This window comes from Mycolicibacterium gilvum (assembly GCF_900454025.1).
Lineage (GTDB): Bacteria > Actinomycetota > Actinomycetes > Mycobacteriales > Mycobacteriaceae > Mycobacterium > Mycobacterium gilvum.
In genome coordinates, this window is the sequence record NZ_UGQM01000001.1 from 3,728,274 (window position 1) to 3,785,944 (window position 57,671).

The 57,671-nt window shown below is 65.8% G+C and carries 48 protein-coding genes and 3 pseudogenes (2 of these 51 cut by a window edge); 26 read left to right on the forward strand and 25 right to left on the reverse strand.

What is annotated here, in order from left to right; translation table 11 throughout:
• A protein-coding gene (locus DYE23_RS17430) for an NAD(P)/FAD-dependent oxidoreductase (RefSeq protein ID WP_115327753.1) crosses the window boundary here: on the reverse strand, positions 1-580 show its 5' portion. Its footprint begins 338 nt before the window's first position; 580 of the gene's 918 nt are visible here — the first part of the coding sequence; the start codon lies at positions 578-580; its stop codon lies beyond the left edge, outside the window.
• 46 nt (positions 581-626) lie between these two features.
• On the opposite strand from DYE23_RS17430, the gene DYE23_RS17435 reads away from it, so the two are divergent.
• Complete coding sequence (locus DYE23_RS17435) at positions 627-1,214, forward strand: helix-turn-helix domain-containing protein (protein ID WP_099961594.1); 588 nt, start codon at positions 627-629, stop codon at positions 1,212-1,214.
• Here the strand turns inward: DYE23_RS17435 and DYE23_RS17440 are convergent.
• From DYE23_RS17440 to DYE23_RS17450, 3 genes are read right to left on the reverse strand one after another with little or no spacing between them, the layout of a single operon-like run.
• The gene (locus tag DYE23_RS17440) at positions 1,205-2,275 is read right to left on the reverse strand and encodes a bifunctional RNase H/acid phosphatase (protein WP_115327754.1); all 1,071 of its coding nucleotides are present in this window, start codon (positions 2,273-2,275) and stop codon (positions 1,205-1,207) included. The two genes, DYE23_RS17435 and DYE23_RS17440, sit on opposite strands and share 10 nt — an antisense overlap.
• On the reverse strand, positions 2,272-3,009 hold the full coding sequence (locus DYE23_RS17445; RefSeq protein WP_115327755.1) for a zinc ribbon domain-containing protein: 738 nt from the start codon (positions 3,007-3,009) through the stop codon (positions 2,272-2,274). The genes DYE23_RS17440 and DYE23_RS17445 overlap by 4 nt, the downstream gene beginning before the upstream one ends.
• A gap of 1 nt (position 3,010) precedes the next feature.
• The gene (locus tag DYE23_RS17450) at positions 3,011-4,132 is read right to left on the reverse strand and encodes a Nif3-like dinuclear metal center hexameric protein (RefSeq protein ID WP_011893769.1); all 1,122 of its coding nucleotides are present in this window, start codon (positions 4,130-4,132) and stop codon (positions 3,011-3,013) included.
• An 89-nt stretch (positions 4,133-4,221) separates the two neighbouring features.
• On the opposite strand from DYE23_RS17450, the gene DYE23_RS17455 reads away from it, so the two are divergent.
• Genes DYE23_RS17455 through DYE23_RS17465 form a run of 3 tightly spaced genes read left to right on the forward strand, consistent with a single transcriptional unit; the run spans position 4,222 to position 6,222 of the window.
• On the forward strand, positions 4,222-4,899 hold the full coding sequence (locus tag DYE23_RS17455) for an HAD-IA family hydrolase (protein ID WP_115327756.1): 678 nt from the start codon (positions 4,222-4,224) through the stop codon (positions 4,897-4,899).
• Positions 4,892-5,386: a low molecular weight protein-tyrosine-phosphatase gene (locus tag DYE23_RS17460; RefSeq protein WP_115327757.1), complete on the forward strand. Its 495-nt coding sequence runs from the start codon at positions 4,892-4,894 to the stop codon at positions 5,384-5,386. Before DYE23_RS17455 ends, DYE23_RS17460 begins: the two co-directional genes overlap by 8 nt.
• A gap of 2 nt (positions 5,387-5,388) precedes the next feature.
• Positions 5,389-6,222, forward strand: coding sequence for an SURF1 family cytochrome oxidase biogenesis protein (locus DYE23_RS17465; RefSeq protein ID WP_115327758.1), 834 nt, complete (start codon positions 5,389-5,391; stop codon positions 6,220-6,222).
• On the opposite strand, the gene DYE23_RS17470 is transcribed toward DYE23_RS17465, so the two are convergent.
• Positions 6,107-7,129, reverse strand: a complete 1,023-nt coding sequence (locus DYE23_RS17470; RefSeq protein WP_013471413.1) for a cobalamin biosynthesis protein — start codon at positions 7,127-7,129, stop codon at positions 6,107-6,109. The genes DYE23_RS17465 and DYE23_RS17470 overlap by 116 nt on opposite strands.
• A gap of 65 nt (positions 7,130-7,194) precedes the next feature.
• On the opposite strand from DYE23_RS17470, the gene DYE23_RS17475 reads away from it, so the two are divergent.
• From DYE23_RS17475 to DYE23_RS17485, 3 genes are all read left to right on the forward strand, one after another.
• Entirely contained in the window at positions 7,195-8,904 is a 1,710-nt protein-coding gene (locus DYE23_RS17475) for an amidohydrolase (protein WP_115327759.1), read from the forward strand.
• 55 nt (positions 8,905-8,959) lie between these two features.
• Positions 8,960-9,598 (forward strand): SOUL family heme-binding protein, encoded by a 639-nt coding sequence (locus DYE23_RS17480; RefSeq protein ID WP_013471411.1) that lies wholly within the window; start codon positions 8,960-8,962, stop codon positions 9,596-9,598.
• A 66-nt stretch (positions 9,599-9,664) separates the two neighbouring features.
• Positions 9,665-12,214 carry a PAS domain S-box protein gene (locus DYE23_RS17485; protein ID WP_115327760.1) on the forward strand — a complete coding sequence of 850 codons (2,550 nt, stop codon included), beginning with the start codon at positions 9,665-9,667 and terminating at the stop codon, positions 12,212-12,214.
• Between the two features lie 386 nt (positions 12,215-12,600).
• Here DYE23_RS17485 and DYE23_RS17490 read toward each other — a convergent pair whose 3' ends face one another.
• Positions 12,601-14,007, reverse strand: a complete 1,407-nt coding sequence (locus DYE23_RS17490) for an IS1380 family transposase (protein ID WP_016341434.1) — start codon at positions 14,005-14,007, stop codon at positions 12,601-12,603.
• 360 nt (positions 14,008-14,367) lie between these two features.
• Positions 14,368-15,594, reverse strand: a pseudogene (locus tag DYE23_RS17495) (IS256 family transposase).
• Positions 15,595-15,878: 284 nt separating this feature from the next.
• Here DYE23_RS17495 and DYE23_RS31465 point away from each other — a divergent pair.
• Together DYE23_RS31465 and DYE23_RS17505 are read left to right on the forward strand one after the other, a co-directional pair.
• On the forward strand, positions 15,879-16,691 hold the full coding sequence (locus DYE23_RS31465) for a hypothetical protein (RefSeq protein WP_115327761.1): 813 nt from the start codon (positions 15,879-15,881) through the stop codon (positions 16,689-16,691).
• Positions 16,692-17,160: 469 nt separating this feature from the next.
• Positions 17,161-17,385, forward strand: a complete 225-nt coding sequence (locus DYE23_RS17505) for a DUF2933 domain-containing protein (protein WP_115327762.1) — start codon at positions 17,161-17,163, stop codon at positions 17,383-17,385.
• Positions 17,386-17,454: 69 nt separating this feature from the next.
• Here the strand turns inward: DYE23_RS17505 and DYE23_RS17510 are convergent, their stop codons facing one another.
• Positions 17,455-18,690 (reverse strand): IS256 family transposase, encoded by a 1,236-nt coding sequence (locus DYE23_RS17510; protein WP_070356446.1) that lies wholly within the window; start codon positions 18,688-18,690, stop codon positions 17,455-17,457.
• 331 nt (positions 18,691-19,021) lie between these two features.
• Between DYE23_RS17510 and DYE23_RS31470 the strand changes: the two are divergent.
• From DYE23_RS31470 to DYE23_RS17560, 9 genes and pseudogenes are all read left to right on the forward strand, one after another.
• A pseudogene (locus DYE23_RS31470) lies at positions 19,022-20,031 on the forward strand (IS3 family transposase); the annotation flags it as partial.
• A gap of 101 nt (positions 20,032-20,132) precedes the next feature.
• Positions 20,133-21,215: a tyrosine-type recombinase/integrase gene (locus DYE23_RS17525; RefSeq protein WP_011895481.1), complete on the forward strand. Its 1,083-nt coding sequence runs from the start codon at positions 20,133-20,135 to the stop codon at positions 21,213-21,215.
• The gene (locus DYE23_RS17530) at positions 21,163-23,094 is read left to right on the forward strand and encodes a tyrosine-type recombinase/integrase (protein ID WP_235660318.1); all 1,932 of its coding nucleotides are present in this window, start codon (positions 21,163-21,165) and stop codon (positions 23,092-23,094) included. The genes DYE23_RS17525 and DYE23_RS17530 overlap by 53 nt, the downstream gene beginning before the upstream one ends.
• Positions 23,091-23,390 (forward strand): DUF6262 family protein, encoded by a 300-nt coding sequence (locus tag DYE23_RS17535; RefSeq protein ID WP_115326493.1) that lies wholly within the window; start codon positions 23,091-23,093, stop codon positions 23,388-23,390. Before DYE23_RS17530 ends, DYE23_RS17535 begins: the two co-directional genes overlap by 4 nt.
• A gap of 34 nt (positions 23,391-23,424) precedes the next feature.
• Positions 23,425-23,658: pseudogene (locus DYE23_RS17540) on the forward strand (integrase core domain-containing protein); the annotation flags it as partial.
• Positions 23,659-23,737: 79 nt separating this feature from the next.
• The gene (locus tag DYE23_RS17545) at positions 23,738-24,253 is read left to right on the forward strand and encodes a methyltransferase family protein (protein ID WP_235660441.1); all 516 of its coding nucleotides are present in this window, start codon (positions 23,738-23,740) and stop codon (positions 24,251-24,253) included.
• A gap of 99 nt (positions 24,254-24,352) precedes the next feature.
• Entirely contained in the window at positions 24,353-25,060 is a 708-nt protein-coding gene (locus tag DYE23_RS17550; protein ID WP_115327765.1) for an ATP-binding cassette domain-containing protein, read from the forward strand.
• Positions 25,057-26,559 (forward strand): ABC transporter permease, encoded by a 1,503-nt coding sequence (locus tag DYE23_RS17555; RefSeq protein WP_115327766.1) that lies wholly within the window; start codon positions 25,057-25,059, stop codon positions 26,557-26,559. The genes DYE23_RS17550 and DYE23_RS17555 overlap by 4 nt, the downstream gene beginning before the upstream one ends.
• Entirely contained in the window at positions 26,556-26,972 is a 417-nt protein-coding gene (locus tag DYE23_RS17560; protein WP_115327767.1) for a hypothetical protein, read from the forward strand. The genes DYE23_RS17555 and DYE23_RS17560 overlap by 4 nt, the downstream gene beginning before the upstream one ends.
• Before the next feature lie 94 nt (positions 26,973-27,066).
• On the opposite strand, the gene DYE23_RS17565 is transcribed toward DYE23_RS17560, so the two are convergent.
• From DYE23_RS17565 to DYE23_RS30645, 4 genes are all read right to left on the reverse strand, one after another.
• Positions 27,067-27,321 carry an SHOCT domain-containing protein gene (locus DYE23_RS17565; RefSeq protein WP_172527801.1) on the reverse strand — a complete coding sequence of 85 codons (255 nt, stop codon included), beginning with the start codon at positions 27,319-27,321 and terminating at the stop codon, positions 27,067-27,069.
• A gap of 171 nt (positions 27,322-27,492) precedes the next feature.
• On the reverse strand, positions 27,493-28,266 hold the full coding sequence (locus DYE23_RS17570) for a DUF305 domain-containing protein (protein WP_115327769.1): 774 nt from the start codon (positions 28,264-28,266) through the stop codon (positions 27,493-27,495).
• A 101-nt stretch (positions 28,267-28,367) separates the two neighbouring features.
• Positions 28,368-28,880, reverse strand: coding sequence for a pyridoxamine 5'-phosphate oxidase family protein (locus DYE23_RS17575; protein WP_115327770.1), 513 nt, complete (start codon positions 28,878-28,880; stop codon positions 28,368-28,370).
• Positions 28,877-29,491 carry a hypothetical protein gene (locus DYE23_RS30645; protein ID WP_147292292.1) on the reverse strand — a complete coding sequence of 205 codons (615 nt, stop codon included), beginning with the start codon at positions 29,489-29,491 and terminating at the stop codon, positions 28,877-28,879. Before DYE23_RS30645 ends, DYE23_RS17575 begins: the two co-directional genes overlap by 4 nt.
• 426 nt (positions 29,492-29,917) lie before the next feature.
• Between DYE23_RS30645 and DYE23_RS17585 the strand changes: the two genes are divergently transcribed.
• Together DYE23_RS17585 and DYE23_RS17590 are read left to right on the forward strand one after the other, a co-directional pair.
• Complete coding sequence (locus DYE23_RS17585; RefSeq protein ID WP_115327772.1) at positions 29,918-30,784, forward strand: polyphosphate kinase 2 family protein; 867 nt, start codon at positions 29,918-29,920, stop codon at positions 30,782-30,784.
• Positions 30,785-31,569: 785 nt separating this feature from the next.
• Positions 31,570-33,222, forward strand: a complete 1,653-nt coding sequence (locus DYE23_RS17590) for an alpha/beta hydrolase (protein WP_235660593.1) — start codon at positions 31,570-31,572, stop codon at positions 33,220-33,222.
• A gap of 407 nt (positions 33,223-33,629) precedes the next feature.
• On the opposite strand, the gene DYE23_RS17600 is transcribed toward DYE23_RS17590, so the two are convergent.
• Complete coding sequence (locus DYE23_RS17600) at positions 33,630-35,888, reverse strand: heavy metal translocating P-type ATPase (RefSeq protein WP_115327774.1); 2,259 nt, start codon at positions 35,886-35,888, stop codon at positions 33,630-33,632.
• Between the two features lie 119 nt (positions 35,889-36,007).
• A complete protein-coding gene (locus DYE23_RS17605) occupies positions 36,008-36,277 on the reverse strand; it encodes a heavy-metal-associated domain-containing protein (RefSeq protein WP_115327775.1) in 270 nt (89 codons plus the stop codon).
• A 349-nt stretch (positions 36,278-36,626) separates the two neighbouring features.
• Between DYE23_RS17605 and DYE23_RS17610 the strand changes: the two genes are divergently transcribed.
• The 3 genes from DYE23_RS17610 (at position 36,627) to DYE23_RS17620 (ending at position 42,340) form a co-directional block, all read left to right on the forward strand.
• Positions 36,627-39,095 (forward strand): heavy metal translocating P-type ATPase, encoded by a 2,469-nt coding sequence (locus DYE23_RS17610; protein WP_115327776.1) that lies wholly within the window; start codon positions 36,627-36,629, stop codon positions 39,093-39,095.
• A gap of 81 nt (positions 39,096-39,176) precedes the next feature.
• Positions 39,177-40,949, forward strand: coding sequence for an NUDIX domain-containing protein (locus DYE23_RS17615; RefSeq protein WP_115327777.1), 1,773 nt, complete (start codon positions 39,177-39,179; stop codon positions 40,947-40,949).
• A gap of 182 nt (positions 40,950-41,131) precedes the next feature.
• Entirely contained in the window at positions 41,132-42,340 is a 1,209-nt protein-coding gene (locus DYE23_RS17620) for an IS701 family transposase (RefSeq protein ID WP_435404805.1), read from the forward strand.
• A 359-nt stretch (positions 42,341-42,699) separates the two neighbouring features.
• On the opposite strand, the gene DYE23_RS17625 is transcribed toward DYE23_RS17620, so the two are convergent.
• The gene (locus tag DYE23_RS17625; RefSeq protein WP_115327778.1) at positions 42,700-43,914 is read right to left on the reverse strand and encodes an IS110 family RNA-guided transposase; all 1,215 of its coding nucleotides are present in this window, start codon (positions 43,912-43,914) and stop codon (positions 42,700-42,702) included.
• A 161-nt stretch (positions 43,915-44,075) separates the two neighbouring features.
• On the opposite strand from DYE23_RS17625, the gene DYE23_RS17630 reads away from it, so the two are divergent.
• The gene (locus DYE23_RS17630) at positions 44,076-44,345 is read left to right on the forward strand and encodes a hypothetical protein (protein ID WP_115327779.1); all 270 of its coding nucleotides are present in this window, start codon (positions 44,076-44,078) and stop codon (positions 44,343-44,345) included.
• A gap of 246 nt (positions 44,346-44,591) precedes the next feature.
• Here the strand turns inward: DYE23_RS17630 and DYE23_RS17635 are convergent, their stop codons facing one another.
• The 3 genes from DYE23_RS17635 to DYE23_RS17645 form a co-directional block, all read right to left on the reverse strand.
• Entirely contained in the window at positions 44,592-45,566 is a 975-nt protein-coding gene (locus tag DYE23_RS17635) for a DMT family transporter (RefSeq protein ID WP_337442311.1), read from the reverse strand.
• Between the two features lie 442 nt (positions 45,567-46,008).
• Complete coding sequence (locus DYE23_RS17640; RefSeq protein WP_115327781.1) at positions 46,009-46,272, reverse strand: SHOCT domain-containing protein; 264 nt, start codon at positions 46,270-46,272, stop codon at positions 46,009-46,011.
• Between the two features lie 164 nt (positions 46,273-46,436).
• The gene (locus tag DYE23_RS17645; protein ID WP_115327782.1) at positions 46,437-47,960 is read right to left on the reverse strand and encodes a multicopper oxidase family protein; all 1,524 of its coding nucleotides are present in this window, start codon (positions 47,958-47,960) and stop codon (positions 46,437-46,439) included.
• 671 nt (positions 47,961-48,631) lie between these two features.
• On the opposite strand from DYE23_RS17645, the gene DYE23_RS17655 reads away from it, so the two are divergent.
• Complete coding sequence (locus tag DYE23_RS17655) at positions 48,632-49,855, forward strand: L,D-transpeptidase (RefSeq protein ID WP_115327784.1); 1,224 nt, start codon at positions 48,632-48,634, stop codon at positions 49,853-49,855.
• 963 nt (positions 49,856-50,818) lie between these two features.
• Entirely contained in the window at positions 50,819-51,589 is a 771-nt protein-coding gene (gene ripB / locus DYE23_RS17665; protein WP_115327786.1) for an NlpC/P60 family peptidoglycan endopeptidase RipB, read from the forward strand.
• Between the two features lie 29 nt (positions 51,590-51,618).
• Here the strand turns inward: ripB and DYE23_RS31765 are convergent, their stop codons facing one another.
• From DYE23_RS31765 to DYE23_RS17700, 7 genes are all read right to left on the reverse strand, one after another.
• A complete protein-coding gene (locus tag DYE23_RS31765; protein WP_272940063.1) occupies positions 51,619-51,780 on the reverse strand; it encodes a winged helix-turn-helix domain-containing protein in 162 nt (53 codons plus the stop codon).
• Positions 51,767-52,992 (reverse strand): IS3 family transposase gene (locus DYE23_RS17675; protein ID WP_235660594.1). Its coding sequence is split into 2 segments (ribosomal slippage): positions 51,767-52,764 and positions 52,764-52,992, totalling 1,227 coding nucleotides; the frame shifts between segments, so codons are not numbered across the junction. Before DYE23_RS17675 ends, DYE23_RS31765 begins: the two co-directional genes overlap by 14 nt.
• On the reverse strand, positions 52,910-53,521 hold the full coding sequence (locus tag DYE23_RS31840) for a response regulator transcription factor (protein WP_337442313.1): 612 nt from the start codon (positions 53,519-53,521) through the stop codon (positions 52,910-52,912). The genes DYE23_RS17675 and DYE23_RS31840 overlap by 83 nt, the downstream gene beginning before the upstream one ends.
• 331 nt (positions 53,522-53,852) lie before the next feature.
• The gene (locus DYE23_RS17685) at positions 53,853-55,115 is read right to left on the reverse strand and encodes an MFS transporter (RefSeq protein WP_115327788.1); all 1,263 of its coding nucleotides are present in this window, start codon (positions 55,113-55,115) and stop codon (positions 53,853-53,855) included.
• On the reverse strand, positions 55,115-56,227 hold the full coding sequence (locus DYE23_RS17690) for a PLP-dependent cysteine synthase family protein (RefSeq protein ID WP_115329013.1): 1,113 nt from the start codon (positions 56,225-56,227) through the stop codon (positions 55,115-55,117). Before DYE23_RS17690 ends, DYE23_RS17685 begins: the two co-directional genes overlap by 1 nt.
• 104 nt (positions 56,228-56,331) lie before the next feature.
• Entirely contained in the window at positions 56,332-56,742 is a 411-nt protein-coding gene (gene lpqS / locus DYE23_RS17695) for a putative copper homeostasis (lipo)protein LpqS (RefSeq protein ID WP_115327789.1), read from the reverse strand.
• Between the two features lie 375 nt (positions 56,743-57,117).
• Positions 57,118-57,671, reverse strand: partial view of a M56 family metallopeptidase gene (locus DYE23_RS17700; RefSeq protein ID WP_115327790.1) — the 3' portion only. The gene runs 367 nt beyond the window's last position; 554 of the gene's 921 nt are visible here — the last part of the coding sequence; its start codon lies off the right edge, out of view — the gene reads right to left on this strand; its stop codon occupies positions 57,118-57,120.

The window sequence follows — 57,671 nt, forward strand, 5'->3', positions numbered from 1 at the left end:
TCGCGATTCCGGCTTCTGCCAACCGATCACGCTGCGCGTCGGTGAGATCGGCGGGCCCCGAGGTCAGCAGAACCACGTCGTCGCTCCAACCGCTCAGCAGCGTGGCCATGTGTACGCCGCGGTCACCATCGGCCAGTACCGCCAGCGGCCGGTCACGGGCCTCCCAGCCATGACAGAACGGGCAGTGGAACACCGAATCACCCCACATTTCAGCAAGACCCGGTAGCGCCGGCATGTCGTAGCGCATCCCCATTGCGAGCAGGATCCGGCGGGTCCGCACGTCGCTGCGGCCGGCCAGTTCGACGGTGAAACCGCCCTCGACCGCGACGGCTCCCGTCACGTCGCCGTCACAGACAGCGACGGCCGGATATCGGGTCAGCTCGCGGCGACCCTGCGCATAGAGCTGCGCGGGCGGCACGCCGTCGAAGCCCAGCAGCCCGCCGATGCCGTGCGCGGCCAGATTGCTCTGCGCACCGGCGTCGACGAGAAGCGTTCGCCGCCTCGCCCTGCCGAGAACCAGCGCTGCGCTCAAGCCTGCGGCACCGCCGCCGACGATCACGCAATCCCAGATGTCTTCCATGCCACCACCTTGCCCGCGCCCGGCCCGAGTGCCAAGATCTTTTGCCATGAAGGCAAACCAGGACGACGACGGGGTCGATGCGCGGGTCCGCCGACGGCTACGGGAACTGCGACTACAGCGCGGGATGACACTCGAAGACGTCGCGACCCGTTCCAGCATCGACATCTCGACGCTGAGCCGCCTGGAATCCGGAAAGCGCAGGCTCGCGCTCGATCACCTGCCACGTCTGGCCGGCGCCCTGTCGGTCAGCACCGACGAACTGCTGCGCGCGCCGGAGATCGACGATCCGCGCATCCGGGGGCAGTCCCACACCCACAACCAGATCACGTTCTGGCCGTTGACCGCTCAAGGCCCGGCGGGCGGACTGCACGCCCACAAGATCCGGATCAGCGCCCGTCGGCGCACACCTCCGAAGGAACTGCCGGTGCACGAGGGCCATGACTGGATGTACGTGCTCTCGGGACGACTGCGCCTGATCCTGGGCGATCGCGACTTCACCATCAAACCCGGTGAGGCTGTGGAGTTCTCGACGTGGACACCGCACTGGTTCGGTGCGGTCGACGAACCCGTCGAAGCGATCGCGTTGCTCGGGTTGCACGGCGAACGCGTGCACCTGCACACCGATCAGAGGTAGGCGGTCTGGTTGACCAGACGCACCGAAGCCGCACCGTCGGGATAGAACTCCGCGATCGACAACGACGCCAGGTCGAGGTGCAGCCGGTACAGCATCGCGGGACCGGCGTCGAGGGCCAGGCGCAACAGCGTCTTGATCGGGGTCACATGCGACACGATCAGCACCGTCTGGCCGGCATGCTCCTCGACGATCCGCCGCTGCGCGCGGTGAACCCTCGTCGCGACCGCGTCGAAGCTCTCCCCGCCCGGTGGGGGCACCGAGGTGTCCTTCAACCAGCGCCGGTGCAGTTCGGGATCACGCTGGGAGGCTTCACTGAACGTCAGTCCTTCCCAGGCGCCGAAATCGGTCTCGATCAGGTCGTCGTCGACCACGACGTCGCGCCCGAGCGTTGAAGCCGCGGCGGCCGCGGTGTCGTACGCGCGCTGCAGCGGTGAGGCGATGACGGCGTCGATTCCCCCGCGGTCCCCCAGATATTTCGCGGCGGCGCGCGCCTGCCGGCTGCCGAGTTCGGTCAGCTCCGGGTTGCCTCGCCCGGAATAGCGGCGCTCGACCGACAGCGGCGTCTGCCCGTGGCGCAGGAGCAGCAGCCTGGTGGGCGCGCCCTTGGCGCCGGTCCACCCGGCCGGATTCGTGACGACCTCGGTGGGTGTCGCTTCTCCGGCCGCCGCGTCCATCGCCTCGTTGGCCAGCCGATCGGCATAGCTGTTCTGCTCACGCGGAATCCACGAGTAGGTGATGTGCTCGAATCCGCGTGCCAGGTCCGCCGCCTGCCGGTGCAGGGCGGCGAGGTCCGGGTGCTTGACCCGCCAGCGCCCGGCCATCTGTTCCACGATGAGTTTGGAGTCCATCCGCACCTCGACCTCGGTGGCGCCCGTCTGCGCGGCGGACTCCAAACCGGCGATCAGACCACGGTATTCGGCGACGTTGTTGGTCGCGGTGCCGATCGCCGACCTGGCTTCGGCGAGCACCGATTCCCGATCGGCGGACCACACCACCGCGCCGTACCCGGCGGGACCCGGGTTGCCACGCGAACCACCGTCGCATTCGACGATGACCTTCACGCGCGGGAAGCCTTGACCCGCAACAGGATCGCTGAACACTCCGGACAGCGGACGACGTCGTCGTCGGCTGCGGCCGCGATGCGGGCAGACTCACCCCGGTCGATCTCGATCCTGCACGCACCGCACCGCCGACCCTGCAGGGGCGCGGCACCGACGCCGGAACGGGAACGTTGACGCTCGTAGAGCGAGACGAGTTCACCGTCGATGGTGTCGGCCAGCTCGGCACGACGGGCCGTAGCGCGCTCCCTGGTTTGCACCAACTCCGCGCGGGCGTCGTCGCAGACGCGCTGCGCGTCGTCGATCGCGGTCTGCGCCTGCCCGGCGGCCGACGCCTCCTCTGCCTCGCGGGTGGCGAGCTCCTCACGCCGCTCCATCAGCTCCAGCTGTGAGTCCTCCAGGCTGGCCTGACGCCGTTGCAGCGTCTCCAGCTCGTGCTGCAGGTCGGTCAACTGCTTGGGATCGACGGTGCCGCCCTCAAGCAGGGCCTTGTCCCGGTCCTCGCGTTGGCGCACCCCGTCGATCTCGGTCTCGAACTTCGCGACCTGGGCGTCGATGTCGGCCAGCGCGAGCCGCAGGGAGGCCACACGGTCGCCGACCTCCCGCAGAGCGGCCTGCGCCTCCTCGACCGCCTTCTGCTCGGGCAGGTTCTTGGTCCGGTGCTCGACGCGGGAGATCTCGGCGTCGACCTCGGCCAGCTCGAGCAGTAATTGTTGTTGAGCCACAGCGGCTTTCATCTCAGCATCCCTCGACATTCCATGGATCGGTCCGTACGTCGGACACCGTCACCGGTAGCGCCGGACCGAACTGCCCGCGCAACAGTTCGGCGGCCTGCGCGCACCACGGGAACTCGCTGGCCCAGTGTGCGACGTCGATCAGCGCGACATCCGAGACGCGACGGTGCTCATCGGCGGGGTGATGGCGCAGGTCGGCGGTCACATAGGCCTGCACCCCGGCGCCCGCCACCTCGGCGAGCAGTGAGTCGCCCGCCCCGCCGCACACCGCCACCCGCGACACCGTCGCCGCGGGATCGCCGGCGGCGCGCACGCCCCACGACGTGGCGGGCAGCGCTGCGCGCACGCGGGATACGAACGCCGCGAGCGGTTCAGCCTCCCGAAGGGTCGCGATGCGGCCGAGCCCGACGTCTCCCGGCGGGGTCTGCAGCGGGAACAGGTCGAACGCGGGTTCCTCGTAGGGGTGCGCCGCCCGCAATCCCGCCAGCACCGCGGCGCGCCGTGACGTCGGGGCCACCATCTCGACCCGGTCCTCTGCCAGTCGCTCGACGGCGCCCACGGCTCCGACAGCCGGTGACGCGCCCTCGCCGGGAAGGAACTGTCCGGTTCCGGACACGCTCCAGCTGCACTGCGAGTAGTCGCCGATGTGTCCTGCGCCGGCCGCGAACATCGCCGTCCGGACCGCCTCGGCGTTCTCGGCGGGGACGAAGACGGCCCACTTGTCCAGCGACGGCCCCGACGGGACCGGCGAGAGCACCTCGCAGACCTCCAGTCCGAGCGTTTCGGCGAGGGCGTCGGACACCCCGGGAGACGCGCTGTCGGCGTTCGTGTGGGCGGTGAACAGCGACCGCCCGGTCCGGATCGCGGAGTGGATCAACGCGCCCTTGGCCGTGTCGGCAGCCACGGTGTCCACGCCGCGCAGCAACAGGGGGTGGTGGGCCAGCAGCAGACCTCCCTGCGGCACCTGCGCGAGAACGTCTGCGGTCGCGTCGACGGCGATGGTCACCGACTCCACCGGTTCCGACGGGTCCCCGCAGACCAGCCCGACGGAGTCCCAGCTCTGCGCCAACCGCGGAGGGTAGGCGGCATCGAGGACGTCGATGACGTCGGCCAATCGGACGGCCAACCGGGCGCTTGTCACAGCACGACAGTAGTGCGCGCGGGCCTGTGGCCGGGGCAGCCCTCCGTCTCAGGGACAATGGTGGAGTGACTGACATGCTGGACGGCACCCGCAGGGTCGCGCCCGTGGGACGCGGCGATCTGGTGCTCTTCGATCTCGACGGCACCCTGACCGATTCGGCCGAGGGCATCGTGGCGAGTTTCCGGCACGCCCTGCAGAGCGTCGGCGCCGCGGTGCCCGACGGGGACCTGGTGAGCAAGATCGTCGGGCCGCCCATGCCGTTGACGTTCCAGCGGATGGGACTCGGTGACCTCGTGGACGACGCGATCGCCGCCTACCGCGCCGACTACACCACCCGCGGCTGGTCGATGAACCGCCCCTTCGACGGCATTCCGGCGCTGCTGGCCGACCTGCAGGCCGCCGGGGTCCGGATGGCCGTGGCGACCTCGAAGGCCGAGACCACCGCGCAGCGGATCCTGGCGCACTTCGGCCTCGACGGCCACTTCGAGGTCATCGCCGGCGCCAGCAACGACGGCACGCGCGCCGCCAAGTCCGACGTGGTCGCCCATGCGCTGGCCCAGCTGGCACCCGTGCCGGACAACGTGGTGATGATCGGCGACCGGTCGCACGACGTCGAGGGTGCCGCGGTGCACGGGATCGCCACGATCGTGGTGGGCTGGGGCTACGGCCGCACCGACTTCGCCGGCCGCGAGAGCGGCGCGCTGGCCCACGTGGCCGACGTCGACGATCTCCGCGAGGTGCTAGGTGTCTGAGGGACTCCACGTCACGTTCATCTGCTCGGGCAACATCTGTCGGAGCCCGATGGCCGAGAAGATGTTCGCCCACCAGATCGACCAGCGGGGCCTGGCCGGCGTCGTGCAGGTCACCAGCGCCGGGACAGGCCACTGGCACGAGGGTGAGCCCGCCGACCGGCGCGCCAACCACACCCTGCGCGAACACGGCTATCCGACCGCCCACCGCGCCGCGCAGATCACCGACGAGCACCTCGCCGCCGACCTCGTCGTCGCGCTCGGCCGTAACCACCTGCGCATGCTCCAACACATGGGAGTGCCCACCGAACGGCTGCGGATGTTGCGTTCGTTCGATCCGCGCTCCGGAGCCCACGTTCTCGACGTCGAGGACCCCTATTACGGCACGCAGGCCGACTTCGAGGAGACGTTCGCGGTCATCGACGCCTCGCTGCCGGGTCTGCACAGCTGGGTCGACGGGCGGCTCGCCGGCCGGGAACAGGCGGGCTGACCGTGCGTCGCTGGGCATTCCTGCTGCGCCCGCAGTGGCTCGCGCTGTTCGTCGTGGTCGCCGCGTTCGCCTACCTGTGCTTCACGGTGCTCGCCCCGTGGCAGCTGGGCAAGAACACCAAGACCTCCCGCGAGAACGCGCAGATCTCCCGGTCGCTGGGCGCCGAGCCGCTGCCGGTGACCTCGGTGCTGCCACAACAGGATTCGACTGCACCCGAGGAGCAGTGGCAGCGGGTGACGGCGACCGGGCGGTACCTCCCCGAAGCGCAGGTGCTGGCGCGGCTCCGACTCATCGACGGCGATCCGGCGTTCGAGGTGCTGGTGCCGTTCGCGGTCGACGGCGGCCCGACGGTGCTCGTCGACCGCGGGTACGTGCGTCCCGTCGCGGGGTCGCAGCCGCCGGCCATCGATCCCCCGCCGAGCGAGACGGTGACGATCACCGCGCGGCTGCGCGACTCCGAGGGTCTGGCCCGCGACAAGGAACCGTTCCAGGTCGACGGCGTCCAGCAGGTGTACTCGATCAACATCAACCAGATCTCGACCCTGACCGGGGTGCCGCTGGTCGGCTCCTACCTGCAGCTCGTCGACAACCAGCCCGGCGGGCTCGGGGTCATCCCGCTCCCCCATCTCGACGCCGGACCGTTCCTGTCCTACGGCATCCAGTGGATCGCGTTCGGGATCATCGCCCCGATCGGCGTCGGCTATTTCGTGTACTCCGAGATCAAGGTGCGACGCCGGGAGAAAGCTCTGGCCGCCGCCGCAGCCGAGAGCGCCGAGGCCGGAACGGCCCCGACCACCGAGCAGAAGCTCGCCGACCGCTACGGCAAGCGGCGCTGACCGCCAGCGCCGCCGCAAGCCCCTGAACGGCGCGCGACAACCGCACCGCCCGCACCAGATCGTCGACGTCGGGCGCCCGCCCGTCCCCGAGCGTCGGGCGGATCTCGAGCTCGTGCGCGTACTGCGTGGGCCCGCCGAGACGCACCCCGAGCGCGCCGGCGAACGACGCCTCGGCGACACCGGCGTTGGGGCTGGGATGGTCGCCCGCGTCGCGCCGCCACGCCCGCCACGCAGCGGCCGGTGATCCGCCGACGACCGGGGCGCACGCCACGACCAGCAGCCCCGTCAGCCGTGCCGGGACCAGGTTGAGCAGATCATCGAATCGAGCTGCCGCCCAACCGAACCGGGCATAGCGCGGGGACCGGCTGCCGATCATCGCGTCCAGGGTGTTGGCGGCGCGGTACACCAGCACCGCCGGCGTCCCGCCCGCGGCCGCCCACACGAGCGGCCCGATCTGGGCGTCGGAGGTGTTCTCGGCGATCGACTCCAGCGCCGCCCGCGCCAGACCGGGTGCGTCGAGCGCCGACGGGTCCCGTCCGCACAGCGACGGCAGCAGCGCGCGGGCGCCGTCGAGGTCTCCGCCGCGCAGCAGCGCCGCCATCTGTTCACCCGTGCGGCACAGCGTGGTCCCTCCGGCTGCGACGAACGTCGCCGCCGCCACGGAGGCGGCCTCGGCGACCGCACCCCGGCGCCGGCCTGCCCGCTCGGCGAGTACGCCCGCGACGCCCACCGCGGCAAGCAGCGATGCGGTGTGCACGACGCCGGCACCTCGCGTGTCGGCGTAGGTGCGCCGTTCCACACCCGCTGCGGCGCTGCCGAACAGCGCCACCGGATGGCCCCGCCGCGGATCGCCGAACACGATGTCGGCGACGACGGCGGCGGCGATACCGGAAGCGCGGGCGAACATTCCGGCACTGTCTCACAGCCCCGATCCGCCCTGTGCGGCGAGGTTCGGGTGACACACTGTGCCCCATGGCGGACGTGATCCTGACAGCGAAGACCATCATCACGATGAACGGCGACGCACCGCGCGCCGAGGCGGTGGCGGTCTCCGGCGACACGATCGTCGCGGTGGGCAGTGTCGAGCACTGCCGCACGGCATTGCCCGGCGCCGAGATCGTGGACACCGGCGCGGCCGCACTGGCGCCGGGTTTCGTTGAGCCGCACAGCCATCCACTGATCAGCGGAATCGCCACCCAGGCACCGGCACGCTCGATCGCGCCGTGGGACTGCCCGTCGTGGGCCGACGTACTGGACGTGTTCGCCGAGACGCTGGCCACCAGCGATACGGACACGCCACTGCTGTTCGCGGGTTTCGACGCGCTGCTGCACGGTCATCCGAAGCCGGACGCCGCCGAGCTCGACGAGATCTTCGGCGACCGCGTCGCGCTGGTCACCGACAACTCCGGCCACGGCGTGTACTTCAACTCGGCGCTGATCCGCAGCTACGGGTGGGACACCAACCCGCCGGCCGACCCTGTCGCGTCCCATTTCGGCCGTAACCCGGACGGGTCGCTCGACGGGCAGGGTTTCGAGTTGCCGGTGGTCACCGCGGTGACGGGCCCGCTGATGGCCACGCTGGGCAATCCGCTCGTCGCTGCCGCGCTCTACTACGCGGTGATGGCGCGCGGCGGCTACACCTCGACCTCGGACATGACCTACGACCCGAAGTTCGCCGCGGGATACGAGGCGCTGGCCGCCGCCCCGTCGTGCCCGCTGCGGGTCAGCATGTGGGAGGTCTCGACCAGCGACACCTATTCGGAGGCAGTGACTTTCGCCGCAGGTGAGGCGTCGCTGACGAAGACCGGGGTGAAGCTGTGGACCGACGGCTCGCCGTGGGTCGGCAACATCGCGATCTCGTTCCCGTACCTCGACAGCGAGGCCACCAGAACCGCCGGGATCGACCCCGCCACCGCGGGGGGCGCACACTCGATGAACTACAGCCGCGAACAGCTCGACGCGATCCTGGACAAGGCGGCGCCGGCCGGATGGCAGATGGCGTTCCACGCCAACGGCGATCTGGCGCTCGACCTGGCGCTGGATGCGTACGAGGACGCGTTGACACGTCACGACCTGCTCGGCACCGATCACCGCTGGCGGCTGGAGCACTGCGGGGCAGGCACCCGCGAGCATTTCGACCGGGCCGCCCGGCTCGGCGTCCACGTGTCGCTGGCGCCGTTCCAGTACTACTACTGGGGCGACCTACTCGACGGCGCGATCTTCGACCACGAGCACGGATCCCGGTGGGCGGCGTTCGGCGACGCCGTCGCCTCGGGGGCGTGCGTATCGCTGCACAACGACGGTTCCGTGTCACCGCCGACGCCGGTGGTCAGCATCGCGACCACAGTCACCCGGCGCACCCGCGGCGGAGGCGTGCACCGGCCGGACCAGGCCATCACTCTGGACCAGGCGTGGCGGGCGCAGACCATCGACGCCGCGCGGACCCTGCGCCGCGAACACCTGATCGGTTCGATCGAAGCCGGCAAGCTGGCCGACTTCGTCGAGCTCAGCGCCGATCCGTGGGCCGTCGCGCCTGAATCGCTGATCGAGTCGCTGCAGGTGCAGGGCACCTGGGTCGGCGGCCGGCGCGTCGATCTCGACGAGTTTCTCACCGCGGTCGGCGGAGCCGACGCCGCCGAGCACGCGCACCTGGGGCAACGGACGACCAAGGGTTGCTGCTGATGACGAACCCGTCAGATTTCGGTCCGGTCCGCGTTGAGCGGGGTACTACGGACACATGCTTTCGAAGATCACCGACACCGCGGGACAGGTAGCTGAAGGACTCGGGGCGCTGGTGGGTGTCCGCACCGGAACCGAGGAGCCGATGTTCGTGCGCGAGGCGCTGATCGGTTCGGGCAGCGCACAGATCGAGATCCGCCGGTACGGACCCCGCATCGCCGCGCAGACGACCGTCGCCGCCGAGGAGGAGGCGGCCCGCAACGCCGGATTCCGCAGACTCGCCAACTACATTTTCGGCGGTAACCGCCGGCAGACGAAGATCGCGATGACCGCGCCGGTGGCCCAGCAGAGCGAGAAGATCGCGATGACCGCACCCGTCACGCAAACCCGGGGCGCCGACGGCAACTCGGTGATCCGGTTCTTCATGCCGTCGAAGTGGTCGATGGAGCTGCTGCCGCAACCCGACGACGAACGCGTCGAACTCGTGGAGGTGCCGGGTGAGACCTACGCGGTACTGCGCTTCAGCGGCGATCGCAGCCCCGCGACGGTGGCGGCCAAGACCGAGGAGCTCCTCGATGCTCTGCGGGGCAGCGACTTCCACCCCGCAAGTGACACGATGGCGTGGTTCTACGACCCGCCTTGGACGCTGCCTTTCCGGCGTCGCAACGAAGTCGTGGTCGCCGTCTCGACAGACTGAGCTGTCTCACCTCCGCCGCCGGCTAACGGCGTTAGGCTGATTGCCGGATAACGGGAGGGAGGATCGTTGCGCCGACTCTCGACCTCCGCGGTCGTCCTCCTGACGTTTCCCCCGGTATTCGCCCTGTCGATCGTCGCGGGACGCGCCACCCGCTTGGGCGGCAGCGAGGTGGCGTTGGTGTGGCCGGCGGCCGCCGTGGCGGTCATGTGGTTGCTCGCCGTGCACCCCTGCTCGCTGCGTCAGCGTGCGATTCACGTGACGTTGCTCGGCATCCTGGCCTACGGCGTGAATGTCGCCACGGGCGCCACCGTGTCGCTCAGCGCGTGGTTCGTGCTGGTCAATGTGGTGTTGGCGGTGGTGACGGTCGGCCTTCTGCATTACGGCCGCAGCGACGCCGTCCTTCGAGACCCGGCCGACCTGGCCCGCCTCGTCGTCGCGGTGGCCACCGGAACGATGTGCGCCGCCGTACTGGCCACCCTGTACCTGACACCGGTCACGGGTGCGCCGGCATGGGCGACGTTCGCGCTCTTCACGGCGCGTAACGGGGCGTCCGCGCTGGTCGGCGTGGCGGTGTGGCTGTGCCTTCGTGACGTGCCGTGGAAGCGTCCGCGCGTCAGACCGGCGATGCTCGTGGAGGGACTGGTCGTCGGGACGATCGTCGTGTCCGTCTTCGCGTGGAGCTTCTGGCTGAACACCGGGACACCGATGACGTTCATGGTCCTGTTGCCGACGACCTGGGTGGCCTTGCGCTACAGCACCCCGGTGAGCACGCTGTTCGTGGTCGCCGCCGCCAACTGGATCATCTTCGCCACGCTGTCGGACAGGGGCCCGCTGCTGGCTTCGGACCTGCAGGTGCGGGCGCTGCTGGCGCAGGGCATGGTCTTCAGCCTCACGGTGATCGTGTTGGCGCTGGCGCTGTACCGCGACTCGCGCGTGCGGCTGATCGCCGAACTCGAAGCGTCGAGGGATCAGGCCGACCAGGACTCCGAACTCCTCGGCGCCGTGCTCGACAGCATCCACGACGGTGTGATCCTGGTCGACCCGGCCGATCGCGTCGTCCTGCGCAACGCCCGCGCCGACGACTCAGGGCTTGTCGACGAGGTCGTCGCAGCAGCTCGCACGGCCGGCCATGGCGGTGCGGATGCTCCGGAACCGGCAGTGCCCCACGACGTCATCGTCTCCGTCGAGGACTCGAGGACACTGGAACTGACCACCACCCCGCTTCCCCGCCAGCCCCAGTTCGACGTGATGGCGTTCCGGGACGTCACCGAGGTCCGCAGGAACGCCCGCGAGCTGCGCGAAGCCCGGGATCTGTTCGCCGGGGTCCTGCAGGCGGCCTCCGAGCAGGCCATCATCGGAACCGATCAGGACGGTCTCATCACGGTGTTCAACCAGGGGGCGGAACGCCTCCTGGGGTGGACCGCGGAGGAGATGATCGGCCGTCCCGTGACCGACGTCCACGACCTCGGGGAAATGATCGTCCGCGCCGACGAACTCGGTGTACCGCCAGGTTTCGAAGCCTTCATCGCCAACGTCACCCCCGACGACGCCGAGATCCGCGAGTGGACGTACGTCCGCCGCGACGGGAGCCACGCAGACGTCAGCCTGGCGATCTCTCAGATGTCCGATCCGGATGGCTCCCGCGTCGGCTACATCGGAGTCGCCACCGACATCACCGAACGCAAGAAAGCCGAGCGCGCGCTCGCCGAAAGCGAGGAACGCTTCCGGTCGGCCTTCGACACCGCCCCGATGGGAATGTTCATGTTCACCGTCACCCCGGGCGACGCCGGACGCATCACGCGGTGCAATCAGGCCCTCGCCGACTTCCTCGGCCGATCGACGTCGGAGGTTCCCGGGATGTCGGTGACCGACCTCGGTACGAACGAAAATGCCGATGGCACAGAGGGACTCGCCAGGCTCCTCGCGCTGACCGACGGAGAACCGGTGAGTGCGGAGGTGCGGTTCCGGCGGTGGGACGGTGACACGATGTGGGGTGCGGTGTCGGCCTCGGTCGTCGCCGCAGCCGGCGCCGACCCGTACGGGATCTGCCTGGTCGAGGACATCACCAGCCGCAAACGTGCCGAAGCCGAACTGCAGCATCTGGCCCTGCACGATCCGTTGACAGGACTGGCCAATCGCGCGCTGCTGGTGGACCGCGTCGAGCAGGCCATCGCCGACATCGGCCGTCACGCTCCCGCATGCGTCGGACTGCTGTATCTGGACCTCGACGGGTTCAAGCCCGTCAACGACACGTGGGGTCACGCCGCCGGCGACGAGGTCCTCAACGCAGTCGCACGGCGGATCGAGAACTCGATCAGGCCGGGAGATACCGCAGCCCGACTGGGTGGCGACGAATTCGCGGTGCTGTGTCCGGTGATCAAAGACAGCGAGGCCCTGCACGGCATCGCCGAACGCATCCGGCGGGAAGTCCGCCGGCCGCTGCGACTGCGCGCGGGACGCACCTACGATCGGCTGTCCGCGAGTATCGGCGCGGCCACGTCAGGCGGGAACAGCAACGCGGAATCGTTGATCGCCCACACGGACCGGTTGATGTACCGAGCGAAACGGAACGGCAAAGACCGCGTCGCCGACGATCTGGTCCCCGTCGAGGGCTGAAAACCTCTGTGGGCGCGGACGGTATCGAACCGCCGACCGCTGGTGTGTAAATCGCGCCGTCCTGCGTCTCCGTGATTCTCGATAGTCGCATCAATGCCTATAAGTCCAGGTCACGCGTCTCAGGTCTGCCGTACCGTCCGATGCCTCTGCACTCCTAGCTGCGTGTCTTGGCACACCGGCGGCACACGCGGGGGTTTTCTCCTTCGGAGTTTCTAGCCCGGATTTTGCGTGGTAATTGGTGTGGGTTCGGTGTGATGCCGAGTTGTGTTGTTGGGTAGTGGTTTTCGTGTGGTGGCGTAGAGGTGCTGTCCCGTGTCGCCGGGTGGGGCGGGCTTTCCTGGGGCCTGTGGGTCCTTCATCGTTGATGGGTCCGATGGGGTGGGGTGTTATCCGAAGGCGGTGCGGACGCGGTGCCAGGCGGCGGCGATCGCCGCCGCCCAGCGCCAGGTGGCATCGATGCGTAGCCGCAGTTGGCGGGCGCCGCGGGTGATACGGGCGGCCACGTGCAGGACCCGGTAGCGGAACGTGGTGATCTCGACGCGGGCCAGAGCGCGATCGCTGGCGAACCCGATGAGGCGGGTCCAGGTGACCAGGTCAGCGGCGGCCAGGACGATTTCGAGCCAGGCAGCATTGGCCCAGAAGGAGTGGCAGGGCAGGTTACGCAGCCCGGTGGCTTTGAGTTCGCGGATACGGTCCTCGACGCGGGCGTGCTGGCGGTGCCGTAGTTCCAGACCGGCGACCTGACCGGGTACGACACCCGGTGGTGTGTCGGTGATGAACGCGGTGACCCGCATGCCGTCGGCGTCGGTGAACCGCAACTGCGCGCCGGGGTGGGGGCGTTCTTTACGCAGGATCAGCCGGGTCCCTTCGGGCCAGGAGGCCAGGTTGACCAGGTCGGTGGCTTCAGCGACCCACGCGCCGTCGCGGATCCCGCCGTCGGTGTCGATCGCTGGATACCAGCAATCGCCGAGGTTGAGGGTGTCCACGGCGTCCTGGACGCGGGTATCGACGGGGTACCCGAAGGAGAACCCGGCCCCGGCGGCCCGGCACGCTGCGGCGAATTTGTGGGTGGATCCGGCGGTATCGCAGCGCACCAACACCTTCGGGGCCTCGGGGTTGTCGGGATCGTCGGGGTTGGGCCGCCACGCCGCTGGCAGCGATGCCAAAGCCTGGTGCAGGACGATGATGTGGTCGGAGGCGGTGTTGGAGCCGGCGTTACCGTTGCGCAGCAACCCGGCCAGGGCTTCGCCGCCGGCGATGTCGGGGCGGTCCAGAAACGCCAGCAGCGGGTGCAGCCCGAACGTTTTCTTCCAGGTCGGCGCAGCCCCGGCCTTGTTGTCGGAGTGATCGATCACCAGCGTGGCATCGATGTCGATATGCAGCCAGCCGCCGGTGGTGGGGGCGGCTCCGACAGCCCAGGCCGCTGCCCGCGCCGCGGCTCGGGCTGCGCGCACCCCGGGTAGATGCGCGGCATCGATCCGCTCATCGATCAGCCGCCACATGGTGGTCGTTGAGGCCTTGGCCCCCAGGACGTGCTCCCGGTCACCGCACAGCTGACCGACCGCGTCGATGCAGTCCGCGCCGTCGGCGACCGCGGCCGCCAGATCAGCGAACACCTCCCCAGGCGCATACACCCACGGGCCGCGGTAGGTGTCGGCCAACGCGGCCGTGACCTGCGCCGATAAGCCGGTCCGGTCGGCAAGCTCACGCAGCATGCCCATCCCGGCATGCGACACAACGCCATGGCCGTCGGCGGAAACTTTCACCGGCGATGCCGCCGCGATATTCTTCACCTGCGAAGTGCCTTCCCGTCAGGGTTTTTGAACCGTAGAGAAGTCCAATTATTCCTTGCAGGACAGGCACTTTCGCTTATCTACACACCCCCACAGTCAACATTCCACGAAAAATCCGGGCTAGGGTGTGCGGACCCGAACTCGGTGCAGGTGAAGGTGAAGGTGAAGGTGAAGGTGAAGGAAAGGTACGCACACCGCGACCAGGGATTACATGATTCTTGTTACTGAATACTTGTAACAAGAATCCTGTTACAGGATTCTTGTAATGCAGGTCAAGGTGTCAGTGAGCCTAAGTGGCGCACCGGTCAAGTCCAGGGATGTGGTGTACGAGGTCGTCGTGTGAGTCTTCGAGTTGATGGTTCAGGCGGTCAGGGCTGCGGGGGTGTCCTCCTGTTCGGTCGGGGTGTTCTGGTCGGCGCGTGATTTGCTCAGGACGTCGAGGCCGGGGTAGCGCCGGGATTCGGCCCATTCGTCGTGTTGTTCGGCCAGGACGGCCCCGACGAGGCGGTGAGGGCGTTGAGATGCCGACGACGTCGGTGCGTCGGCGGATCTCCTTGTTGAGCCGTTCCTGAGGGTTGTTGGACCAGATCTGGCGCCAGATCTGTTTGGGGAATGCGGTGAACGCCAGCAGATCCGGTCTGGCTGCTTCGAGGTGGTCGGCGACCTTGGGGAGTTTGTCGGCCAGTGCGTCGATAATCCGATCATATTGTGCGGCAACGGATTCAGCGTCGGGTTGATCGAACACCGAATGCAGCAGGGTACGTACCCACGGCCACGAACTCTTGGGCGTGATGGCCATCAGGTTGGTCGTGTAGTGCGTTCTGCAGCGCTGCCAGGCCGCCCCGGGCAGCGTCCCGCGCCGATCGCGGCCACCAACCCGGCGTGGGCGTCGCTGGTGACCAGTTTGACCCCGGACAGCCCGCGCGCGGTCAGCGACCGCCAGAACGTGAGCCAGCCGGCTCCGTCTTCGGCGGTGCTGACGTCAACGCCCAGGATTTCGCGGTAGCCCTCGACGTTGACTCCGACCGCGATCAACGCATGCACGTTGACCACCCGGCCCTGCTCGCGGACCTTGAGCACCAGGGCGTCGGCAGCGACGAACGTGTACGGACCGGCATCGAGCGGCCGGGTGCGGAACGCCTCCACGGCGGCGTCGAGTTCCTTGGCCATCACCGACACCTGCGACTTCGACAGGCTCGTGATGCCCAGGGTCTCGACCAGTTTGTCCATCCGCCGGGTCGATACCCCGAGCAGGTAGCAGGTGGCCACCACCGTCGTCAGGGCCCGCTCGGCCCGTTTGCGTCGTTCCAGCCGCCAGTCCGGGAAGTACGATCCGTGGCGCAGCTTCGGGATCGCGAGATCCAACGACCCTGCGCGGGTGTCGAATTGGCGGTGCCGGTAGCCGTTGCGGGAGTTGGTGCGCTCAGTGCTGCGCTCGCCGTATCCGGCGCCGCACAGGGCATCGGCTTCGGCACCCATCAGGGTGTGGATGACGGTGGCGAGCAGCTCGCGCAGCACGTCGGGGTGGCAGGTGGTGAGTCGTTCGGCCAGCACCGTGGGCAAGTCGATATTGTGGGCAGCGGTCATCGCGTGTGTTCCTTCTTTGCTCGAGTGACTTTGGACGGTCCCTCGAAGAATCACGCGATGACCCCCAATCATTCGGCTACGACACGCCGGTACGCTGATCAGGTCCGACTCGTACACCACCTTGGTGGACGCAACCGCGGACGGTCCCCAACAGCCAGCAACGACACACGACACCGCTACATGCGCTCAACCTCAGAGCGAGCTGGCGGACTAAGGGTTGCATCGACGTCATCTACGTAGGAAGACAGTAGTTGATGACGAATGAATCTCGGTCGGGTTGAGATGTGGTGTCATACAACCGCTGTCGCGGATGGCGCTGTCATCCTTTATCGGTGGCGCCTAGGACAGCGAAGAAAACCGACAGCCGGTTGGCAGCTCGACTAGCCGCGCTCGCCTCGCTGGGCGCCGCGGTCATCCACTTCGCCGTCGTACCCACCCACTGGCAGGAGTGGATGCCCGCTGGCGTGTTCTTCACATCGATCGCAGCCTTCCAACTGCTGTGGGCGCGGCTGGTTCTCACACGAACCACGACTCCTGTGCTAGCTGCCGGCATCATGCTCAACCTTGGAGCCATTGCTCTGTGGGCCGTGTCCAGGACCGCAGGAGCCCCGTACGGTCCGCACGCCGGGCAAGCCGAAGTGGTCCAAGCCGCGGACCTTTGTGCACTGCTGCTTCAGATCTATGTCGTGATGGGCGCCGGCTGGGTGTGGTACCGCGGCCTGCAAGGAGAGCCGGTACCGGTGTTCGGCAGCACATTAGTGCTCATGGGCGCAGTCGGTGTCGTGGCGCTGGCGTCCACGGTGGGCGCTGCTTCAGGCCTGCGGCACGGCCATCATGCCCCAGCAGGCGCTGATGGTGGTCACCACGGGACGACCGCTGAGGGAGCCCACAGCCATCACGGGCCCACCGACGCAGAACCCGATCACCACGGGCAAAGCATCGAGCAGGTAGAAGATCATCACCGCCACGAAGAGCCAACCAATTCACCACCCACCGAGTCGATTGGGACACCTCCAGCGCCGGCACCTACCCAATCTCCGCCAGCCCCAGCGATGCCGTTACACGACACCCACGCCGATCATGATCACGACGAATGATGTGTGATCCAAACCGCTTACACACACCCTCACGCTGACGCGGCTCGCCTGATTCCAGTAGAAGGTGGAAACCAGAGCCTCGATATGATCGCAGGAGCTGATGGGCACACCATCGACTTTGCAGGGGCCAGATCGGTTGAGTGACGGCAACCTCGTCCGCTACGGGTGAAAAGCCGCCACCGCAAGCTGCTGTCGATCAAGCCGCCGCCGCAAGTGGCGTCGCATTTCAGCGGCTGGGCCGGCCCACGACGAATCGCGGGGCTCTCCACAGCAGAGGGGCAGCAATCATCGCCCTTGCCTGGGGGGGGCAATGTGATCCGCGCACCCGCCGCCGGGGATCCTCTGTGTAGGGCCTTTGGTCATTTGCATATGTGGCTAAAGAACCTCCGTATCAACTACGTAATTCCGTTGGTTTCGTCCCGTACGTGGCTCACCATTGAGTTTGTCCTCGTGATGGAAGGAGACTTCGATGAAGCGTAAATACATACCCTGGTACGGGGGAGCCCTCGTCGCGGCCGCAATCGCTGCAGTAGCCGTTGGTGTGCCGGCATCGACGGTTCTGCTGTTGCTGGTCGTGCTTGCCTGCCCTGTGATGATGATGCTCATGATGGGCGGAATGGGCGGAGGCCACAACAACCATGGCCACGGCACCACCGGGACCGGCGACCAGCGCGACTCAGCTGGCCGGTCGTAGCCACTCCCGTCGGTCAAGTCCAGGGACGTGGTGTACGACGTCGTCGTGTGATTCTTCGAGGTAGTTGGGTCAGGCGGTCAGTGCCGCTGGGGTGGCCTCCTGTTCTGTCGGTGTGTCGTTGACGGTGCGTGATTTGCTGAGGACGTCGAGGCCGAGGTAGCGCCGCGATTCTGCCCATTCGTCGTGTTGTTCGGCCAGGACGGCGCCGACGAGGCGGATCAGAGCGTTTCGGTCGGGGAAGATGCCGACGACGTCGGTGCGTCGGCGGATCTCCTTGTTGAGGCGTTCCTGGGGGTTGTTGCTCCAGATCTGGCGCCAGATCTGCTTGGGAAACGCAGTGAACGCCAGCAGGTCCGCCCGGGCTTCTTCCAGGTGGTCGGCGACCTTGGGGAGCTTGTCCGCGAGGGCCTCGATGATCCGATCATATTGCGCAGCAACCGATTCAGCGTCTGGTTGATCGAACACCGAATGCAACAATGTCCGGACCCACGGCCACGACGACTTGGGAGTGACGGCCATCAGGTTGGTCGTGTAATGCGTTCTGCACCGCTGCCAGGCCGCCCCGGGCAGCGTCGCCCCAATGGCCGCTACCAGCCCGGCATGGGCGTCGCTGGTGACCAATTTGACCCCGGACAGGCCGCGGGCGGTCAGCGACCGCCAGAACGTCAACCAGCCCGCTCCGTCCTCGGCGGTACTGACGTCAATACCCAGGATTTCGCGATGGCCCTCGGCGTTGACCCCGACCGCGATCAGGGCGTGCACGTTGACCACCCGCCCGCCCTCGCGGACCTTGAGCACCAGGGCGTCGGCGGCCACGAACGTGTACGGGCCGGCGTCCAAGGGCCGGGTGCGGAAGGCTTCGACGGCGGCGTCGAGTTCCTTAGCCATCACGCTGACCTGGGACTTCGACAGCGACGTGATCCCCAGGGTCTCCACCAGCTTGTCCATCCGCCGCGTCGAGACCCCCAGCAGGTAGCAGGTCGCGACTACCGTGGTCAGAGCCCGTTCGGCGCGTTTGCGGCGTTCCAGCAGCCAGTCCGGGAAGTAGGAGCCGTGGCGCAGCTTCGGGATCGCGAGATCCAATGAGCCTGCGCGGGTGTCGAATTGGCGGTGCCGGTAGCCGTTGCGGGAGTTGGTGCGCTCGGTGCTGCGTTCGCCGTATCCGGCGCCGCACAGGGCGTCGGCCTCAGCGCCCATCAGGGTGTGGATGAATGTGGCGAGCAGCTCGCGCAGCACGTCGGGATGGGCGGTGGTGAGTCGTTCGGCCAGCACGGTGGGCAGGTCGATATTGTGGGCAGTGGTCATCGCGTCGGTTCCTTTGCTCGAGAAACTTTGGTCGGTCTCTCGAAGAATCACGCGATGACCTTCAATCATTCGGCTACGACACGCCGGTACCGCTGATCAGGTCCGACTCGTACACCACCTTGGTGGACGCAACCCTCCCGTCGATCGTTGGGATGGTGCAGTGATGGCAGATGCCGCCTACGGCTTATGGCCTTTGGTGATCGTGAATACGCTTCTGTTCGTCGTTTTCGGCCTGAGTTTCTTTCATCCTCGCTCAAACGGGACTTGACCCCGTGTGTTGGACACGCTCAATCCCAGGAATGTGCTGGGGGAAGCGAGATGATCCAACCCGATGGCAAGGAAAAATTACCCCGATGAGTTCAAGCGTGACGCGGTCGCGCTCTACCGGGACACCGAGGGCGCGACGATCGCCCAGATCGCTGCCGAGCTCGGTGTCAGCGAGGCCACGCTCTCGGCGTGGTGCAAGTCGGCCGGGGTGCCGATTCGGCACCGCCGCGGTGTCGTAGTGGCCGAGCCTGTGCCAGGGGCCGAGAGCCCTGAGCAGGAGCTGGCCCGCCTCCGCAGTGAGGTCAAGGCGTTACGCGCCACCGAGGCGCGGTTGTCCACCGAGCGTGACATCTTGCGGTCGGCGGCCAAATATTTCGCCGGGGAGACGAACTGGTGAGCCGCTTTCAGTTTGTCGCCGACCACCTGCACGCCTTCGAGGTGAAGTGGCTCTGCGCAGTCGTCGAGGTTGCGCGTTCGTCGTTCTACGCGTGGTTGGCCGGTGCTGACGGACGAGCGGCCCGTCGGGCTGCTGACGAGGCGCTGGCCGAGCGTATCCGCGCCGTCCACGACGAGGACAACACCTACGGGGCGCCGCGGATCACCGCCGAGCTCAACGACGGTGCGCCCGAGGGGCAGCGGGTCAACCACAAGCGGGTGGCTCGGGTGATGCGCGGCGCCGGGATCGCCGGTTATCGACGCCGACGTCGGGTCAAGACGACCGTGGCGGACCCGGCGAACCAGAAGGTCCCCGACCTGCTCAAACGGGATTTCACCGCCGCGCAGGTCAACACCCGTTACGTCGGCGACATCACCTACTTGCCATTGGCGACCGGCGCCAACCTGTACCTGGCCACCGTGATCGACTGCTGTTCACGGCGGGTCGCCGGGTGGGCGATCGCCGATCACATGCGCACCGAACTGGTCATCGATGCGCTCAAAGCCGCTGCTGCACTGCGGGGTTCACTGGCTGGTGCAATATTCCATGCAGATAATGGAAGTCAGTACACCTCACGGGATTTCGCGAATCTCTGCCGCGATCTGGGGGTCGTCCAGTCGATGGGTGCGGTGGGGTCATGCCTGTTGACCGGCTAATCGGGGACGGTACTGGCATGTAAACGACACGCCAGCAAGGAAAATGCTTGACCGGTGGGGGCCGGCGGGGTTGCACTTGTCTTATGACGATTCAGCATCAGCTGCGTCTGCAAGCAGGCACCGATGTCGCCTGGGTGTTGTCCGGTCCGGGTTGCGGGAAGTATGCGTTGGTCAACGAATACCTCAGGTATCTGGCCGACCGGAATTACTCTCCTCGCACGCTGCGGGCCTACGGCTATGACCTGTTGGCATTCTGCCGGTGGCTCGGCAGCGTCGACGTCGAGTTGAGTTCAGTGACCACCGAGACCGTGCTCGACTTCATGCGGCACTGCAGGCAGACTCCGATCGCGGGACGCCCCACCAACGTGGTGTCGATGACCGGCACGCGTCTCGACCGTTACTCGTCGACCACCATCAATCACCGGCTTGCCGCGTTGACGGGGCTGTTCACCTTCCGGGAGCTGCGTGACCCCGGACTGCGTACCCCAATCCCCAGCGGCCGCGAAGCGCGGCGGGTCAGCGCCGAGGAACGCAACGGCCTGCTCGGACATCTGGTGAGGCCGAAACGCCGATCGGCGCTGCGCCTGCGTGAACCGCGGCGGCTTCCGCGGGCTTTGAATCGCCGCGAGACCGCCGAGCTGTTATCGAGCCTGCGAACCTGGCGTGACCGAGCGCTGGCCGGGCTGATGTTGTTGTCCGGGTTGAGATCCGGGGAACTGCTCACCCTCGACGTGACTGACGTCGATATCGGAGCCCGCTGGGTGAAGGTGATGGGCAAAGGCGCCAAGGAACGCCGCGTGCCCCTCGATGTGGAGGTCGCAGGGCTGATCCAAACGTATCTTCTCGTCGAGCGACCCGAATCGGACAGCAACCGCCTTTTCCTGGTCGCCAAAGGCCCCCACCGGGGTCAGCCGTTGACCGCGGCCGGACTGCGCACCATCTTCCGGTATCACCGGATCAAGTCCGGAGTGCTCGCCGGTCACCCGCATGCGTTACGTCATACCTTCGGCACCGCGATGGCCGAGGCCGGTGTGGATCTAGCGGTGATGCAGGCACTGCTCGGACACGCCCACATCGACACCACAGCCCGCTACATCCATCTGGCACCCACCCATGTCAAGGCGGAATACGATGCTGCCCGAACACGATTACGCTCCCACACCTGAAACACCGGCGCAGATCTACGCCGCCTACCTGGTGCACCTACAACGCCGGGACCGCGGCAACACCGCCTACGCCCAGGCCGCCCGATCGTTCCTGCGGCGCTGGCCCCGAGTCCAGTCATGGGCCGACATCCCACTCGATGAGCAGCTGGCGGCGAACTGCTCGACACGCCCATTCGTCACCTTCTTGATGGTCAGCCGACGGTTGCAACCGGGCTACGACTACCTCGTTCACCGCAAGCTGTCGAGTCTGTGGCATGAGCTGACCGACAGTTGCCTGCAACCCGACCTCGATCAGTTCATCAGCGCAGCACTGGAACTGGGTTTCACCGAACGGGTCGCCTCGGCCATCGGCTCGCAGATCATCGCCCGGCTGCTGATCCAGACCGGCCGCCCCTTGACCGGCCTGCGGGAAAGCGACCTGCAGGAGTTGCTGCACGCCTGCCATGTTCGCCAAGAACGTACCGGACGCGGCGCCAAGCACTATCGCAGCACCACCCACAGTGCCCGCCAGATTCTGTTCCACCTCGGCATTCTTGATACACAGGCACGGCCGGCGGTCACTGCGTTGACCCTCGAGCAGCGGATGGTCGACGTTCCTGTCGCGCTGCGACCGGCGTTCGTGGCCTACCTGAACCGCAAATACGCCACCTGCGTGCCCAAAACGGTCAGTTCCCTGGCCACCCGATTGGCCCATTTCGGCCGGTACCTCGCCGCCGCCGACCCCAGCTTGACCTCCCTGAACCAACTGGACCGCCGCAGGCACATCGAACCGTTCATCACCTCGCTGACCACAGCCACCAACAGCGTCACCGGTGAGCCGATCACCGTCGCAGACCGGATCAGACGCATCCACGCGGTGGGAAACTTCCTAGCCGAGATCACCGAATGGGGATGGGACGACGCGCCACCGCGGCGCCTGATCTTCCGCACCGACCTGCCACGGCCACCCCGCTGCCTGCCCCGATACCTGCCCGTCGACTCCGACCGCAAACTCACTGCCGCACTGGCAAAATCACCCTACCGACTGGCCGCTGACGCACTGCTGGTGCAGCGAGCATGCGGACTGCGCATCGGTGAACTGCTCGACCTCGAACTCGACTGCATCCACGAGATCCCCGGCCAAGGATCCTGGCTCAAAGTTCCCCTCGGCAAGCTCAACTCCGAACGCATGATCCCCGTCGACGACGAGGTCCTCACCCTCGTGGACCGGATCACCACAACCCGCTCATCGGGCCGACCGATGATCCACCCCCGCACCGGAGCCCCAGCCGACTTCCTGTTCACCCACCACGGAAAACGACTCTCCCAGAACGCAGTACGTGAAGAATTGAACCGGGCAGCACAGGCCGCCAGCCTGGGACACATCACACCGCACCAACTGCGACACACCTACGCCACCGCGCTGATCAACGCCGGAGTCTCCCTGCAAGCACTCATGGCATTACTCGGCCACGTCTCCACCCAGATGAGCCTGCGCTACGCCCACCTCTTCGACCACACCGTACGCACCGAATACGAACGCGCCCTGGATCTGGCGAAGAGCCATATCGGAGCGCTGCCGAAAACCGCAGTCGGGCTGCCCATCACCGACATCACCGGCACCGGATGGAAGGACACACCGGCCATCAAATCCCGCCTCGCCGGCGGATACTGCCTACGCGCACCCGCGCAAGGATCCTGCCCCTACGCCAACATCTGCGAACACTGCCCAAGCTTTCACACCGACTCCACCCACCTGGCCGTCCTCGCCGCCCAACGCATCGACGCCCAAGATCTGGCAGCAGACGCAGAAAAACGAGGATGGATCGACGAAGCAGAGCGCCACCACAACCTCGTCTCCCGACTCGACGCACTCATCACCGGATCGGCATCCGCATGAATGAACCCGCCCTGCTCCGAGTCGAGCGCGTCTGCGCCGAACTCGCCACCTCAGGCCAACCCATCACCTTCACCACCGTGGCCGAACACGCCCAGATCAGCCGCGCGACGCTCTACCGCGACCACCAGCTCCGCGCCATCGTCGACGAACACCGCACCCGACAAACCGACGCCCGCACCCTGACCGGCCTGGCCACCGAAGTCGCACACCTGCGCACCGCCGTCGAAGCACTCGCCGCAGGAGTCAAACGCCACGAAGAACAAATCCGCAAGCTCACCAAACCACCCCGACGATGAACCATTCCGCCCAACACCGCGAGTCCATGAGCCCGGATTAGCCGGTCAAAGTGCCGATAACGCGTTGGCCGAATCGTTCAACGCCGCCCTCAAGCGCGAGATTCTGCAAGACCGTAACTGCTGGCCGGACGCGGCGATCTGCCGCCGTGAGGTCTTTCGGTGGCTGGCCCGCTACAACACCACACGACGGCACTCCTACTGCCGTCATTCCAGCCCCGCGACCTACGAAAGGAACCTGACACCGGCTACGCTGCCCGAAGCCGCATAACCACAAATCCCGTGTCCACTACATGGGGGCAAGGCCCAACCGAGACTGGCGGGCGATGGGCGCATATACAGCATTCTTGGTGGCGCTGTTCACCGAAATGTATGGCATCCCGTTGACCGTGTATCTCCTTGGAAGCTGGTTGGGAACGCGGTTTCCGTTGTTGCGCAACACGCACGCTGGCGGGCATGTGTGGAACGATCTCATCGGATGGACGGGCGATCCGCATCTGAGCCCCTTCCACCTGGCGAGCTACCTGGCCATTGGTGGAGGCTTTTGGGTCATCGCCGCGGGCTGGCGGCATCTGCACGAAGCCGCACAAACCGGCCGCTTGGCCACCACTGGACCCTACGCCGTGGTACGCCACCCGCAATACGACGGTTTCCTGTTGGTGATGATCGGGTTCTTATTGCAGTGGCCCACGATCCCAACCCTGATCATGTTCCCGGTGCTGGCCTATGTTTATGCGCGGCTCGCTCGCACGGAAGAGCGAGATGTGGCCCGCCGCTTCGGCCATCTTTGGGACGAATATGCCAGAGGGACACCGGCTTTCATTCCCAACGTCGTCACGATTCGCCAACATAGAACCAGGGTCTAGAGCATCGAAAGTCCAGCAGAAGAAACGACAAGCGCCAGCGCGGGTCGTACTGGCAGACGATCAGACAGCGCTTCTGGGTGAGGGTAGGAGGGGCCAGCCATGAGCCGTCCGACGCGCACGACAGCCGTTACACGTGGGCCGTCGGCCGAGGCGGGCTCAGGTTCGGTGCTGATCGCTGAGGGCATCGAGAAGTCTTTCCGCCGGGGAATTTTGCCGATGTCCCCGCGCCAGACGGTGCTGTACGGCGTCGACCTCAGCCTGAAGGCGGGTGAGGTTGTCGGCCTTGTTGGCGAAAACGGCTCCGGCAAGTCAACCATTATGAAGATCTTGGTCGGCGAATTAAGTGCGGATGCCGGTACCGTCACCCGTTCCGGTGTGCTCGGCTATTGTCCGCAGCAACCGGTTGTCTATGAACGCCTGACGTGCGATGAGCACATCGAGCTGTTCGCCCGCGCCTATCGCATGACCCATGAGGCCGAGCGACGCGCACGCCGAGACCTCTACGAGGCGTTAGGATTCGAACGCTATGCCGATACCCGTGCGGATCGCCTATCGGGCGGCACGCTAGCCAAGCTCAACCTCACTCTGGCCATGCTGGCCGATCCGCCCGTACTGCTGCTCGATGAGCCCTACGCCGGTTTCGACTGGGACACCTATCTGAGGTTCTGGGACCTGGTGGCTCGCCGCCGCGACGACGGACGGTCAGTGCTGATCATCAGCCACTTCGTCACCGACGAACAGCGCTTCGATCGCATCCTCAGGCTCTGCGACGGGCGCCTTTGCGACAATTCTGAGTCGTCGCGATGACCACGGCAGCCCATGAACAATGGCGCCCCACACTGTTGCTGACCCGCAGTTTCATCACCGACTACGTACGCAATCCGGTCAACCTCATGATGCTCGTCGTGGTGCCGCTGGTGTTCGTGCTGGTCGCGGCCGGCTCGATCGCCGACGCAATGGAACTGTTGCGGGGCCGACCCGGAATGGCAACCCAAACCGCCACAGCGGGTTGGGCTGCTGGGTTCCTCTCGGGGCTGGCGATGTACTTTCAGATCCGTTCGGCTCGAATGGCTGACAGGCGGTTGCTGTTGGCGGGCCTGCCGGCTGCGCGGCTTCTCGCCGCTCGGGCGGGCACCGGTCTGCTCATGGCCTGTCTCGTCTCAGCAGTGGCGCTGGCGGCGTTGGCCGTGCGGGTCGGTGTCGAGCATCCACTGCAGGTGATTCTCGGCACGCTGATGTTTGCGGTCATCTACCTCGCGATCGGCGCGCTCGTCGGGGCGGCGGTCGCCAATCCGGTCAACGGTGCAGTGGTCATACTGTTGATCTGGATGATCGACGTCTTCGTCGGACCAGCAGGCAGCGGTGGCGACTTTGTCGCGACCCGATGGTTCCCAACCCATTTCGTCACGCTGTGGATGGTGGACACGCCTTCACGCCATGCCGGGAAGCTAGGCGACCTGGGTCTCGCCTCGGTGTGGATGGTTGGCGCCCTGATTATTGCCGGGGTGGTCGTCGCGACCCGTTCCCGGACCGCGCGACGAGGTCGGCGCACCCCCGGTCAACTGGCCACCGCACTGCGATTCGGTGTGGTCGACCTACGGCGCAATACCGTACTGCTAGCACTGCTGGTGATCGTTCCCGCCGCGTTCGTGCTGCTGGCCAAAGTCACCACCCCAGGACGATTCCTCATCGTGTCCGTCACCGAGAGCGGCACGACCTCAAAGGTGCCGTTCTGGTTTCCCGACGTCCACGCCGGAGCCATGGCTCCCATCGGTGTCGGGGCATTGGCTGCACTCGTGGGGATGTTCGTCGTCGTCGACGCCGCCAGCGGGGACGGGCGCTTACGCCTGTCCGGGTACCGCATCGCGGTCGTGATAGCCGCCCGTCTAGGGGTGGTCGCCGTGGCTACCGTCGCTATTACTGCGGCCACGATGGCGATTACGGCGACGGTCTTCGACGCCAGGCAGTGGCCTGCCTATGTCGGAGCGAATCTGCTCATCGCCCTCACCTACGCGTTGATCGGTGTTGTTATCGGCCCACTGCTGGGCAAGGTCGCCGGGGTGTTCGTGGCATTCTTGATCCCCTTTCTCGATCTGGGCATCATCCAGAGCCCCATGCTGCGCCCCATACCTCAGGAGTGGGCGCAGATGCTGCCCGGGTACGGGGTGACCAGGGTGCTGTTCGATGCGAGCCTCACGGCGCGCTTCGATGAGACCTTGCCACTGATCAGCGCCTTCGCGTGGCTGGCTGGTCTGACGGTTGTGGCGGCGGCTGTCTTGGCCCGCGGGAGCAAGAAGGCCATATGAGCGCTACAGCATGGCTATTCGTTGCCGGAGGCGCCATCGTGGCCGGGGTCGGCGGCTACTTCGTGATCGCTCGGCCGGCGCTCCTTCCGGAGGATCTGCGCTACCTACGCCGCAGCGACGGCGAGGTCGAAGCCGCGATACCGCGTCTGCGGAAGTGGCTGCATCTCGTGTTCATCGTGCTCGGCGGCCACATGGTGAGTACGGGAATCTTGACCATCTACGTGGCGGTAAGCGCGCTAGGTGACAACAACCCGTCGACTGTTGTGGTTCTTGCACTAGCCGGCGCGTCGTCCGTTGGCGCGATGGTGGTGGTGAACTTCCAGTTGCACTCAGCCTTTCGGTGGGTGCTCCTAGCAGCGTTGCTGCCGTGGGTAGTCGCCATCGGCTCTGCAGCTCTGTCGTGGTTGTCCTGACGCAGTCGTGAGGATCGGTCAGCACCACTGCCAACTCGGCGACGATCGTCGGGGCGCTGCAACATCGGGCAAACGGCACACCCGAGGCACGGGGTCAGCGATCCCGGTGATCCCGTAATACGGCCAACCGATTGCGGTACTCGGCTTCGTCGATGTCGCCGCGTGCGAAGCGGTCGGCCAGCACCTGCGCGGGCGAGGGCGGTGAAGGGACCCGTGAGGTGCCGGCACCGGTGCTGGATTTGATGAGCGCAAAAATGCCCACGATCAGCAACGCCCAAAACAGCACCATCCCGATCCCCATCACGGTATAGCCCCACCAACCCATGTTGTCGTCGTACCAGTACATCAAGGCGAATCCTTCTCCGTCGTAGAATATCTGACTGCCGCGCCCTACATTTGGACGTTCCGTTATGGCCGGAAGGCACTGACCCAGAGGGAAATTGACGTCGCGCGTCTTGCGGCTGCCCGGAGTCGAAAGCTATACACCCCGATCGGTGCCCAGCAGCATGACGCCGAGCACCTACAACGAGCCCAGAATGGTCTGCATGGTGGCGATCTCTTGCTGTTGGGACGTCACGATGGAGCGACCGAGTTCCTTCATCGGCGGATACTGGCCGCCCTCTATCACGTGCTGCGCCATCGTGATAGCGCCTTGGTGATGTTGGATCATCTGTGTCAGGAACAGCTTGGCGGCTTCGACTCCCTGAGCGTTTTGAAGCGCTGCCATGTCTTGCGGCGACATCATTCCCATCATTCCGTCCATGCCGGGCATCCCCGGCATCATGGTTCCGCTCGGCATCATGCTGTTGGGCATGCCTGGCATGGCACTCGAACCTGGCATTGCGCTTGTCGTCTCGGGGGGCGTCGACGTGCCGGTGTGATGTGGGTCCGACGTTCGACTCGGGGTTGCGCTCTGTCTGGGCGTTTCCATGCCGGGCATCATCGGCATTGCTTCCGGCTGACCCCACTCGCTTAGCCACGATCGCATTTCTTCGATCTCGGGGCCCTGCGCCGCCTTAATCTGGTTCGCCATATCCACGACACGGCCGTCGATCCCCGCCTTGGCGATGATGATGTCGCTCATTTCGATGGCTTGCTGGTGGTGCGGAATCATGTGTTGCGCGAACATGACGTCGACCTGGTTGTGCGGCTCAGCCGCTGACGGGGATGCGGAGGTCGACGTGGCGGTGTTCGATTGGCCGCCTTCATTACTCGTCGAGTTGCTACACGCGGTCAGCGCGAGCAGCGCCGCGGTCACCGCCACCCCTGCGGCCAGCCTATTGCTCATCTTCATTGGATTCCCTTTCGCTGTCGGCGCATCCGATACAGGATGCGTGTCATGTGGTGTGCTCGTTCCGGCTGCAGCCTGCCGAGCACACGGTGGTCGGCCTGGACTCATTGCCGTGCCTCGGGGATCTTCACCCGACCGATCGCTCCGCGCGGCCGCCGCAGGATGTCCAGAAGGGACATGCCCATGGCATACGTGAACAAGGTACGTTCGGGACGGATACGAATGAAACACAGGTCGCCGCCCTCGCTCACGATGCGTCGCTCCGTGGCGAGTATTCGGCGCAGGAACCACGACCCCGCGAATGCCCGATTGGCTTGCTCATCATCATCGGAAACTACTGTCGCGGTACCCATGAACTGGATCACGCGCGGCGGGAACATAGGGACGAAGCGATGCGGGACAGGTGCAACGAAGGCCACATCGGAATGTGCACGAAGATTCTGCACCTTACGGGTGGACGTCCGCGTCGTGACAAACAGGGCCAACGGCTCACCCGGTGACGAAACCGCGAACACCACACCGGTCGCATGCGGTGCGCCCAGTTCGGTCAGTGTCGACAGCGTGCCGAACGTCGCTTTCCTTAGAGCGTTTTCGACGAAGTCGAAGTCGACGTTCACCGCTGCCCCCCGTCAACGCGGGACAGCGTCCCGGTACGGCCCCGACCGCTGCGCAAATCGCTGAACCGAAACCGTTTTTGGCTGCTAGCCGCAACATCGTCAACGGTCGCAGCCGCGGCCGGATGCTCCGATGCGGATTCGATCGCCGACACCCTGCCGACAAGCTCGTCTCCGCCCATGCCGACCACAAAGTCAGTAACCGTAGGCTGCCGCTCGGTCAACGCGCCGGAATGCGTCGACATCGCGGTGATGGACGAAATCGAGGTTTCCATCGTGGCCGCGCTGTCGAGCAGCGGACCGCGCGCGGCGAGAAGTTCTGCGCCGGCGATGATTGCGGTGCCCGTCGCCACCGCGAGCCCGCGATGACCCATCATCTCGCGTAGAAATGGCCCCTCTGCTAGTGGCGGCTGATTTTCCTCGCGGTTGGCATCAAGGTGTAACTCGGCAAGCTCGGCGCTGGCTCCGGCCGGAGAATCGCAGGCAGGGTCGGGCACGACGCGGCCTGCACAATGGGATTCATAGTCGCGCACCCATGGACGTGGCTGCGCGACCGGGGTTTCGGTGGGCTCGTAGGTGATGCTGGCAGTGTGGTTGGCGGCGTAGGCAGTCACGGCTACAACGCCTTTAACATGCTGCAGCGTGACTCGTCGATCCACGGAGATGCCGCCCAGTGCAGAGCACTGACGTTGAGGGTCGCATTTTCTGTCATGGCACTCCCCTCCAGTGCGGTACGTGTTCTGCCAGGCGCAGCCTGAGTACCAGCTTTGTCTCCCCGGATACCGCTCTTCTTATTCCTTTGACGAAGATTTGATAAAGCAACTCGCACCGAAGCCGACGTCGAGGCGCCCCGGGCCACCGTGCACGCCTTCACACACGGCCCCCTGTGCGTGTGGCTCCCGTGAACCCATCGCGGGGGCCACTGACCCGATGGCCGAGGCGACCATCCCGAGCCCCGCCGCCGTCTCAACCAGCCGACGACCGCCTGTTTCGGTGGGCGATGACGAAGGGTGAAGCGGGAGAGGAAGATGGAGGGCGTTATGACACACAAGAAGGCCCCGCCCGGGTGGGCCACATCGCCGTCCCGTTCGCTGCGGGCGGGATCAGGCGGCACCTGTCTGGCCGATCTGGACGCGGCGTCGACCCCCGGCTTCTCGGGTGGAAAATCAGAAGCCGCGTCGCTGTTGGAGACGCGAGGCCGCTACCTGAACGAACTTCAAGAGATGCTCTACGCAAACGCCGTGTCGGGCCAGGGACGTTCTGTGCTTCTCGTGCTGCAAGGTATGGATACCGCAGGAAAGGGCGGCATCATTCGCCACGTGCTCGGGCTGGTCAATCCGGAAGGCATCGACCACGCCCCCTTCGGCGTCCCGACGGCCGAGGAACGTCAGCATCATTTTTTGTGGCGTACCTACAAAGCACTACCGCGACTCGGGCACATCGGCGTGTTCGATCGCTCTCATTACGAGGATGTCCTCGTCGCGCGGGTGCATCGCCTCGTTCCCGAAGCAGTATGGGAGACGCGCTACGGGGAGATCAACGATTTCGAACGCCAGCTGGCAAATCAAGGAACGGTGATCGTGAAGGTAGCGATGTTCGTCTCACTGGCCGAGCAAAAGAATCGGTTGTTGGCCAGATTGCGTGACCCAGAAAAGAATTGGAAATACGACCGCAAAGACGTCGAGGAGCGCTTGCTGTGGCCCCACTACCAGGAGGCCTATCAGGCGATTTTGGATAGAACGTCCACCGACGTCGCACCCTGGCATGTCGTGCCATGTGACCACAAATGGTACAGCCGCCTCGCCGTCGCCGAACTGCTGATCGATGCGCTCGAGGGGATGGAACTTGCTTGGCCCACACCAATCTATGACGTAGACGAAGAGATCGCCAGAGTGATGCGCAGCTGACCAACGCTCCTAACCTTTTGCCTCCCGAGGAGACGCCGCGGTGCGCCCATAGGCTCGACGCTGCTGCCCACCGTGCCACTCCCCTACTCGCACTGGTGCCCAATAGCGTTGGGAACCAACTCTTCTGCGTGCATTCCCGGGCGAGAGCGCCGCACTGACACACCCCGCCGCGTCAGGGATCCGGATTTTGGCAGATTGCGGGTGACCTCGCACCGGGGACAACGTCGGCGTCCATCTGCCGATCTTCGCCGCCTGCCGCCACCATTTCCGCATTCGCCACAGCGTTCCTCATCGGTACGGCCATCCGGTGCGCCGCCCGGAGATACGCCGCATTGCACCTGGTCATTGCGAAGGGGGCAATCACGCTGATGCCACATCGTTTTAACCTTCGCGCTGATCGGGATCGGCGTCGCAATATCCATGATCGGTGCCCTTCAGCATGTAACCCACGACCAACACTCGCGATCAGCATCGTGAAACCCGGCAACCCCAAACAGGTGAAGAACACTGCCGTCCATCGGTGAAGCTGACCATCCAAAACTTGGTGGTCGTAGTCATGGCGATGGGATGGCCGGGAAAACCTGCATGCGGCCGCGGTGACGGTACCCGCTCGTCAGTGCCTGTATGGCGTTTGGCTATCGGGTTTTCGGATTGGCCCATCGCGGCCGCCCACCGGTTAGGGTCGGCGGGTGAGCGCTTCCCCGTGTCCCACTCCGGTGCAGTCGGAGGAATCAGCCAACGAACGGGGCTCTATCACGGTCGTCGGGTTGGATTTGTTCGGCTTGGTGTTCGCATTATTTTTCTTCGCGTGGAGTCTGAGTCCGTCGCTGCTGCCGAGGGATTGGTTGTTCCAGGGCATTATCAGCGGCGTCACGAGCGTGAGCGGCTACGGTGCCGGCCTGCTGCTCGCCTTCCCGCTACGCCGGTGGGTTGAGCCACTGGTGTTCTGGTGCACGCAACAACGCAGGTTCCAGGTTGTGGCTGACACCATCGGCATCGTGCTGGCGTTGTCGACGGTGGTCGCCACATTGCTCGTCGCCGGGAACTGGCAGCGAGATATCGACACACTCATGGGGATGCCGCCGATGGTCACCGTGGCGTATCTGCGCACCGGAGTTGTCAGCGTCGCGATCTTCGTCACCGTACCTGGGCTCTCCCGCGGGCTGCGGCGGGCGGCGCGTTGGATTGCGCGGCTGCTCAGCGAACGGCTCCGTGTGCCACCCGCTGTGGCGCATGCGTCCGCGCCGGTCGTGGTGGCCGTCGCCGTCGCGGCGGTCGTCAACGAAGTCATTTTGACCGGCAGTTCCGAAGCCGCCCGCCGCGTCTTCGGCGCGCAGAACAACGGCACGCAGCCCGGCGTTGTACAACCGTTCGAAGCCGAACGTTCCGGGAGCCCGGAATCCGCGTCGAGATGGGAGACGCTGGGTCTGCAGGGCCGGTCCTTCGTCGCCGGCGGCGTGGGACCCGCGGAACTCGCCAAAATCAACGGGGGCCGCGCGCAGGTGCCGGTCCGGGTCTACGCCGGCTTGGAGTCCGCGCCGGACACCGCGGCCCGGGTGAGGCTGATCCTCGACGAGCTTGACCGCACCAGAGCCTGGGATCGGCGGATCCTCGTCGTGGCGGGTGCCACCGGAACAGGCTGGATCAATCCTGTCGCCGCCGAGTCCATCGAGCTGATGTACAACGGAGATTCGGCCATCGCGGCGATGCAGTATTCATTTCTGCCCAGCTGGATCTCCTTCCTCGTCGACCGCTCCGCCGCGACGGCAGTAGGCGACGCGCTTATCACTGCCATTCACCAGCGGTGGTCGGAGATGCCCGAGGACAGACGTCCCCGGCTGGTCGTCTACGGCGAAAGCCTCGGATCTCAGTCCGCGGAGGCCGCCTACGGCGATCTGAGCGATCTGCGCCGATCGGTTGACGGAGCCCTGTTTGTGGGTCCACCGAACTCCAACCGCCTCTGGCGCGACGTTGAGGACCGACGCGACCCCGGCACTACGGAGGTGCTGCCCACCTACGCTGGAGGATTAGTCGTCAGGTTCGCGTCAAACAGGAACAATCTTGCTGTGCTGGGCACCAACTCGCCGCACGCGATCACCGAACCATGGCTTCAACCACGAGTGTTGTACCTGCAGCACGCATCCGACCCCATCGTGTGGTGGAGCCCCGAGCTGCTGTGGTCGCGGCCGGACTGGTTGGCCGAAGCGCCCGGCGATGACCGGATCGGCGCGATGCGGTGGTACCCCATCGTGACGTTCTGGCAGGTGACCGCCGATCTCACCCGTGCACAGTCCCAACCGCCCGGATATGGGCACAACTACGACGACCTGATTCCCTACGCGCTGGCCGCGGTTGCCGCGCCGCCAGGCTGGACCGCGGCAGACACTCAACGCGTGTCCCAGACGCTGGAGGCCGACGCACCGAACCGAAGCCGGTGAAAGCTTCGGCACTCCCGCGGGCTCAGCCGATCTGCTGACCTACGTGCGGACTACCGAGAGATCAGGCAGCCACCTGCGGTGAAAGCCAATCGCTCAGCGCGACCGCCATCTCCTGGATCACGCGGCCAACGAACCGAGCGGCCCCAGCGCCGAGACATGTCACGAACACAGTGCTTTTCGGCAGTCCGTCTCGTCCGGCTCGGAGGGCAAGCGTCAGCGGACCACGAGAACTGCGGAGAGGCCACCCACTACGTCCTTCACGGCCGCGGGCGCTTAGCAAGCCATGACACGCAGCGGGAGGCCATCACCGGCGATCTGCTGGAGCTGCCACCAGTCCGACAGCGACTTGAGGCCGTCACCGACGCAGCGGTACTCCTCACGGTCGCGAAGTCTCAGCGCCGCCTTGGTTATCGAGTAGGTGTGAATCGGCGGAGTCGCAAGCTGTTGCTCACGACGAATACCGAGCTGAAGGCCATCGCGGCGCCGGCGATCAACGGGTTGAGCAACCCGGCGGCCGCCAGCGGCAGTGCCGCCACGTTGTAGGCGAATGCCCAAAACAGGTTTCCTTTAATGGTGCGCAACGTGGCGCGGGCTAGCCGGATCGCGTCCGGGGCGGCGCGCAAATCACCGCGCACCAGGGTGAGGTCGGAGGCTTCGATCGCGACGTCGGTGCCGGTACCCATGGCCAAACCGAGGTCGGCTTGCGCCAGCGCGGCGGCATCGTTGACGCCGTCGCCGACCATCGCCACAACTCGGCCCTCGCGCTGCAATTTCTTGATGACGTCCACCTTCTCGGCGGGCAGGACCTCGGCGACGACCTCATCGATGCCAACCTCGTCGGCCACGCTGCGGGCGGCTCGGTAGTTGTCGCCGGTGAGGAGCACCGGGCGCAGACCGAGGCCGCGTAATTCACTGATCGCCGCCGCCGAGGTGGCCTTCACGGAGTCGGAGACGACGATCACCGCCCGGATCCGCCCGTCCCAGGCGATCCAGACGGGAGTGCGGCCCAGTGTCTCCGCCTCGTCGGCGGCCCGCTGTAGCGGTTCGGGCGCGCTGAGCGCCCACTGGTCGCGCAGCCAGCTATATCGCCCAGCTAGGACGGCGTGGCCGTCTACGGCACCTGAAACGCCTTGGCCGCCGTGGTTTTCAAAATTATCAACAGAGGGCAGCTCTCCCAGTGCAGCGGCGTGTGCGGCGATGGCTTGGCCGATCGGGTGTTCGGATGCATGCTCGATAGCGCCGGCCAGCCGCAGTGCCTGCACATCGGACTCACCTTCGGGCGAGTGCACCGAGGCGACGGCCATCCGACCGGTCGTGACGGTGCCGGTCTTGTCCAGAACGATCGAGTCGACTCGGCGAGTTGATTCGAGGATCTGCGGGCCCTTGATCAAAATCCCGAGTTGGGCTCCGCGTCCGGTGCCGACGAGCAACGCCGTCGGTGTAGCCAGCCCCAGCGCGCATGGGCACGCGATGATCAACACCGCGACGGCTGCGGTGAAGGCGGCGGTCACCGAGTTCCCCGTCAGCAGCCAGCCGGCCAAGGTGATAAGCGCAAGCCCAATCACGATGGGCACGAACACCGCCGAGACCCGGTCGGCGAGGCGCTGCACCTGCGCCTTGCCGTTCTGGGCGTCACTTACCAGCCGCGCCATCTGCGCCAGTTGGGTGTCGGCACCAACACGGGTCGCGCGCACGACGAGGCGCCCGCCGGCGTTGACGGTCGCGCCGATGACGTTGTCGCCTGGTTCGACCTCGACGGGCACGGGTTCCCCGGTAAGCATGGAGGCGTCAACCGCTGAGGTACCGGCGACGACAACGCCGTCAGTCGCGATCTTTTCACCGGGCCGTATGACGAACTGGTCTCCGACGGCGAGTTCGCTGATGGGGATGCGGGTTTCGCTCGATCCGCCGCGCAGCACCGCGACGTCTTTGACACCGAGGCCGAGCAGAGCGCGCAGCGCTGCACCGGATTGTCGCTTGGCACGGGCTTCGAAATACCGGCCGGCGAGGATGAAAGTGGTGACTGCCGACGCGACTTCGAGATAGATGTGGGGTTCGGCCTCGCCCGTCGTCAGCAGGTCGAACGTCATCTTCATGCCAGTCATGCCAGCGTGGGTGAAGAATAGCGCCCACAGTGACCACAGATAGGCGGCGACAACACCGACAGAGATCAGTGTGTCCATCGTGGCGGCGCCGTGGCGCAGGTTGGTCCACGCGGCGCGGTGAAATGGCAAGGCGCCCCAGACCACTACAGGTGAGGCCAAAGTCAGCGTCAACCATTGCCAGTTGTCGAATTGCAGCGCCGGGATCATTGAGAGCGCTACCACGGGCACCGTGAGCACCGAGGATACGAGAAGTCGCTGCCGCCAGGCGCCCGCCTCGTCAGGCTCCACGGACGTTACCTCGGCGGGTGCTGCTTGCTGCGGGCGGGCAAGGGTAGCGGTGTAGCCGGTCGCCTCGACGGCCGCGACGATGTCCTCGAGTTCCACCGTGTCGGCGAAGGAGGCCTTCGCTGTCTCGGTGGCGAAGTTGACTGTGGCGCTGACACCGTCCATCCGGTTGAGCTTCTTCTCAATCCGCGCAGCACACGAGGCGCAGGTCATCCCGCCGATCACCAGTTCTACATCGTGCTGGCGGTTCTCGGCTGACGTGACGTGGGTCGTCATGTTCAGAATGCCCTTTCCTCGAACATCGCGGATGATCCCTGCGCGTTCGGGCTCGCGTCAGGTTTGACGATCACACCGCCGAGAAGTTAACTCCGGCACCAGGTCGGCGGCGTCGTGACTTAACCGCAGCCGCAGCCGCAACCACCGCCAGCCAGCGGCAGCGACGTCGCGCCAACCAGCTCCGAATTCGGCACGACCACGTCATAGCCGGCTGTTGAGATTGCTTGGGCCACAGCCTGTTCCGATGCCGTGCCGCTGACGGTCACGGTGCCCATCGCCAGGTCGACCTCCACGTCCTGCGCTCCGGGCACCGAACTCACCGCAGCCTTCACCGTTGACACGCAGTGCCCGCACGTCATGCCCTGGACCTTGAACATGGTGACAGCCATTGTCTCCACCCTTTCTTCGAGGCGCTTCCGTGAGCACCGCCGTCCAGTATATACCCCTGCGGGGTATGAGTATCTAGGGCCTTTCGTCACCGGCGCGACGGCGCGAGCTCTCCGCGACGTGCCCTAACCAGTCGTCGCCGACTTCTTCATCGAATCTTCATCGGATCACTAACGAAGATGTAGCGGCGCGGCGCAGGCTTCGAGCGAATCGCTGAGCGAGGACAAAACGCGGATGAGCAGAACTGAGGAGCGATGATCCGCCGGTGCAATGCCAAAGTCGCTCAGGCTAAATCGGGTCGCCGGGATTGATTTCAGCCGTATTGCTTCACCATGAAAGGGCACAATAGCTATGACCCGAAGGATCGTTTTGAACGTGGGCGGCCTTAGCTGGGCAAGCTCGGCAGCAGTCGTCGAGGCCACCCTGCTACGCCGCCCAGGCGTCTTCGCGGTTGCGGCCAACGCCATCAACCAGACCGCCACGGTCACCTACGACCCCGCCCGGACGTCGGTCACCGAACTGTCGACCTGGGTGCGCGACTGCGGCTACCACTGCGCCGGCCGTTCGGTGCCCGATCACGTCTGCGACCCGATGTCGGAGCCAACGACTGGGGCAGCGACGGTCGAGAACGCGCCGCCCACCGCTGCCCCGGCGCAAGCCGCCGGGGACGCGATGCACGACGGGCACGCGGTACATGAGATGCCCGCCGAACACGAGATGCGCGCCGGGCGCTCGCCCCAGCAAATGATGGGCCACGGCGGCGGCCACGCCGAGATGTCAATGGACGCGATGGTCCGCGACATGCGTAACCGCTTCCTGGTGGCGCTGGTGTTGTCGGTCCCCATCACGTTGTGGTCGCCGATGGGTCGCGACATGTTCGGGTTCACGGCGCCAGCACCGTTCGGCCTGCGCGATGACGTGTTCACCCTGATTCTCAGTCTGCCGGTGGTGTTCTACTCGGCCTGGATCTTCTTCGACGGCGCCTACCGGGCGCTGAAGGCGCGGACCCTGGACATGATGGTGCTCGTCGCAGTCGCGGTGGGGGCGGGCTGGCTGTACAGCGTCGCAGTCACCCTCACCGGCGGCGGCGAGGTGTTCTATGAGGCCGCCACCGTGCTGACCGCATTCGTGTTGCTGGGGCACTGGTTCGAGATGCGCGCCCGCGGCGGCGCGAACGACGCCATCCGCACGCTGCTGCAACTGGCCCCGCCGATGGCGGAGGTGCTGCGCGATGGCGAACCGGTCGAGATTCCGACCGCGCAGGTAGTGGCAGGGGATCTGCTGCTCATTCGCCCTGGCGGGAAGATCCCGGTCGATGGCACGGTCGAAGACGGCATCTCTGAGGTGGATGAGTCGATGGTCACCGGGGAGAGCTTGCCGGTCACCAAAGAGCCCGGCTCCCAGGTGATCGGGGCCTCGATCAACACCACCGGCACGCTGCGGGTCCGAGCCACCAAGGTGGGCTCCGATACCGTGCTCGCCCAGATCGTCGCCATGGTCCAGGAAGCACAGAACTCCAAGGCCCCAGGACAGCGGCTCGCCGACCGCGCCGCCTTCTGGCTGGTGCTGGTCGCACTGATCGGCGGCACAGCGACATTCCTAGCGTGGTGGCTGTTCGGCGCAAGTGTGCAGACGGCGCTGCTGTTCGCGATCACCGTCGTCGTGATCACCTGCCCCGACGCGTTGGGGCTAGCCACCCCGACGGCAATCATGGTCGGCACCGGCCTGGGCGCAAAACGCGGCGTGCTGTTCAAAAATGCCACAGCGCTGGAAACCTCGGCGCGGATCGACACCGTGGTGATGGACAAGACCGGCACGCTGACCAAGGGCGAACCGGAGGTCACCGATGTCGTGACCGAGGGTATCGGCGAGGATGACCTGCTGGCTTTAGTCGCCGCGGTCGAACGCGAATCCGAACATCCCCTCGCCGGGGCGATCGTCCGCTACGCCGACGAGCGGCGAACTGCGCGGCTGCCGCTGAATGGCTTCCGCAACGTTCCCGGGCACGGCGCGACCGCCCAGGTCGACGGGCGCCGTGTCGCAGTCGGCAACCGCAAGCTCATGATCAGCGAGAACGTGGACTTAGGTGCGCTGAGCGCGCAACGAGACGAGCTGGCCTCGACCGGCCGGACCGCGGTGCTCGTCGCGGTCGACAGCCGCGGCGTCGGGGTTATTGCGCTGGCCGATGCCGCCCGGGAAACCTCAGCCGAGGCCGTCACCGCACTGCATGACCTGGGCGTCGAAGTAGTCATGCTCAGTGGCGACAACCAAGCCACAGCTGAACGCATAGGCGGACAGCTCGGCATCGACACCGTCATCGCCGAAGTGTTGCCCGGGGATAAAGCCACCAAGATCGCTGAGCTGCAGCGGGCTGGCAAGAAGGTCGCCATGGTCGGCGACGGCGTCAACGACGCCCCCGCCCTGGCGCAAGCCGACCTAGGCATCGCGATCGGCGCCGGCACCGACGTGGCGATCGAAACCGCAGACCTGGTGCTGATGCGTTCGGATCCGCTCGACGTGCCGGTCGCACTGCGGATCGGGCGGGGCACCCTGCACAAAATGCGGCAGAACCTGGGCTGGGCGGTCGGCTACAACGTTATCGCCCTGCCGATCGCCGCCGGTGTCTTCGAACCCTCACTGGGGCTAGTGCTTCGCCCCGAGATCGCTGCCCTGTCGATGTCGGGCTCCAGCCTCATCGTTGCGGTCAACGCGCTGATGCTCAAACGGCTCAAGCTGCCCGCCCCGCCGCAACCCCAACCGAGCCCACGGACTCCGGCGCCCGAACACATACCAACAGATCCACGCTCAGGGGCCCAGTAAGAGCGTCGCGCCGACACCTAGCATGACAGGAACCGAACGGCCCGCCATGGCCGACCCCGCACCGGCAGGAGCAGGCAACACATGAGCGCGGCAGCCTATCCCTGCTCGCCGTGCGTGGCGCCGCTGCAGTCCCCGGCTGAGCGGCTGGAGGCCTTGCGTGCAACCGTCCGAAACGAGCCTGATCCGCTGGTGACAGTCACCCACCTGCTTCACCTGTGTCGTGACGAGCACCGGGTGCTCTGGGAACAGGTGGGCAGCCCAAGCATCCGGGCAACAATCGAAAACGAGCTTGCTGCCCTGCGCACGCAAATCAGATCCCGCCCCGCTACGGCGACCCTGGACGCGTGGGTCCGTGAGGCTTTGGCCCAGGCGCTGCGACCCGTCGGTGGGGCCGCGCCAGTGGCGATCGCGCATGGACTCGCTCAGTTGCTCGATGAGCGCTACGGAGACTTCTTCACCGACTCATTCCGTCGGCGCAGCCCCTACCAGCCCGGGGTGGGTGACCCTGTTCCCCTCGGCGGTCCCGATATCCGCGCGGTGCTGGATATGCGACCCACCTCACCGCCGTGGCGGCTCGCGAACCGGCTCGATGAGACGCGCCGCGTCCGGCTGGCCGGCGGGTGGGCGACACAGTTCCGAATCGTGTTCGACTACAGCCTGTTCGACACCCTAAACGGCGTGATCACGGCCGACACCATCATTGCGACCTGCCACCCCAATCGGACTCTCACCGAATTCAATCTGCCCCCCGACACGACACAGCCCACCTATCCGGTGGCACCCGGAGATCTCGTCCAGCAACGCTGCCACCTCGAACGGCTCATCGGCCTCGCCGGCGACGCGGGTGCCTCCATCGTGGTGCTGCCCGAGCTGTGCCTCACCGAGGCGCTAGCCGCAGAGTTGCAGGACTGGGTCCGCCGCACCGACGGCCCCCGACTCTTGGTCGCCGGCAGCTACCACCACGCCGATGGTGTGCCGGTTCGGCGGCGCAACACCGCGATCACCTGGATTCGGGGACTTGACCGACCGTTGACCCACGACAAGCATTCGCCCGCCCAGCAGCCGATCCTGGAAGACATCCAGCCGCAGGGTTGGCCGGAAATACGGGTCTACGTCGGTGCCGACGGATGGCACCTGGTGATCGCGCTCTGCCGTGACCTGCTCAATCCAGAGGCGGTGCACACACTCGCAGAAATCGGGGCGAACCTGGTGCTGGTGCCGGCGATGAGCGAGAGCCTGGCGCCCTTCACCGGCCAAATCGCGCACCTGGTCAGTTCCGGACAGGCCCTCGTTGCCCTGGCCAACAACCCCGCCGACTGGGCAGGCACGGGTGCCGAGCCGCCGCACCGTGCAGCCCGCGCGCTGTTCGGCCATCCCGGGCTGGGCCAGCAAACCCGCTTAGTGTCCTCGCCAGACGCCGCTCCTGGGGTGGCGACGCTGAGCGTGCGCTCGGGGATGATTGACTGGATCAGTGCACACTGCCCGGACGCGCCCGCCCCGGCGTCCGCGGACCAATCACTCGTCCCTCTCCCGGGGTGGGCCGCCCGGCTCGCGGCCAACGTGCGCCGCTACCGGCAGCCCGAACAACAGCCGCCCGAGCCGGTTACTCTGCGGCGGGCCGCGGTGCTCGTGCTACTCACCGACGGAGCTACTGGCCCCACCGTGCTACTCACCGAACGTGCCGCCGATTTGCGCGACTACCCTGGCCGTCTGGTATTCCCTGGCGGCGTAAGCGACCCACAGGACACCAACGCGGTGTCTACCGCCTTGCGCGAAACCCGCGAGGAGGTCGGGCTGGACCCCGGCAGCGTCCAGATCCTCGGGGTCCTGCCCGCCCTAGTACTACAGCCGTAGATCGTTGCTCGTCGGCGTGTTTGCCTTGCTGGATTGGGTGACCGCGGCATCGTTCGGAGTTTGTGAGAACTAACGATGATGCCGCGGTCGCCGCGGCTTACAGGGTAGACGTTGATCGGTGGCGAAGTGGCTTTGATGAGGTGCTGGATCGGGTCGCGTCACGGTTCGCTCGGTGCGAGCCGCTGCGCAACGCCGGCGCGTTGATGCTCGGGTTGGTCTGTGACATTGACCGTAAGAACTGTTGGACGCTGGCCGAGCGTTGCGGCCACAGCAGCCCGGACCGGATGCAGCATCTGCTGGCGCGGGCGAAGTGGGACGCCGAGGGAGTGCGTGATGATCTTCGCGCCTACGTGGTCGACCACCTCGGCGATGACGAGGCGATCCTGATCGTCGATGAGACTGGAGACGTGAAGAAGGGCACTCATACCGTCGGGACTCAGCGCCAGTACACCGGTACCGCGGGCAGGATCGAAAACGCCCAAGTCGCTGTGTATTTGGCCTATGCGGGGCCCAACAGTCACGCACTGGTGGACCGCGAGCTATACCTGCCGAAGTCGTGGATCGACGACTCGGAACGCCGTCAGTGCGCCGGGGTGCCCACCGATGTCGAGTTCGCCACCAAACCTGCGCTGGCCGAGCGGATGATCACTCGTGCTGTGGCCGCCGGAGTCCCTGCGCGATGGGCCACCGGCGACGAGGTCTACGGCGCCGACCCCGACCTGCGCGCCGCGATCGCCGCCCAGGGGCTGGGCTATGTGCTGGCCGTCGGGTCCAATCGCACCGTCACCACCAGTACGGGCAGCCAGCGAGTAGACGAGCTTGCCCGGTCTCTGCCGCGGCGGGCCTGGCGGCGCGTCAGCGCCGGAACCGGCGCCAAGGGCCAACGCTGGTACTCCTGGACGTTGGTCGAAATCACCGACGCCGAGCCCGGCCACCATCACCTGCTGGTGCGCCGCAACGACAAGACCGCTGAATTGGCCTATTACCGCTGCTACAGCCCCAATCCGGTCACCCTGGCCGACTACGTACGGGTCGCCGGGCGGCGCTGGAAGGTCGAGGAATCGTTTCAAGCCGGCAAGGGCCTGGCCGGGCTCGACGAGCACCAGGTACGGACCTGGACCTCTTGGCACCGCTGGGTCACCCTATCCATGCTTGCCCATGCCTTCCTCGTCGTCACGACCGCCGCTCAACGGCGCAGCGACGAACCCGACGACCAGACCGGCCAGACACTGATCACGTTGACAGTCAATGAATTCCGCAGACTCTTCATCGCCCTGGTATTGCAGCCGCTACACGCGGTTGCCGACGTCCTCGCCTGGTCCACCTGGCGGCGACGACATCAAACGAGAGCCCGCACCTACCATTACCGCAAACAACATCAACAACAATGAACGCTATCTACGGCTGTAGTACTAGCTGGCTGTAGGGCGAGTCAAGGGTGTTGAAGGTCGTAGTGGGCCTACGTCCCGAGGCGGGGCGTGATTTCGTGCGGTCGGTGGTGCTGCTGGGTTGGGGGCGGGTGCCTGGCGCCCACGCTGACGTATGCAACCTCGGTGGGTTATCTGGCGTGGTTCGGGCTGCCGTAAAGGCGAAGGGCCGGGTGCCAAGCTAGCCTCGGCGTGACCCGGTGGGTCCGCCATAGCGGATACGGCATCTGATCCGGCCCTTCGTCCCGTCCTCTTAGCGTGGCACTTACCGACAGGGGTTGTGAAGGGTCTGATTCGGTCCTTTCGCGGTGGGTGTCAGGGGTTCAGGCCCAGCGGGTCGGTTCGTAGGTGGCGTGGTCGCGAACCAGTGCATGAGCGATGCGGTTGGCACGATGAGCCAACGCGCAGGCGACGACGCCGCCGGGCTTGCCGCGGTCCTTTAGCCCGTGGGCGTAGGTCTTGGCTGCCGGTTCACTGAGCCACAGGCCCATGCCGAGGTCGATCAGGGCGCGGCGCAGCGCCACGCTGCCTTCACGGCTGATGCCGCCATCGCGGCGCTTGTGCGCCGATTCGTACTGCATCGGAGACAGCCCCGACGCACGATAGATTTGCCGCGGTCCCGGCCACCGCTTCGGGTCACCAAGGGCAGCAGCGTAATTGGATACCCGCACCACGCCCCAGCCCGGCACCGAGGTCAACGTCGCGTAGGGGCTGCGCGGTAGCAGCTCTCCCAGTGCGGCCTCCGCGGATTGGATTTGGTCGTCGAGGTCGGCCAGCAAGTTCATGTCGGCGGCCAGGATCTGGCGGGCGATCATCGCGTCGCGGGTCGGCAGTGCATCGCGGGCCGCAGCGACCAAACGCTCCGCGACCGGACGACGCAGCTGCAGATCCCGGGTCGCGGCGAACCGGATCAGCCGGCTGACTCCGAGCCCTGCCAGACGGGCCGGGTCGGAGAATTCGGCGGCGACCAGCCGGCCGATCCTGGTGGCCAGCACGTCGGGCAGCGCCAGGGTCAGTCCGGGAAACGCCCGATCCAATTGACCGAGCAACTGGTTCTTCGTCGCACTGCGCGTGGCCACTCGTCGGCTCCGATGCGCAGCCCAAGCACTGAGTTCGCCGATCACGACATCACGGTCGACGACCGAGCAACCGTGTCCACTCAGCACGAGTTCGGTGATCGCCTCCAAGTCGATGACGTCGGTCTTGATCCGTCGCCGGCCCTGCACTCGGCGTTGCTCGGCGACATGAGCGGGATTGAGTTCCACCACTTCCCACCCCTCGGGCCACCGATGGTCGAGCACTGGTCGGTGATAATGGCCGGCAGCCTCCACGGCGACCTTGACCTGCCCCGACGCAGGCACCGCGGCCATCACGCGAGTCGTCGCAGCGATCAAACCCGACCGGTTCATCGCGAACTCCGACGGCGTGAGCAATCGATGTCGAGCCGCGTCGGTCACCGAAAACACTGCAGAAGTCTTGCCGACATCGACGGCAACGACGATGGTGGACGACGTGACTGGAGCTCCATGCACAGACACAACAAACACCTCCGGGGTGTGTCAGGAGGTCCACGTGCGTCAACACACGGACCCCGAAAGGAATCAGTTACAGATCCCTTCCTGACACCTCCGGAGGCATTTGAGAAGGACCAACTCGATCTATATCAGCCGAACCCGCGGGCGGGTTTCTAATCACCGCGGTGTTCGGCTGGTCGGACCGGCCCGCCTACACCCGGCCGGTCAACCTGGCCGAGGTGGCGTCTGTGCACGAGGTGACGCTGCACCAACTCGCCGCTCGCTTCGGGGCCGCAGAGTTGCCGCGCGGCCGCGACGCCGAGCACGACCCGCACAGTCCTGATCTGAGCGCCCTGGGACCGATTACCACAATCGTGATCGACCTGCTGCTCGCCCTGCTGACCGAGCACACAGGAGCAGGGCGCCCGGACAACACCACCAGAGGCACGCCCTAACCAACCCCACCCGGCCCCGTGCTGACCTGCCCGACGCTGCGACGCTGTCAGGGGTCGGCGCGCGCATTAAGGTCAAACCTGGGGACTTGTCCGGCGAAACAGGGACCGCCGACCACGAAGAATCCTGCACCTGCTTGGCTCTTCCGAAGAGCCGATCCCGCAGAAGCTTGAATGTTCGCGGAGACATTGCCTCCCGTAGAGCGCATGGGTCCCGGCCGACGTCCGCAACGCGGGCTTACGCACCGGTCATAGGACCCGCCCCCGGGATGTCGGTGGTTGGCCATTCGGAGCCGGAACCGTTTGGCTCGCTGCGCGGTTGGCGTGAGTCACTACCGCCAGCGCGGCCAGCACGACCGCATTGCCCAGGCCCTCAACGAGGGTGGGACGTTCTCCGAGCAGTACCGCCCCCAGGACAATGCCGACAACTGGTACCAACAAAGTCCAGGCGGTGACCGAGGTCAGCGTGGCGCGCTGCAATTCGGTGAACCACAGCAGGTAAGGCAGCGCGGTCGTTGCTAGCCCCAACACGGCCAGCACAGCCACGAAGCGCACACTCCAGGTGATGGCGGTCGGCGGTCCATCGATCAGCAGAGCGGTCAGCGCCAGGACGGCGCCGCCGAGCAGAAACTGTCCGGCACCCAACGCGAGCAAGTCCACACCAGACAACCGGCGCGCGAGCAACGCTCCGGTGGTGATGCCGACCGCGGCGGCCAGGGCCAGAGTGGCCCCACGACCGCCGCCCGCCGGGGCCGCGACCAGAAGCAGCCCACCAAACCCCAACGCGATGCCGACGCTCACCGCGACCCCGGGCCGTTCGCCGTAGAGCCACCACGCTGGCAGTACCACCAGCAGGGGTGTCGAGTTGCTCAGCACTGCCGCGACCCCGGTCGTGGCACCGGTGACACTGGCGAACATTGCCGCGAACGCGACAGCGACATTGGTCAGCGCTAGCACCACAATCAACGCCCACGCGCCGCCGCCTCGGGGAAGCCGTCTGCCAGCGTGTCCACTGAGTACGGTGGCCGCCAACAGCGCCAGCCCGGCAACCAAGGCCCGCAGCGCGGCGAACCACAGCAGCGGCGCATCCCGCATCCCTACCACGACCAGCACAAAGCACGAACCCCATGCCAGCGCAATCACCAACATCCGCAACGGACGTGCCGGCCGGGGCGCGGTGGCACCTGCAGAATCGCCTTCGGGGTCAGGCCATGAGTTAGGCATTAGTGGCACTCGAAAACTGTCGGTGCCCGTATCCGCTGGGCGCACCCGCGATGGCAGCAGGCCGGCGATGCCCTGTCATCCAGTACCTCGCGGGTGAAGCCGGTGTGTAGGAACCCTCGCCACCACAAATGAAGTGAGGAACCCACTAGCCCCAATGATAAACTCGCCCAACGTTATCGAGTTTGATATTAAGGAGATTCGCCGCGGTCGCGGCAACCGGTGGAGTACACAGAATGTCGTGGTTCTCGGCAGCCAGTGTGGATACCGGCGTGACGTCATGGCGATCATATGTGTCCAATGCATTTCCCTGAATGGGGATAGCGCAAGGCTGAAGGCACTGCACCTAATCGCACACCCTCAGCCGTGTTGCGCAACTGACTCCACCCCCAATGCCGTTGGCGCAGAACTTACCCCGCCGATGAACGACAGGTCATGACGTCGGTCACCGGCGATCACCTTCGCGCAGTACCGCCAGCCGTTCGCGGTATTGCGTTTCGTCGATCTCGCCGCTGGCGAATCTCGCTGACAGCAGTTGTTCGGGTGTGGGCGCGTCACCGCGTGGTGCTTGCGTGTCTTGCGGGCGGCCCGAGGTGAATCGGATCAGAGCGACAATGCCGACGATGATGAGGACCCAGACCAGCACCATCCCGATGCCCATCCCGGCGTATCCCCACCACCCCATATTGTGGTCGTACCAAAACATCATGTCCGTTCCTCCTTTTCACTGAGCCATGGCCGATGCGGCCATAGTCTGCCGATTAGGCAAGGCGCCCCGACAGAGTCGAGTGCACTGCGTTTCGGGGCCTTTGGGCCTCAATGTGGTGGCATCGCGCGTGATGACGCCAGCCGTACATTCAGCGCCCGGCGCACTTAGGTCGTGTAGTTCAGGCTCGTCATCATGCCGGCTTCCTGGTGATAGGTGTTGTGGCAGTGCAGCATCCAGATTCCGGGATTGTCGGCGACGAGGGCCACCGTCATCTTCTGCATCGGCAAGACGATGACGGTGTCCTTGCGTGGCCCGGGGCTGCCATCGGGCTTGATCACCTGGAAGGTGTGGCCATGTAGGTGCATGGGATGCCACATCATCGTGGTGTTGGTGAATGTCACCGTCGCATGCTGGGCCTGACGTACAGTTAGCGGAACGGTGTCACCGAACGGTCGGCCGTTGATCATCCAGTCGTAGGTTGCCATGCTGCCTGAAAGTTGGGCCGCCAGCGTGGTATCGGTCTTGACTGAATCCAGGACGACCTGCGGGGCCGCTGTGAACATCTCCACCGCGCCCACCCGGCGCTGCAGTTCGGGCGGCCTGAATTCCGGACCGGGTGCGGTGCCCGCACCGGTCGACAGCAAGGCTCGCGCTACAGCGTTCTTCCCCTCAGCTGACGCCACAAGCGGGAACACCCCGTCACCGGCGGTGACGAGCACGTCGTAGCGCTCGCCCATGCCGACCAACAGCGCGTCCACGTCGGTCGGCACGACGGGGAAGCCGTCGGTATGGGTGACGGTCATCTGATGCCCGGCCAGGGCCACCCGGAATGCGGTGTCGGAGCCGGCGTTGATGATTCGGACCCGGACCCGCTGCCCGGGCCGAGCGGTGAAAACGGTCGGCGCCGTGGATATCCGGCCGTTCGCCAGATAATAGGGGTAACTGATGTCCCCGGCGTCTCCTCCGAGCAGTGCGCTGGTGCCGACCCCGCCCACCCCCGGAACCTTTGACATTCCCGGCATCCCCTCCATTCCGGGCATTCCACTATCTGCGGCCGCCCCCGACGCAGGCCGCAGCGCGTCGTAGAGCTGCGCGGGACTGGTGCCGATGCCGTCGGTCCAGTCGTCGAGCACGACGATCCACTCGGCGTCATGGCTGCCCGACTCGGTCGGATCGTCGATGACGACCGGCAGATAGAGCCCATAGTCGGCGTCGAGGCCGGTATGGGGGTGTGCCCAATAGGTGCCAGGGTGCGGCGAGGAGAACCGGTAGGTGAAGTTCGACGATGGCTCGATGTTCGGTGTCGCCGGAGCCGCGCCGTCCATGTCGTTGCGCAACGCAAGGCCGTGCCAGTGCACCGAGGACGGGTGGTCCAGGCCGTTGGTCACGGTAATCGCCAGCTCGTCTCCCACGTTGGCGCGAATCAGCGGACCGGGGACGCTATGGTTGTACGCCAACGTGCGGACCACAGTTCCGCCCAGGTCGATCTCCGCGGGGCCGGGTGATAGTGCGGCGGTCACGGTGCGTCCGGTGTGTGGCCGCGCAGCCTCGGCGGCGGCGATCGGGTTGGTGGCCGTCGTCTCCCCGGTCGGCTTTGCGCAGCCGGCCAACGCGGCGGTGCCTGCGACTGTGACGGCGATGAACGTGCGCCTAGTCAGCATCGTCGTGCCGATGTGCTGACCCGTCATCGTCGTCGCGGCGGGCGAGTGGTTCTACCGCCCAACAAGCCGGCAGTCTCGGCGGCTCTGGGCGTGCACTGGACCTCTGGCGCGTCGGTGTCCTGGTGAGGCTGCGATCTGGTCTTTCCGAGCTCCGCGACGACGATTCCCCAGAACGCGAGCAGCATCACGACGACAATCAGGCAACCACCCCAGGCGCCGGTTTCGTTCCACCACGTCATGGTGGCTCACCTCCTTTCCCGTTCCACACTGATGCGGTCGAGTAGCGGATCGACGATTGTTCTATGAAGATTCGCTCAAGAGCCACGCAGTGGGTCCCCGGGTTCGTTGAGAGCGGCACGATGAAGCCGTGGACGAGTATCGGGCCACCAAGCCCCTGAGGGCTGTCGAGCGTTGGTGGTCAACGATGACGTGCCGTTGACCTGAGCCCGTGGCGAGGTATCTGAGGCGCGCCCGACGCTCGATGTCCGCCTCGCGCCGCTCGTGACGGCGGCCACCTTTACCGAATCTTCATCGAAGGACTAGGAAAGCCAAACCGCCGCACATGATCCTTGAAGGAGTCCCGCGGCGGCGCGCATCCCGGCGGCGCGGTGCCGAACCCCGCGGGCGCGCACGCTGACGTGCCACCGCCCTAACGTGGCGACGACCCCGCGAGCGACGTGATACGGAGAGACGTTCTGATGCCGCAACCAATTTGGCCCGTAGCTTTCCCCTCCTCCGCGAGGTGGGTGCGGACGACCGTCGTCGCCGCGGCGACGCTGCTGATCGTGTCTGCCTGCTCGGTGTCCCCCACCGCGGCACCTGCGCCCGAAGTAATCACCGACAAGGGCACCCCCTACGCCGACCTGTTGGTACCCGAACTTCAAGCATCCGTCACCGATGGAGCCATCGGTGTTGCCGTCGACTCTCCAGTGACCGTGAGCGCCGGAGACGGAGTTCTTGGGCAGGTTTCGCTCACCAACGAAGCTGGCGACCTGGTGGACGGGCAACTGAGCCCGGACGGTGTCTCCTGGTCATCAGCTGAGCCGCTGGGCTACAACAAGCAGTACACGCTGCACGCCGAAGCGCAGGGGCTAGGCGGAACGACAAGCACCAGCGCAACATTCGAAACCCATTCTCCGGACAACCTGACGATGCCCTACGTGCTGCCCAATAACGGTGAAACCGTGGGTATCGGCCAACCCATCGCGATACGTTTCGACGAGCCCATCATGAATCGCGTCGTCGCCCAGCAAGCCATTACGGTCACCACCAGCCCACCCGTTGAGGGCGCCTTCTACTGGCTGAGTAATCGCGAGGTTCGCTGGCGTCCCGCCGAATACTGGGAGCCCGGAACGAACGTTGAGGTGTCGGTGAAGGCTTACGGTGTCGACTTCGGTGACGGGCTATTCGGCCAGGATGACGTCACCACGCGCTTCACAATAGGCGACCAAATCATTGCCACCGCCGATGACGCCACCAAGACGATGACCGTGCGGCGCAACGGTGAAGTCGTCAAGACCATGCCCATCTCCATGGGCAAAGCCAAAACGCCCACCGACAACGGCGCCTACATCATCGGAGACCGCTACTCATTCCTGGTGATGGATTCGTCCACGTACGGAGTACCCGTCAACTCGCCCGACGGGTACCGCACCGAAGTCGAATGGGCCACACAAATGTCATACAGCGGCATCTACGTGCACTCTGCCCCATGGTCGGTGGGTAGCCAAGGCATCGCCAACGTCAGCCACGGATGCCTGAACGTCAACCCAGCCAATGCACGCTGGTTCTACGACAACACCCGACGCGGCGACATCGTTGAAGTCATCAACACGACTGGCGCCACCCTGTCAGGAACCGACGGCCTCGGCGACTGGAACATCCCCTGGGAGCAATGGAAGGCCGGAAATGCCAACCTCTAGCAACGGCAGTTCTGACACCGAGCCGATATGCCTCGGCTGCCCTACATCGCTGAAACCCGTTCCCCGCAGTGCATTCGGGGTCTCGCTCCTAGGCGCGCTGCAGTACGTGCGTGCCGGCCGTCACTAAAGCCCAACCTCCTCGGCGTAGCGCGCCGCCATCGATTTGCAGGGTTCGCCAACGCGCGCCAAGCGTATTGAGCGAAGCTAGATGTATGCGTGTGGAACTTCTCACGAGCCCGGGGTGTCCGAATGCGGCGGCGGCTCGGCGCTTGGTCGGGGACTGTCTGTCTGAAGTTGGTATCGCTAAAGATGCCGTCGTTGAAAGGGTCGGCGAATATCCATCGCCGTCGGTGCTCGTTGATGGTGTGGACGTCATGATGCCGGGCACTGAGCTGACAGCTGATGCGTGCCGATTGGATCTTCCGACCAGGGGTCGCGTGCTGGCGGCGCTTCGGAGCGCGATGCCGTTGACCTGATCGCAGCTACCCGCTCCCCTGCCGACGCCTCCTGACGGCGGGACATGATCCTGTTGCGCGCCGAATTCAGCTGGCTGCCGTGATTTCTTGCGGGTGTGAGCCAGCCGGCAGGGCCAACTCCCCGGATCGGCAACCTCGGCACGGGAATGATGCGAATCGCCGCAAACTGCTCCATCCGTCCTCCACCTCTGACTCCCTCCGTCGCCACAAAATTTCGATGGATCAACAGAGGACTGGGCCGATCAAACCACCACGAACTCACCGGCCAGTCGGCGGTGGGGCCCGGCTGCCGCTTTCCCCTCTCTAACTGACCGAATCCAGCGAATTCCACCATTGTAATTATGTGGCTGCTGTTACTGGTGGGGCTTTTGTGAGTTACGCTTTTCTACGTAGGAGCTACGTATTTCGGTGCTGCGCCGTACGTATGCGATCAGCCCCGCTGTTGGTGCGCGAAGTAGCTCACCGCCGGGAGCACCAAGGAGAAGACATGGGATTACACGTCCGGAGCAAGGGTGCGGCAATCGCCCGCGCTGACCGCTGCGACCCGGCAATCCTTCTTGCGGGACGCGTTCGACGGCTCCCCGGTGTGATCGCCATCGTCGTCCTGCTATTCCTCGCGTGCGCACCGGTCGCGTCGGCCCAACCTGCCGCCGGCCCGTGGGACCCACTGCTTCCGAAAATGCCGAGCGCAGGCGCTCCCGGCGATCCGGTTGCCATCGCGAACGCATCCCTGCAGGCAACGGCCATGGCGACGCAGGCGGCCATGAGCATGGGCCGCAGCTTCCTTAGCAGCCTGGGAATTGTCAGTCCCGCCGCGGATCCGTCGACGAGCGTGCGCGGAAACCGGGTCAATGGTGCGCAAGCGATCGAGTACGTGATTCGCAGGGCGGGAACGCAAATCGGTGTTCCCTACTCGTGGGGTGGCGGAAGCCTCACCGGTCCCAGCCGCGGTGTCGACCAGGGAGCAGGCACCGTGGGCTTTGACTGCTCAGGCCTGACGCGGTTCGCGTTCGCCGGCGTCGGTGTTCTGCTCCCGCGATGGTCCGGTGACCAGTACGACGCCGGCCGCAAGGTGCCGCCCTCCCAGGCGAAGCGGGGCGACCTGCTGTTCTGGGGGCCGGGCGGGAGTCAGCACGAAGCCATCTATTTGGGCGGCGGGCAGATGCTCGAGGCACAGCAGACCGGCGTGCCAATCAAAATCTCCCCGGTGCGCACGTCAGGGATGACGCCTTACGTCGTTCGCATCATCGAAAGCTGACTGCTCGGCGCAACCTGACACCAGTCGGATCACCGCGGCGCATCAACTACCCGGTGCCCCACTTCGCGTGTCAGACAGTAGCCAGTCCCGCGCACCGTACGGAGATACCGTGGTGATGCCGGATCGTCACCCAACTTGCGACGAAGATTGAATCGCCCCGGGTTTGATGCACACCGGTTACTGGTGTGCAGCCTCTGAGTTGGCCGCGTTTGTAGCGTAGTGGACGGCTTCGTACTCCAGGGGTGGGATGCGACCGAGGCGGTGCATGAGCCGGTCGGCGTTGTACCAGTGCACCCACTCGGCGGTGAGCAGCTCCACGTCGGTCAGACGGCTCAGAGGGCCGCGCCGAAACGGCGAGTCATCGCGGACGGCTTCAGTCTTGTAGAGCCCTATGGTCGTCTCCGCCAGAGCGTTATCGAAGGCATCGCCGACTGTCCCGATTGAGGCCACCAGTCCAGACAGCGCCAGGGTCTCGCCGAACCGCACAGACGTATATTGAGAGCCCGCATCGCTATGGTGAATAGTATTGCCCAACAATGGATTACCCTCGCCGCTTCGGAGGTGTGCGGCATGGCGGATCGCTCGGCGCACGAACCGGTCTTCCTTGCTGGCCGAGCAGGTCCATCCCACAATCCGGCCCGCGTAGGCGTCGATGGCGAATGCGGTGTACACGAACATCCCGTTGGACAGCCGTACGTAGGTGAAGTCCGCCACCAGCAGCACGTTGGGGGCCGGCACCCGGAACTGGCGCTTCACCAGATCGGCAGCCCGGTCGGCGGCCGGATCCGAGACGGTGGTGCGGACCTTCTTGCGGCGAGTAACCCCGCGCCAGCCGTTGGCCCGCATGAGACGCTCCACGGTGCAGCGGGCCACCACAATGCCTTGTCGGTGCAGGTGAGCCCACATCTTGGTAGCCCCGTACAGTGACTCCGGTTTGCGCCGACCGTGCTCGTCGGGCTCGTAGAAGCCGGCCAGCACCTCGGTGATCACGGTGTCCCACAGCTCCCGGGCGGATGGGGGTCGGGTCAGCCAGGCGTAGAAGGTCCTCGGGGCGATCTGGCACCCGTGCTCAGTGAGCACGCGGCAGATCGGAGCGACCCCGAACCGAGCCCGATGCTCGGCGATGAACGCACAAATCAACGGTGTCGCGGGTCGCTCTCCCGCACGAAGAAACTTGTTGCCGCCTTGAGGATTTCGATGGTTTCCTCAAGCTCACGATTCTTGCGCTTCAGCTCTCTATTCTCACGGGCGACGTCGGTGGGCACCCCGTCACGTTGGCCGGTGTCGACCTCGGTCTGGTTGACCCAGCGGCGCAGTGATTCATACGACACCCCCAACCGCTTGGCGACCGCGGTGATGCAGGCCGTGCGGGTGTCGTACTCCTCGGCATGGTCGGTGACCAACCGGACCGCTCGGGCCTTGAACTCGTCGTCGTACTTCCTTGGCATGATGCAAACGACCTTCCCTCGAAAGAAGGTGTGCATCAAACCCGGGGTGGTTCAGATTACCCACGTGCACCCCCAAGGTGGACCGCCCACCGGCCGACGTATCCCCCCACAAGGTCAGCTGCAACTGACGACACGTCACTGGTTCACCTGGACTCTCCGCCAGCACGCACAGAATCGCGAACTCCGTCCGGGTGAGCGCTAGCACGCCGCCGCGAAGAAACACCCGACGCGCGGCCACATCGATCATGAGATCTCCCATCTCACGCCGGCGCATCTCATCGCCGGAGCCGCGGGATAGTTCGCCGCCGACGCGGTAGCTCCTCAGCGCCACACGGATTCGCGAATTCAGCGCCTCGATGTCGCCCCCGGCACCAAGGAGTAGCGGAGTGATATCCCCGTCACTAAGAGCGACCACGCCGACCCGGGTTTCCTGGCGTATACGGTCAAGTACGGCGGTTCCCCGCCCCTGCGCGCCCACGCACATCACGACCACATCGGGATCGCCCTCGCGCAGTTCAAGGAGCGCAGCAGCTGGCGAGTAGGTCACCACCACAACGAAATCGCCGGCAAGTAGATGTCGCGCCAAGGTGGCCGCATAGATGCGTCGCGGCTCCACGAGCAGCACACGGATGCGACCGGCAGCCGCCGCTGAGGGTACGGAACCAGCGACAGGACGGTGCGACTCGATCGTCGTGGCACTCTCCTAGCCGTTCAAGAAGACAAACGCACGCTCACGCATTCCTCACTGCGCAACCTATGAGAAGCCTACCGCCATCTACGTAGTTACTACGTAGATGGCGCGCCGAGTAGCAAGTTCAGCGTCGGTTCGCGCCATCAACGGCCATTGGCGTTGATCCCAGACGTCCTCGCTGATCCAGGCGGCACAGCGCAGCCGCCGACAGTAATCCGATGACGGTCAACAACACCCACAGAAGTTCCGGCCGCCCAACGTCTCTGGCGATCTGCATCAACGAGCCTGTTGCCAGGTTGCCGACGAGGATGCCGACGCCGACGATCGTGTTGTAGAAGCCGTAATGCGTTCCGATGAGCCGGTTATCGGCGAGGGAGACGACGGTATCCATTTCGAAGGGGAACACCGCAGCCGAGCCGACCGCCAGCACGGCCGTCGCGATAAGCAGCGCTGTGGCCGCAGCAATGCGGCCGGCGCGCTCGTCATCGGGCAACACGATCAGCGGCAGGAACGACAACGCTAGGATCAGCATGCCGATGGCCAGTGAGCGCCCCGAACCCCAACGCCGCGCAAACCAGCGTGTGATGCGCATCTGTCCGACTACCGCCACCACTCCGGAGACGACGAAAATCATCGCTGTGACCACGGAGTCGTTTTGGGGGAACAGGTAGCGAGCCTGCAGCGGCATCGCAAGATACACCTGGAACGACAGCACATAGGACCCGATCATCGCCGCGGCGAACAGCAGGAACGAACGATTGGCCGCGACTGCCCGCCAGTCGTGAAGCACCGTGGTCTTCTCCGGCGTCGGAGTCACAGCACGTTGCGGAAGTGCGAGCAGCTGCGCCACGGTTAGTCCCGCGAAGACGAGCGCCGCGGCTGCAGCAGTCATCTTGAAATCAATGAACATCAACGCCAGGCCCACCAGCGGTCCTGCGAGGATGCCCGCTTGATAGAACACATTGAACAGCGCGAACGCTTCCAACCGTCGAGGGCCCGCGTCGGCGGCCAAGTACGCACGCACAGCTGGGTTGAAGAGTGCACCGGCGAAACCCGTTGCCGCCGAGGCAACCAACACTGCCGGCAGCGAGTCGGCGACCACCAAAAGCCCGAATCCTGCGGTGCGCAGAACGCATCCGCTCACGATGAGAGGCTTGAAGCCCAGGCGATCGGCCAACGTGCCGCCGATGATGAACATGCCCTGCTGGGAGAAATTGCGTACCCCGAGAACGAGCCCGATAGCCCATGCCGCCAGACCCAGGGGCCCAGCGAGGTAGCCGGCCAGATACGGCATGAGCATGTAGAAACCGAGGTTGATCCCGAACTGGTTGATCATCAGCATGCGGCTTGGCCAGCCGAAGCTGCGGAACCCGGACAGCAGTGTCATCAGGTCATCACCTGCGTGGGGTCGACGACCAGAGGGCACCGCGTCCAGGCCGTGACCGCGTGTGCCAGCGGGTCGTCAATGGTGGCCGGTTCGTTCGGCGGAACCTTGTCCAACAGACCGTGGGTGCGGCAGTAGTCGTCGTTGTAGATGGTGTCGAAATAGCGCTGTGGTCCGTCGGGGAAAACGGCGGCGACCGTGGTGCCGGATTCGCTGTTTCGCGCAACCCACCCTGCCACCAACGCGACCGCGCCGACGCTCCACCCGCCACTGGCGTAGTGGGTGGCCGCCAGGGTTCGGCAGGCCCAGACCGCATCCGCCGGCGCGACCCAGTGCACTTCGTTGAAGGCGCCGTAGTCCACGTTGCCCGGGTAGATGCTTGACCCGAGGCCGCGCATGAGCCGAGTGGTGGCGGGTTGCCCAAAAATGGTGGAGCCCACCGTGTCGACGCCGATCAGCCGCAGGTCGGGGTTGAATTCCCGCAAGACCCGGGCCACGCCTGCCGAGTGCCCCCCGGTGCCAACGGAGCACACCAACGCATCCACAGATCCCAGCTGCTCATTCAATTCGATCGCCAGCCCGCGGTAGGCCTCCACGTTGTCCGGATTGTTGTACTGGTCGGGGTGCCACGCCAGCGGATCGGTGGCCAGAATCTCATGAACGCGTTGCGTACGGGCCTGCTGCCAGCCGCCGCGCTCATGGGGCTCGGTGACCAGTTCGATGTGCGCGACGAACGCGGCGAGCATGTGCTGGATGATCGGTTCCATGCCGGGGTCGGTGACCAAGGTGACCGGGTGGCCGTACACAGTGCCCGCGAGAGCGAGCCCCAATCCCAAGGTGCCGCTAGTCGATTCGACGATGCGGGCGCCCGGGGCGAGTACCCCGCGAGTGCGCGCTCGCTCGACCATATGCAGTGCGGGCCGGTCTTTCATTCCGCCCGGGTTGAAGCCTTCGAGTTTGGCCCAGAAGCCATGCTCTGCGGTGGTGAACGGCGCGCCGATCCTCAGGACGGGCGTCTGACCGACCATAGTGGCCGGCCGCTCATAGCGGCCCAGCCGCAGGTGCTCGAATCGGTCTGTGCCGTGGGCATGGTTGATTGAAACGGCGTGATTCATGTCGGGGATGTCGCTTCTGTTGACGCCGCGACTGTCGCGCGGCTGCTGGTGGCGGGCAGCGGTCACCGGCCCCGGTCGAGAAGGCGAGGCCTGACGCTAGCCGATCAGCGACGCGCGATGCAGAACCGGACGAGCACGTCGCGGCCGGTCTGTGCGACGGGTGGGCGCGGAGGACCGCGGATAGGAGCAAGCGGCGCGTAGCGCCAGAGCGCCGGCAACACAGCCAGAGCGCTGACCAAGGCCAGGGCAATCAGCGTGACCGTTCCTCGCGGCAGGACGGCTTCAGCCAAAGACTCCGGTGACGGCGTGATCCCGCCCTGGGAGATGTGCGGATGGTCGAGCTGGACGGCCACCGGCGCGCCCACCGCGCTCGCAAGGGGGTGGGGTCCATGGGCTGGCGCCGCCTCGGTGCCCGGCAGGGCCCATTCCGCAGCCACGATGACGACCCAGAACGCGAGAAATACAGCGACGACGGCGCGTCGGCGCTGCGAGGAACTCCCGTCGATGTAGCTCACGATGTTGCCGACTGTAGCAGCGGATCGCCGAACGGAGTTGCGGCCGTGCAGTTGACGCCGTGTCGTGACCTGCCCGCGACAGGCAGCTTCGGCGGCCCGTGCGAAGCGGTCAGCGCATTCACATCATTCGCCCGATAGCGTTGCCGTACTGCCGATTTCGACGCTGTGCATGCCATCACTCGAACCTCGGCGACACCGGCCTTTGCACTGGTCATCTACGGTTTGACTCCGTAGATAATTTGCATTGTGGACTCAGGCATCAGAAAGCCGGGCAGGGATTTGCTGAGTGGGCCGATACCCGACCGCCGAAAGGTCCTCGTCCGTCCAGGTGCGCATCACCGAACCGCTCCCAGATCGGGTGAGTTCTGCTGGCACCTAGTGGTGGCAGAGCACCTGAATGAATGCCGGAGTGGCGAGCATGGTCGCGATGGCGGCCACCAGCAGAGCGCGGTTACGCCACCTCACATGCCGACACGTGGGAGTGACCAGTCGCTCGGCGCGGGTGATGACCGCCGTCGCCGCCGCAGCCAGACCTTCGGCCACGGGAGGTCGGTGACCGGCCAGCGCAAGCAAACCCGTGAGCAATGGACGAGTGCCGACGCGACGAGCGGCGGTGTCGTCGGCGCACATCTCCAGCAGTTCCGCCACCGCCTGATGTGCGCAGGCGAACAAGGGAAGGTGAGGAAGGGTGGCGGCGAGGGCACGCAGCACCATCAGAATGTGGTGATGATGCCCCGACAGGTGCGCGTCCTCGTGCGCGAGAACCGCTTTCAATTGCGATCGGTTCAACGATCTCACCGCCGCCGAGGTCACGACGATCGCATGAGGGCGGCCGATGACACAGTAGGCCGCGGGAAAGTCCGCCTCGACGACAACGACGTGGGGATGGTCGGTGGCCCGACCGACGATCCGCGCGGCATCGGCGTGCT

Bases quoted from the DNA above. Each gene is read 5' to 3' on its own strand.
- DYE23_RS17435 (WP_099961594.1), top strand. From the start codon at position 627: ATGAAGGCAAACCAGGACGACGACGGGGTCGATGCGCGGGTCCGCCGA.
- DYE23_RS17445 (WP_115327755.1), bottom strand. From the start codon at position 3,009: ATGAAAGCCGCTGTGGCTCAACAACAATTACTGCTCGAGCTGGCCGAG.
- DYE23_RS17455 (WP_115327756.1), top strand. From the start codon at position 4,222: ATGCTGGACGGCACCCGCAGGGTCGCGCCCGTGGGACGCGGCGATCTG.
- DYE23_RS17470 (WP_013471413.1), bottom strand. From the start codon at position 7,129: ATGTTCGCCCGCGCTTCCGGTATCGCCGCCGCCGTCGTCGCCGACATC.
- DYE23_RS17475 (WP_115327759.1), top strand. From the start codon at position 7,195: ATGGCGGACGTGATCCTGACAGCGAAGACCATCATCACGATGAACGGC.
- DYE23_RS17480 (WP_013471411.1), top strand. From the start codon at position 8,960: ATGCTTTCGAAGATCACCGACACCGCGGGACAGGTAGCTGAAGGACTC.
- DYE23_RS17505 (WP_115327762.1), top strand. From the start codon at position 17,161: ATGAAGCGTAAATACATACCCTGGTACGGGGGAGCCCTCGTCGCGGCC.
- DYE23_RS17510 (WP_070356446.1), bottom strand. From the start codon at position 18,690: ATGACCACTGCCCACAATATCGACCTGCCCACCGTGCTGGCCGAACGA.
- DYE23_RS17525 (WP_011895481.1), top strand. From the start codon at position 20,133: ATGACGATTCAGCATCAGCTGCGTCTGCAAGCAGGCACCGATGTCGCC.
- DYE23_RS17530 (WP_235660318.1), top strand. From the start codon at position 21,163: ATGTCAAGGCGGAATACGATGCTGCCCGAACACGATTACGCTCCCACA.
- DYE23_RS17535 (WP_115326493.1), top strand. From the start codon at position 23,091: ATGAATGAACCCGCCCTGCTCCGAGTCGAGCGCGTCTGCGCCGAACTC.
- DYE23_RS17550 (WP_115327765.1), top strand. From the start codon at position 24,353: ATGAGCCGTCCGACGCGCACGACAGCCGTTACACGTGGGCCGTCGGCC.
- DYE23_RS17555 (WP_115327766.1), top strand. From the start codon at position 25,057: ATGACCACGGCAGCCCATGAACAATGGCGCCCCACACTGTTGCTGACC.
- DYE23_RS17560 (WP_115327767.1), top strand. From the start codon at position 26,556: ATGAGCGCTACAGCATGGCTATTCGTTGCCGGAGGCGCCATCGTGGCC.
- DYE23_RS17570 (WP_115327769.1), bottom strand. From the start codon at position 28,266: ATGAAGATGAGCAATAGGCTGGCCGCAGGGGTGGCGGTGACCGCGGCG.
- DYE23_RS17585 (WP_115327772.1), top strand. From the start codon at position 29,918: ATGACACACAAGAAGGCCCCGCCCGGGTGGGCCACATCGCCGTCCCGT.
- DYE23_RS17600 (WP_115327774.1), bottom strand. From the start codon at position 35,888: ATGACGACCCACGTCACGTCAGCCGAGAACCGCCAGCACGATGTAGAA.
- DYE23_RS17605 (WP_115327775.1), bottom strand. From the start codon at position 36,277: ATGGCTGTCACCATGTTCAAGGTCCAGGGCATGACGTGCGGGCACTGC.
- DYE23_RS17610 (WP_115327776.1), top strand. From the start codon at position 36,627: ATGACCCGAAGGATCGTTTTGAACGTGGGCGGCCTTAGCTGGGCAAGC.
- DYE23_RS17615 (WP_115327777.1), top strand. From the start codon at position 39,177: ATGAGCGCGGCAGCCTATCCCTGCTCGCCGTGCGTGGCGCCGCTGCAG.
- DYE23_RS17635 (WP_337442311.1), bottom strand. From the start codon at position 45,566: ATGCCTAACTCATGGCCTGACCCCGAAGGCGATTCTGCAGGTGCCACC.
- DYE23_RS17640 (WP_115327781.1), bottom strand. From the start codon at position 46,272: ATGATGTTTTGGTACGACCACAATATGGGGTGGTGGGGATACGCCGGG.
- DYE23_RS17645 (WP_115327782.1), bottom strand. From the start codon at position 47,960: ATGACGGGTCAGCACATCGGCACGACGATGCTGACTAGGCGCACGTTC.
- DYE23_RS17655 (WP_115327784.1), top strand. From the start codon at position 48,632: ATGCCGCAACCAATTTGGCCCGTAGCTTTCCCCTCCTCCGCGAGGTGG.
- ripB (WP_115327786.1), top strand. From the start codon at position 50,819: ATGGGATTACACGTCCGGAGCAAGGGTGCGGCAATCGCCCGCGCTGAC.
- DYE23_RS31840 (WP_337442313.1), bottom strand. From the start codon at position 53,521: ATGTGCGTGGGCGCGCAGGGGCGGGGAACCGCCGTACTTGACCGTATA.
- DYE23_RS17685 (WP_115327788.1), bottom strand. From the start codon at position 55,115: ATGACACTGCTGTCCGGGTTCCGCAGCTTCGGCTGGCCAAGCCGCATG.
- DYE23_RS17690 (WP_115329013.1), bottom strand. From the start codon at position 56,227: ATGAATCACGCCGTTTCAATCAACCATGCCCACGGCACAGACCGATTC.